Raw genomic sequence first — 57671 nt, forward strand, 5'->3', positions numbered from 1 at the left:
CCCAGCACGACGACCGGTAGTTCCAGGGTTTCGCTGAGGAACACGATGTGTTCGAGCACGTCTCGTTCGGGGCTGCCCGCTTCGGCGATGATGACATCGGGCTGCAGATTTTCCAGACGTTGCCAGGAAAGCGCTGACCAGCCAAAAATATCCACGACAATCTGCCCCTCACTGGCGAGGGCATCCCGGAGGATTTCTGCACGCTCCACATTATTGTCGATCAGGACGATGCGACGCATGGGCTCATTGTAGCGCTTGCAAGGCGGCCTGGATGATGATTTCTGATTCGCCGATGGGCCCCTCTACCTGGAAGAAGCAATTGGGTAAAACTTTCTGAACCTGTTCAATAAGTGTTGGTAGATCTTCCTGTAAATGACGACCGCTACTCCAGAACAAGGGGGAAATGCGAAAGTGGCGGAAGCCCAATACATAGGCCTCCCGTATGGCCTGATCCAGAGACGGTTCCCACATTTCCAGATAGCACAATACGATCCGTCGTTCTGGATGGGCGAGCTGTAGTCTTTCGGCGATCTGCTCAAAAGGTTTTCGCCACTGGGGATTACGGGAACCGTGTGCCAGCAGAAATTGCACGTCTGTCATGCGCGCTCCCTTAAGGTTGTTGCAGGCGCTGTGAGGATAAAGTCGGTTCTCCGGGAAACCACGCACAAATATCTGCTAATCCCACAACAGCGCCAATAATTAGAATTGCCGGGCTGCCCAGCTCCGCTGCCTGGATCGCTACACTGAATTGCTGCAAGGGCGCCTGTACCTGTTTTTGCGTGATGGTCGCCCATTGTACCGCAAGACAGGGGGTTTCGGCAGCCAAACCGCCCGCTATTAATCCCTGACAGATATCGGATATTCGTTCGATGCCCATGTAAATGACCAAGGTATCTGCCGCCCTGGCATAGCGTGACCAGTCTGGAGGGTGGCTGCCTCTAGCCTCGTGTCCCGTCAGGAAAATGACGGACTGACTACGATGGCGATGGGTGAGCGGTACGCCAGCATAAGCTGCTGCCGCCATTCCGCTGCTAATGCCGGGGATGATTTCGTAATCGATATGGGCGGCGCGCAGAGCCAGACATTCTTCACCTCCGCGCCCAAAGAGAAATGGATCTCCTCCCTTCAGACGGACAACCTTCAAGCCTTGTTGGGCAGAGCGGATCAAATGCTCATGAATACGCATCTGTGAGGTAGAGTCCTGCCCGCCCCGTTTACCCACTTCCACTTTTTTACACCCTGCTGACGCCATGTTGAGCAGACAGGGATTGGCGAGGGCATCATAAAAAATGATATCGGCAGCTGCAATGCGCCGTGCTGCTTTGAGGGTGAGGAGTTCCGGATCGCCGGGACCGGCACCCACGATGGAAACTGGGAATAGGGAGGTGATGAATGACATGGCAAGGCTCCGGCTCAGGCTGCGTAATGGGAAAAGTGGTGAGCAAGATGGTGATGGGCACTGTCCATATCTGTGCAGCGGCCACTAAGGCAAAGCAGGCACAATGCTTGATCGACCAAAGGAGAAGGAAGCGGCAATTGTCCGTCCAGTACGGCTTCCATATAGCGACAGGTAGACGAGATACCAGAGTTTTCGGGCAGCGCTGGAATTTGTTGCAAGGGCTGCGTGTCTTTTTCTATCCAGAGAACAGATTCGCCCTGCCGACAAACTTGCAAATCCGGGCGGCGCTTGGGATTGGCAAAACATTCCCCCTCGCTTCCCCGCAAAATGAGTGCCGTATTTTGTTCCTGCTGGAAGTATTCCTGCAGACGCAGCAGATAAGGCGGGTGGGTCACGCCGGCACAATGTACGGCGTGATCCTGGAAGGGGTTAAACAGCTTGACGATAGTGTGTACGCTGGATCGCACACCGAGCTGCTGTCGCAAGGCCAGCATCTTGCCCAGACCTGGATGGAGGGTGTCCACCGGCAGGTAACTGAGACCCTGAAGATGCAGAAGGCTGTTGGCCTGGTGGCTATTTTCCGCGCTGGCCAGTCCAAATTCACGGAGAATGTCGGCACTGTGTACTCGCCCGGATGGATCATGGTCAGTCCATGAGTACTTATTGGCATTATGGTCAACAGGGAACCCATGCATCAGTACCGGTACGCCGCAGCGGGTCAGGGTCATCGCCAGCAGCGGCAAGAGATTGGCCCCACGCAGGGTACCATTGTAACTGGGGAAAATGACCGGCTGGCAGTTGTGCTGGAAAGCGATGGGTTCAATATCTGCTTCCAGAGCATGTACAAAAGCGCGTAATTCTTCGACGCTCTCGCCCTTGATACGGTAGGCCGTCCATAGGGCGCCCATGGCCAGTTCCGGTAAGTCGCCGTGCAGCCAGTCCGTAAACAGGTTTTTGGCTTCTGCGTAGCTCAGGTCCTCCGCATGTTCACTCCCTCGGGCGACGCGGCCGATGATGCTGGTCATATTCAACTTCGCAGTCATGATGCCTCCTGATGGACCATGCGAATCATCGACATGATTTCCGGTTTGCAGGAACCACATTCACCGCCGGCGCCGCAATCCTGGGCGATCTGCTTCAAGGTGATATTGCCAGCCGCAATGCTTTGCCGCAGCTGTTCTTCATTCACCCCCGTGCAGGCGCAAATGCCGCGTGAACGCGACCAGGCCGCCACATCTGGGGGTACTTTGGGTGCCAAGAGGGCATGACGGAAAGCATCGACATTGGTACCACTGAGCAGCAGTTCGCGCAGCCAGTCGCGCGTGCCATCTTCACCAAAAAGACGTGCAGCCAGCAGTTGTTTGCCCTGCATACACAGGCGTTTGCGGACATGGCGACGGGCATCGTCATAATCCAGCACCTCCAGACCGTCCATTCCCAGGGCCCGGTCCCAGGCATGAATATCCCGAATGGCTGGAGCTTCTTCTCCGGCAAGGCGCAAAATGAAGCCTTCCCGTCGGTCCTGGCGTATTCGGCTAAGGCTAGCATAGGGAAAGTGTCTGGCAATACGCTGTGCGGCCTGGAAATGTGCTTCGTCGCTGTTTAGGCGCAGGAGCGTGCCCTGCCAGGGGAAAATTGCCGGTTCTATGCGAACCGCAGTGTGTTTGAACTCGGGCTCCCCGGAAACGGGATCAATGGCGGGCAAAGTGAGCTGGTTGCAAAGAGCAGCAGGCGCAAAGCGCCGACCAAAATGCATGGGGGCAAAAACCAGCCCTGGCTGCAGATTATGTTGAATACGGACCCGGAACACGTTATGACCACGCCGACTGATAACCCGGGCCAGATCCTCGTTTTTGAGTTGCAGCCGTTGCGCATCTTCCGGATGTATTTCCAGAAAAGCCTCCTCGTCACTGGCAAACAGTGCAGCAACCTTACCGGTACGACTCATGGAGTGCCATTGATCGCGCAAACGGCCGGTCGTGAGCCGGAGAGGGTAGCGGGCATCAATTTCTTCGGCAACTCCCTGAAACTCCGGAGCGTGAAAACGGGCGCGACCACTGGGAGTAGGAAAAATACCATCACTATAAAGGCGCTCTTGCCCACTCCTGGCCCCAGTCGGGAAGGGCCATTGCTGCGGCCCCTGGCTATCCAGAAGCGCAAAGTCCAGACCGCTGATGTCCAGATCCCGTCCTTGGGTACAGCGCTGATATTCGCGGAAAATACTGGCAGAGTCTGGAAAATCGAACAGACGCTGTGCCCGGTCATGCCAACTGCTATCCCGATGATCGGGGAGGGGATGCTGGAGTTGATCCAACGCTTCTCCCAGGGCAAAAGCGAAATCCCGATAAATCATCCAGTCGGGGCGCGCTTCTCCAGGAGCGGGTACGGCTGCGTGAAGATGACTGATGCGCCGTTCGGAATTGGTGATCAACGCTTCCCGTTCTCCCCAGCTGGCTGCGGGCAGGAGCAGATCACTATAGTCGGCGGTTTCGGTGCCCAGGTAACTATCTTGCAAAATGACTAGCCGGGCACGGTTCAGGGCCCTCTGAACTTGCTGTTGATCGGACATGGACAATACCGGATTGGTGCAACTGATCCAGATACTCTCAATTTCGCCCCGCTCCATAGCCTGAAACAGGGGGACTGCGGTGTAGCCTGGTTGGGGATGAATGCTGGAAATCTCCCAGAGGGCGGTCATTTCGGAACGGTGCTCGGGATTGGCAACTTCCCGATGACCGGGAAGCAGCGCGGGCATGCCGCCTGTTTCCCGGCCACCCATGGCATTGGGCTGTCCGGTGAGGCTGAAAGGCCCGGCTCCGGGACGACCAATTTGCCCGGTCGCCAGATGCAAATTGATGAGACTGACATTTTTGTCCGTACCATGACTGGATTGATTGAGTCCCTGACACCAAAGAGAGAGGACGCTGGAAGCTTTTCCAAAGGCCTGGGCAGCAGCGCGGAGCTCCGCTTCGGGAATATGGCAGGTTTCGGCGACCCGTTGCGGGGTATAATTCTGAACGCGGGCCTTGAGTTCTTCCCAGCCTTCGGTATGGGTTGTGATATAATCCCGGTCAATGTGATCCTCCCAAATCAGGATATGGAGCATGCCGTGGAACAGTGCGACATCCGTACCTGGTTGCAGGGGTAAAAAAATGTCAGCGATGGATGCCGTGGGGGTGCGACGTGGATCCGCGACGATAATTTTGAGTTCCGGGCGACGCAATTTGGCTGCTTCAATCCGCCGAAACAGAATGGGGTGAGCATAGGCTACATTGGCACCGACGATAAACAGACAATCGGTTTCCTCCAGATCTTCATAAGCACAGGGAACGGAATCCATCCCAAGGCTGAGTTTGTAACCTGTGACAGCGGAAGCCATACACAACCGGGAATTGGTATCAATATGATTGGTGCCAATAAATCCTTTGGCCAGTTTGTTGGCAACATAATAGTCTTCCGTGGGGAGTTGCCCCGAAACATAAAGGGCGACGGCCTGGGGTCCCTGCCGGTGAATGATTTCTGCCCAACTGCTCGCCATTTGTGCGAGCGCGTCCGACCAGGTAAGTGCTGTCCAGTCTCCGCTGAGACGGTCACGCCGAAGCGGCTCACCGGCTCGATCATTACCCTGACAGCTGAGATGCAGGGTGCTGCCCTTACTGCAGAGCTGGCCAAAATTGGCAGGATGATCGGGATCGCCGCGTACGCCGGTAATTTGCTGACCATCATGTTCTATGATGACGCCGCAGCCAGTCCCACAGTAAGGGCAAACAGATTTGCTTTCCAGGCGCTGCAGGGAGGTTGATTGTTGCGCGCGCAATAGGCTCATGGCGCTATTTCCTGCAAGCCCAGCCAAATCTGCTCGCCTTCCATCCGGATGGGAAATCTTTTGACGCAGCCGGAATCCGGTGCCACAGCTTCGCCTTTTTCCAGATCAATTTGCCAGTTGTGCAAGGGGCAAAAAACCAGTTTTCCAGATACGAAGCCTTCGGACAGAGGACCGCCGCGATGGGGACATTGGTTGCTGACCGCGAAAACTTCATCATTTTCATTGCGCAGAATCGCTATCTGACCTTCCGGGGTTTCTACATAACGACCACCCCAAGCGGGAATTTCTTCAAGAGTGCCTAATGCCATCCATTCCATGTTGTTCTCCTCAGGCCGGGATACGGCGCAGGGGTGCCGCGTGAATATCCAGACGACCGGATACGGCCTCTTTCCAGGGATCTTTTTCCTGAGACAGGGCAAAATCCATGCGTTCTGCCAGGGTTTTGCGGGCATGGGTGTCGTCGACTATCGTGGCTTTGATCTGCTCCAGTCCGACCCGTTCTACCCAGGGCGCGGTGCGTTCCAGGTATTGGGCATTCTCTCGATACATCTGCAAAAAAGCCTTGGCCATTTCCAGAACCTCCTCGTGGGTTTTTACCTTGCAGAGCAGATCAGCAGCGCGCACTTTCATGCCGCCATTCCCACCCACATAGATTTCCCAGCCCGAATCCACGCCGATGATCCCCATGTCCTTGATGGTACTTTCGGCGCAATTGCGTGGACAACCAGATGCTGCGAGCTTGACCTTGTGGGGTGCCCACATGCGTTCGAGATTTTTTTCCAGTTCAATGGCAAGGCGGGTACTATCCTGCACTCCAAAACGGCAAAACTCGCTGCCCACACAGGATTTGACGGTACGTAAAGTCTTACCGTAGGCATGGCCAGAAGGCATATCCAGATCGGCCCAGATTTTGGGCAGATCCTCTTTTTTTACCCCAAGCAGATCCAGACGCTGTCCGCCGGTAAATTTCACCATGGGGACGTGATGGCGCTCAGCAACTTCCGCAATACGTTTCAGTTCCGCAGGACTGGTGACTCCCCCGTAAATGCGCGGAATGACAGAATAGGTACCGTCTTTCTGAATATTGGCATGGGCCCGCTCATTGATGAAGCGGGATTGGGGATCGTCCAGACCATCCATGGGCCAGGCTGTCCGCACATAGTAATTGACGGCTGGACGGCAGGTGGCGCAGCCGGCAGGATGGCGCCATTCCAGATAATCAAAGACCTGGCGAACCGAGAGGAGCTTTTCCTTGATGATGGCGTCGCGCAGTTCCTGATGACTGAGTTCTGTACAGCCACACAGAGCCTTTTTCTTCGGGGTGCTGTCATAAAAACCGCCGAGGGTACTGGCTAGTAGCTGTTCCACAAGGCCAGTACATGAACCACAGGAAGCACTGGCCTTGGTGCATGTACGTACATCGTCGAGAGTAAATAAACCCTGTTCACGGATAGCTTTGACAATGCTGCTCTTGGCTACCCCATTACAGCCACAAATTTCGGCGGTGTCCGGCAGGCGTGTCGCCTGGTTTTCTCCGGCATGACCGGCATCCCCCAGATGGGTTTCACCAAAAACAATATTGTCCCGAAAGGCCGATACATCAGTGCCATCTCGCATGAGTTGAAACAGCCAGGGACCGATGCTGGTATCTCCGTAGAGCAAGCTACCAACCACCTTGTTTTCCTGGAGAATGACCTTTTTGTATACGCCCTGACTGCCATCCAGCAAGGTAACTTCTTCGCAATCTTCGCCGCCCATGAAATTCCCTGCGGAAAACAGTTCGATGCCGGTAACCTTGAGCTTGGTGCTGGTGACAGAGCCCTGATAACGCATCCGTCCGTACTCTGCCAAATGATTGGCCGCCACTTTGGCCTGTTCAAAAAGGGGGGCTACCAGTCCATAGGTCTGACCGCGATGCTGGACACATTCTCCCACCGCATAAATGCGTGGATCGTAGGTTTGCAGGGTGTCATTGACCAAAATGCCGGTTTCACACTGTAAGCCTGCAGCCTGGGCCAGTTCGATGCGCGGTTTGATGCCGATGGTCATGACCAGCACATCCGCCTGCATTTCCGAGCCATCGGTAAAACTCAGCCCTGTGACATGTGTCGATCCCAGAATTTCTGCCGTTTCCTTACCCAGTAAAAACTGGACGCCCCTGGCTTCCATGGCTTTTTGCAAAAGAACGCCACCCCGTTGATCCAGTTGTTTGTCCAAAGGCCAAGCCCGACGATGAATGACGGTGACTTCCATTCCCCTTGTCCGCAGACCATGGGCTACCTCCAGCCCCAACAGGCCGCCACCGATGACCACGGCCTGCCCGCCGAGCGCGCTGCTTTTCGTTAGTGCCTCCACATCGGCCATATCCCGATAACTCAGTACGCCCGGCAAATGATTTCCAGGTACGGGAGCCATGGCGGCGGCTGCACCGGTTGCCAGTAGCAAGCGGTCATAGGGCGTGGCTTTGCCGTCGGCGCTGATAACCAGACGTTTGACCCGATCAATGCTGGTCACCGGATTGCCAGTATGCAGCGAAATATGATGCTCGGCGTACCAGTCCAGAGGATTGAGAATGGTCTCTTCCAGGGCCATTTCCCCTGCCAGCACCGGAGTCAGGAGAATCCGGTTGTAGTTGGGATGGGGTTCGGCACCGAACACGCTGATGTCATAAAGATCAGGTGCCATTTTCAAGAGTTCTTCGACCGCACGGATGCCGGCCATGCCATTGCCAACAACGACCAGGCGAGGTTTCTGTGAAACTGTAGTCAGACTGTGCATTGCTGGGCTCCCAAAATAGAAAAAAGGCGTCAGTCAGCTGAATTGCTGACGACGCCTTTGCCGTTTTGCATGGTGACGACTCTCGCGAATCGTTTTGCAATCTGTTAAGCAATAGACATGCCTGGAATTGATCGTAATAAAAACAGTTTGTTAAGTTTTAGAACTTTAATCGGGTTGATAAATATCAGTGCAAGGTATGGTGCAGCTGCACCATATTGGTGCGGCGGATCGGGCTGCCCGACTAGAATTTCGCATCGACAAACACCCAGGCCCCTTCGGTATTGACCCCATAGGTACTCCGCCGATAGTCAGCATATTGCACCCCGGCACTCCAATGTCTGGAGAAGCCATGGGTTACGGATAGATCCAACTCATTTCCGTAATGGGCAGTACCATGATCGGCCTGAAAATCGTAATAGATGGCCATCAGTTGGGTTTTCATGATTTTTCCGGCGACGCTAAAGTAGAGGCTACGCAGCCCCTTTGGGGGAGTGGTAAGGAATACCTCTGCCCAACCATTGAAGGCGTGCTTGGTGGCCAATGGGGTCTGAAAGCCGTAGGTACCCTGAGGATTGGCGCCCATCACCATGTAATTGGCATGGACTGCAACTGATGGCAGGACCAATCCGGTACCCAGGTGATAGTAGGAGGCATGGACGTCGGCACTACCCCTATCATAGGGCAACTGGCGGGCATAGCTCAGATCGTAGGGAAGTTTTAAGCCATGGGCGAGAGGAATGGCGCCTTCGACCCGCAACCCCAGCGTTTGGCTGTTGCACACCTGAGCATTTCCAGACAAAAAACAGGCGGCGGCACCGGGTATGGCACTATGGGCCTGATTGCCATACCAATAGCCAAAAGCCTGTGTGTGAATCAACGAAGAGGGTGACCAGCTGATTTCGCTGAGCATGGTTTGTGATGGCACATTTTCATTCAGTATATTCTTGATGCGCCATATATAGGCGCCGTAAATCGCTAGGTCCTCCAAGGGTTTTCCAGAGATGGATACTGAATCAAAAGTTTGCGGAGTCTGGCGGAAACCCACAGCACCAACAAAACGTTCATCATCCAGATTGATTTCCTGCCGACCTGCACGCAGTTTCCATGCAGGAATACCGGCAAATTGCAGATAGGCCTGATTGATGTTGCTTTCACTCGGATCGGGAATGACAGAATACGCCGTTTTGTCATTGCGTAAGCTATTGTACTGATTGATGATGCCCGCTACGTTGATGAACTGCAAATCAGCACTGAAACCGGCAATGGGTTTGCTGCTGAGGCCCAGTAGCGTCTGTACGGTAAAGGCATTTGCATCTTTTTTCTCGGTTTGTGACATGAATTCATAACGAGGACGAAAATCCAGATGAACCTGACCTTGGGTAATGGCATCGCTCAGAGTGTCTGCGCCGGCCCAACTTCCTGCCAAAGTGATCAGTAGAGCGTTCATAACGGCGAGATGCACAGCAGTTTTTTTTAGAGAAGGCATGATCTGGTCTCCAGAATAAATTTAGCCATGAAATCATGGATAAAGAGCGCAGAACTCCCGATGCGTCAGCAAACGCATCTGGAAAAACCGCAAGTTGTGATGAGGGACTTTAGTGAAAACTCAGTCAGTAACGGCGTTAGCTTCGGATAAAGCTGAGGGCGTTTCCTCCATGGCTACAGCCATCGTTCCATGATGAGACCAGCTTAACCACTGCTGGCGCAGAACGAATACCAGCCCCAGTGCAATGCTCGTCAGCACGGCGAAGAAGGCAAAGCCCAGATGATAAGTGCCGGTTTCCTGCTTGGTGATACCCAGAATAACGGGCAGATAAAAGCCCCCCACTCCACCCGCAGCACCAATAATGCCGGTCATGATGCCCGTTTTTTCAGGCCAGCGCAGGGGAACCAGTTGAAACGTGGCACCATTTCCCAGACCGAAGCAGGCATATAGGATCAGTAAAAAAAAGATGGCCAGATTCAGAGGGGGTGTCCAGGTTGCAAACAGGATATCCATCAGGGCGATACCGCCTAAAAACCAGCGTAGCGCAGCTGCGCCCGAGATCCGGTCAGCAACCATGCCGCCCAGAGGCCGCAACATAGCTCCGGTAAAAGCAAATAATGCCATCAACATACCGGCATCAATTTTAGGCAAAAGGTAAAGAGCAACCAAAAGCAGGCTGACATAAGCAGACATACCGACAAATCCACCGAAGGTGATGGCGTATATGAGGATAATTACCCAGGTATCTCGTTCGCGGAGGGCCAGTCGATAGCGTCGCGGGAGAAAAATCCCCGTCAGCAGTACGCCATATACGGGTAGCATCAGGAGGGCGGATTTACCCTGCAATCCCAGCCATCCCATAGGTGTTGCTACGGCCAGAAGAGACAAGCCCGCTAGAGTAACCACAAAGCCCAACAATGCGGGTCCTGCCCGACCACTTTTGGCGGCGCTATCCTTACCCCAGAAAAACAGGCTCACACCGGCCAGAGCCAGCAAGGGCAGGGCAGCAGCCGTTGCGTGTGCCCAGCCAAAATGCGCGGCCAAAGGCGGAAACAGAAATCCATCCAGAACCGCTCCAATGTTTCCAGCAGCAGCTATGCCCAATACGGTTCCCTGCACTTTAGCGGGATAATTGCTTCCGGCCATGGGCAGGGCAACTGCAAAACTGGCTCCGCCGACGCCCAGTAATACACCAAGCACTATGAGCAACGAGTAGCTGGGTACTCCAGGATGGATCAGCAGGAAGAGAGGCGGAATAGCAGATAGCGCGACACCACCCATCGCCAGCCAGCGGCCATCCATACTTTGGTAAAGATTGCCCATACCCACCCGCAAAATCGCTGCAGAGAGGATGGGTACCGCGACTAAAAAGCCTTGTTCCGCATCGGTCAGATGCAAGGAATGAATCATGTAGGGGGCCAGTGGGCCATACAACAACCAGACGGTAAAACCCGTATCGAAATACAGAAAGCTGGCGACCAAGGCGCGCCAGTTTCCACTACGGAGCATAGTCAAAAGTTCTTTCATGGTGCATCCCTCGAGCGCTGATAAAATTCAAAGAAAAAGGCGCTCCCGGCTCATCTGAGCCAGGAACGCCTTCGTCCCAAAACGCTGTTCATCGGTGAACAGTGCTTAATTGTGTTCAGCATTTTTCATGCCAGAATTTATTGGCTACCATGAATCAGTATGTTAAGGTCTTGGACAGGGTCTTTTTGCAATGGTCCTGCTGGCAATGAATGGGCGAATCTGGTGCATATTCCCTGAAACGGGGCACAATGATGGTGCGCCCCAGCTCAGGGTGTGACGGTGCTCCCATCAAAAATCAGGTTGGGGCCCATGGTAATAGGATGCCCTTCCTCACTCTGGACCTGCCAGGATTTGGCGTGGTTTCCCCAGTCGATAAAATCCGTTTTTGGAACAGGAATCTGCAGCACTTTTGCTGCTTGCCGATAGATATCGCAACGATATACCTGTGGAATCAATGTCTCGCTATCCACACCTTGAGGCCATTGACCAGCCGTCTGCATTTGTCGAGCCAGCCACATCGCATGGGAATGCCAGGGAAAATTGGCCGAGTAACGCGCAAATACATGAAAATCCTCCTGCTGAGTCAGGCCTGGTACGTTACCACTTAATGCCATGGCCACAACTTCCCGAGGAACCCCAATGGCTGCGGCAACCCAGGGTACCGCTTCTAAACGGTGTTGAGGGTTATCCAGCCAATGACTGGCGGTCAGGATGGCTCGAATCATTGCCAGATATAAGTCGGGCTCGCGCTGTGACCAGTCATTCCGTACGGCTAATACCTTTTCCATCAGGTTATTCCAGAGTGCGTAACTGCTGACAATCGGAATACCCACGTTTTCTGCAGCTGCCAGACTTCCCCAAGGCTCCCCCACGCAATAACCATCTATTTCTCCAGCGCGCAACGCGGCGACCATATAGCGAGGCGGAACCACGGTGATTTGAATATCCTGGTCCGGATCGATACCAGCTGCACGTAGCCAGTGCCGCAGTTGATAATGATGGTTGGACACCGGAGAAACGACGGCAACACGCAATTTTTTCGCAGGCTCTGTCTGAATAATGCGGCGCAACGCCCGGGCAGCGGCGAGGACATGCTCCTCTCCCGTATATCCCGTATCGCGGAGCCGTTGGTGCAAAGCATGACTGACGGTAATGGCATTTCCATTCAGGGAGAGCGTCAGCGCCGTACTCACCGGTATTCTGGGGGAAGCAATTCCCAGCGTTGCCGCCATAGGCAATGGCGCCAGAGCGTGGGCAGCAACCAGATCTCCAAAGAGCAGATGGTCACGTAAACTGGCCCAGGAAGGCTCCTGTTGCAAACTCACTGCGAGTCCTTCAGCCGCAAAAAAACCCAACTCACGAGCCACAATCAAGGGTGCGCTATCCGTCAGTGCGACAAAACCTATGTTGAGATTCTCACCGCTCATTTTTCCTCCCAGTACCCGACGTTATTACAAAAAAACCTCGCGCCCCATAGTGGGTGCGCGAGGACTTCATTGTCCAGACTGCAGGGTTATGAAGCAATTCTTGGGCCAGCCTTGTTGAGGTCGGAAGTGCCTGATCGGTGATTCTTGCACTTGCGGTGCCGCCAAGTGATGACTATCCTGCATTTTTTCCGATGAGAACACATTTTGATGGAAGCAATCGCAGACAATGCATCATCACTCCTGCGTGAAACTTCGCTTTTTTCGGCCTGGCCCGAAGCGTTGCTGAATACCTTACTGACACAAAGCAAAAAGGTCACTTTGGGCTCGGGCGATATTCTCTTTGTCGAAAAGGCGACCGCAAACGCGTTTTATCTGGTCCTTTCTGGTCGTATCCACCTGATTGCCGCCGCCGCCACCGGACAGGAAAAAATCGTCGAAATCATTCAGATAAACGATCTGTTTGCCGAAGCAGTTGCTTTTCTAGGCGGGTGTTATCCGGTCACTGCTGCAGCAGATGGGCCGACGACAGTTCTGGAAATTCCGCTCGCATTGTTTCTAGAAATTCTGGAGCAAAAGCCCCAGTTGATGCGGCAGATGCTGGCGCGGCTCAGTATGCGCCTGCATTTTTTGGTCAAGGAGCTGCGTCATCTGAGTGTGGAGTCGGCAGAGCAGCGCTTGGCCAGCTATCTGCTGGAGTTGTGTCCGGTAGTCAATAACCCCGCGGTCATTGAACTCCCCGCCAAGAAAGCGGCGGTCGCGGCGCGTTTGGGCTTGACGCCGGAGACGCTGTCGCGGGTGTTGTCCCGAATGCGTAAGGCAGGACTCATAGAAGTGGAACAACGGACGATCAGCATTCCCGATCCTCTTGCCTTACGGCGCTGGGCCGGCGGGCACTGAGACGATGGCATTCGTGTCCTTTCACTGCCCAAGCCGCATCGGGGGCGATTTCACCAAAGACTGTAAAAAATCGCGGAGCACCAACGCGCCGTTGTGTTCCTGGTCGTGGGCTGCATACAGCAGAATCAGGGGCGAACCAGCGGCCTGAGTCAGGAGCGCGCGGGCAGTCTCCTGTTGTTCCGCCAGTTCCGCCAGATAACGTTTGCGGAACTCATCCCAGCGTACCGGATCATGGGCGAACCACTGACGCAGGGCGGTGCTGGGAGTGAGATCTTTGGGCCAGGCGTCCAGCGGGAGGTCGGCCTTGCGCAAGCCACGGGGCCAGAGGCGTTCCGCCAGGACGTGATAGCCTGCGGGGAGGGGATGCGCGTAAACGCGCCAGGTGGTGATGGCAATGCGCTGAGCGTGGTCCGGAGTCATTTTATGTCCCTGCCCGTTCATTCGGGCTGCCTTCCTTCTGCTTTCACCAGTCTCCTATTCGCCCGCGCAATTCCTGGAGATGCACCACGGCCTTTTGCGCGATCAAGCTGCGGGCTGTCTTTACCTGGTCCCAGACGTTCCAGAGGAGTATGCCGTGGATCTGGTCGTCCCGCAGATAATACACTACGGCCTTGTCTCTGCCCGGCGAAATATCCGTATAGCAGTCCATGTCACTGCGGCATTCCCCGACGGCCTCGAAGCCGAATTCATAGATATCGCTGTAGAACATGGATTGATGCTGAAAATGCACCTCTTTTCCGGCCATGCCAGAACCTGCGGCACGCCCGGTGGCTTCGGCATTATCCCAATGCTCCAGACGCAGAGGTGTGCCCCATACCGGATCGGGATAGGTGGCGAGGTCACCGGAAACCCATATCCGAGGGTCGCTGCTGCGCATCCCGTCGTCCACGCGGGCCCCGCCGGGCGCCATCACCAGACCGGCGGCCTCCGCCAGGGCGGTCAGGGATAGCATACCGATGCCATAGGCGATCCAGTCGCAGGGAATTTCCGCGCCGTCCGCGAAGCGGGCTATGAGCTTGTCGGATTCGCTACGCAAGTCCTTGAAATGATGCTCTACATGGAGATGGACGCCAGCCTCGCGATAGCGGGTGCTGACCTGCTCCACCAAAGGGGGTGGCAGGACGTGCGCCAACGGGCCTTTCCCGGACACGCAGTACTGTACCGCAAGTCCGGGCTGCGAAGAGAGCGCCACGGCCAGCTCCGCGCCGAGAAAACCACCGCCAATCACCAACACGGTTCCGCCCTCGTTCGCCCGAGCGCGCAAGCGCCGGTAATCCGCCAGTGAGCGTAAGGAAAACACCCTGTTTTCCAGGCCTGGCGGGGTGGGCAGCGGGCGGGGCTGCCCACCGGTGGCGAGCAGCAGTTTCTCATAGAAGAAGGTTTTCCCCGCCTTGGTTCCCACTACGCATCTCTCCGCATCGAGATCAATGACCGGATCTCCCAAAGCCAATGTGACACCCATGGTTTCCCAATCAGCCGGGCGCTTCAGGGGAATATCTTCCTCTTTGTCTTTACCTAGCCACAAACCCTTGGAGAGAGGGGGGCGCTGATAGGGCGGGTCGCTTTCTGCGCCCAGCATCAGCAGACTGCCCTGGGGGTCTTGCTTGCGGATGGCACTCGCCGCACTGGCGGCTGCGGCCCCCGCACCGACTATCAGGTAGTTATAACGTTTCATGCGACTCCCCTTGAGGTGGCTCAGAAGGATGCGTTACATGATTATAGCCGGTATGCTAAAAAGTTTTCTGTTTAGGGTCATCATCCATTAGGCGCAAAAGCATCGAAGTGAATATGGTCATGCCGCACGTCATGGGAGAGCAGCAGGTCGATGGCGGCTTCTATCATGCCGGGGCTACCGCACAGATACACTTCATGACCCTTCCAGTGGCCGCTGGCGGCAACCGTGGGCAGGAGGCGGTGGGCGCCGGTCCAAGAGGCATCCTGCATGTCGGAAAGCGTCAATGTGATGGTGATGTGCGGATACTGTTGTGACCATCTGGCCAGTTCTTCCAGATGATAAAAGTCGGCCTGTTTCCTGGCGCCGTAAAAAAGATGGATAGGCCGGGTCCGTCCCAAGGCGATACTTTCCTGAATCATCGCCTCGATGGGGGCCAGACCGGTTCCGGCGGCAATACAGAGCATATCACGGTCATTGTCCGGGCTTAGTGCGAATTCGCCCTGTGCAGCGCCCAGGATTAATGCATCGCCCCTTTGTGCGGTGTGAAAAAGCCACTGGCTGAATACGCCGCCGGGTAATTCACGGATATGAAAAACCAGTTCTCCGGTGGCACCCGGCGGCGTCGCCATGGAATAGGAACGCCACTGGTTCGGACGCCCCGGTATCGCGATGCGAGCGTATTGCCCGGTCCGGTAGGGATAAGGCCGTTCCGGCCGCAGCCGTAACTCCAGCACATTCCAGGCCAGTGGTGTGAGTTGGGTAATCTCGGTCGTCCAGGTGTCTTTCGGAACCACCTCGGCGCGCAAACGCAAGTCACTACGTGGATACAGTTTACAAAGAATGGCCATGCCGGCAGCACGTTCCGTGGGTAAGAGCAGCAGTGGCATAAAAGGCCCCTGTTCGCTGGCACCGGACATAATGGTGCCCTTGCAATCCCCGCAGGAACCACTGGCACAGCCATGTTTGATGGAAATTCCGTGTTGTTTCGCCGCTTCGACAATATTTTGGCGCTCATCCGCCATAAAACGAATGCCGGATGGCTCCAGACAGATTTCATATTCCATAATGGGCATACCCCAAAATAATGGCGTACCTGAACAACCGGTACGCCAATGGCAAGGTGCCAATCAGACGGCGGGAGGTACGTCGTCAATGGTCACCGGGACGAAGCGAGAAGGGGCCATGGCCTCGTAGGCTGCCTCGATGCAAACGGTGGAGGCCAGGTTATAAGCCTCGATCCAGGATTCCGCCATTTCCTGCGTCCAGGCCGCACCCAGGAAATGCTTCAGGGTGTTGAGCAGGCTTTTTCCGACGATGGGGTAATGTTCCGGACGGGTATCGTATTTGATGTGCCCGATACCGAGTTCTTTCAAATAAGGAACCAGCACTTCCATGGTGTCTATATTGGTGGCGATAAGAATGACGGAATTGAAGAGGCGCACCCGCTGCTCAGACATGTCCCCTGGAAACATTTTCCGCACTTCAGGGAAATGGGTGAACATATAGTTATAAAAATGCTCAGCAACCTGAACGCCTAAGTCCTTAACAGCGGCGCCGCTGGATTGGATGAGTTGGATATTGATAGCCATCTGTTGTTGCTCCTTCCGGTTGAACCATGGGTTTTAACTTCAGTAAAACGCCCTACGTTTTGCAGTTTATCGGGTTGCCGGTGGGCATTCCTTGATTTCGGTCAAGTTTGGCTGGGTCATGCCGCTCTACGCGTTATCGCGGATAATGGCGGCGGCTCGTTGCCGGGCATGTCGCAACTCTCCATGGTATATATGGGTTTGGTATCCTCGTATCGGTGTGGTAGTGAGAGCTTTGAGCACAGAATGCTTTTGTGAGCGCGTCCAGTGAATCTCTGCAACCATGGAGAGTCCGGGCCGCAGGGGATGCTGGGCGAGTTCTGCGGCGGGTAATGCGATACGTACCGGCACCCGTTCGACGATATGGATGTAATTTCCGGTGGCATTCTCCGGCGGCAGGATGCTGAAGGCACTGCCGGCACCCGGCAACAGTCCCAGAACTTTGCCATGATAATGAACATCGCCGCCATAGTAATAACTGGTCAACTGAACGTTTTGTCCGGGGCGGACATGCCGCATGGCGGTTTCTTTCACGTTGGCTACGACCCACAAATCATTGAGGGGCACCACGGAAAACAGGTGCTGATCGGGGTGCACCATCAGTCCGGGGTAGGCGGTGCGCTCCGCGACATAACCTGATACCGGTGCGCGGACAACTCGGCGTTGCCATTGAATATCGGCCTGTTCAAACTGTGCCGCGGCCTGGCGCACGAGGGGGTTCGTTTGCAGGGTGGTGCCCGCTATGATGGCTTGCGTGCCTTTTAGCGCCGCTTGGGCCGCCGCTACCTGTGCTGTCGCAGCAGCAATTTCGTTTTGTGTGTCTTCCAGGCGGATGGCGGAAACAGCGCCACTCGGCAGGGACTGCTTATAGCGGATAAAATCGGCGTTCAATTTGCGGAGTTCGGCGTTTTTGGCACTGACGGTCTGTTGCAGCGCGGTGACCTTGGCGAAATCCCTGCGTACCTGCCTGACCGTCGCCGCCAGATGTGCCGCGGCTTGCTGTAGTGCGATCCGCGAGCGATGGGCCTGAAGGGTAGCCATTACCTGTCCGGCGTGGACGAATTCGGTATTTTCTACGAGTACCCTGCTGATGGTGCCGGCCGTCTGGCTATCCACCGGCGTAATATTGCCGGAGACGTAGGCATCGTTGGTTTCTATCCAGTACTGCCCCCGCAAAAACCACCACGCGGCCCAGATCAATCCGGCAAGCACGAAAATAAGGGTAACGAGCACCAGCATCCGGGTGCGTTTTTCCGGCTGGATGGGAGCACTCGAATGTTCGGCCTTCTGCATGCTCATGCGGGATTCTTCCGCGGGGTATATCCGCCACCTAGCGCTGAATGCAGCAATACCCAGGATTGCGCATTTTGCATCTTTAAGGCCAGCAGTTGATTGTTTATTTCTGTTTCCTGAATCTGTGCGCTATAGACTTCCGCTTTGTCCGTAATTCCGGAATGAAAGGCAGATTCAGCCAGCGCCGTGGTATGCTCGGCGGCGAAAATCATCTGCCGTTGTGCGCGAAGTTTTTGGCGTATCTGTCGCCAGGTGGCCAGCCGACCGGCAATCTCGCGCACCGCGCCGAGGATGGTGGCGCGATAATGGTCTTCCGTGGCTAGATATAATGCATTTTTCTCTTTCAGTTGGGCGCGTAATCTCCCCCCTTCGAAAATCGGCAGAGATATGACCGGGCCAAGGGCATGTGCAAGATTGCCGGGGCTGAACAGATCTCCCAGATGAATACTATTCCATCCCGCAAACAGGGCGATATTCACGTCGGGATAAAAGGCCGCGCGTGCCGCGCCCACCTGTTGCGCCGCGACTTCTGTTTCCCAGCGCGCAGCGACTATATCCGGACGGTGAGCAATGAGGCGTAGGGGCAAATTCCGCGGCATGGTGATCGTGGATAGCGTGGGCAACGGCTCTACCGGAATATCCCGCCCCCAATCGGGTCCGTGTCCGACCAGTGCCGCCAATATGTAGCGCTGCTGAGCAATGGCTGCCTGCATGTCGGCTACCGACTGGCGTGCCCCTGCGCGCGCCTCTTCCTGAAGATAAACAGCGCGGGCATCGCTCAGGCCGTCGTGCCAGCGCTGTTGTTCCAGGCGGAGTAAGGAGGTGTGCAGAACTTCCGCGCGATCCAATTGCCGGAGGCGTTGTACATCACCTGCCAGCAAAAGGTAGTGCCACGCCAACTGGGTGGAAAGCAATATTTTTGCCTCGGCGTAATCCGCCTGGTGTACGCGTACTTCCCCCAGGGCGGCGCGTACGCGGTCGCTGTCCCGTCCCCACAAATCCAGGTGATAGCGCATTTCCAGAGGATTGAGAGCACCATAGGTGATGGTTTTGCCGTTCAACGGGGCGTGCAAGCCTTGCCGGGAAAAGTGCTCCTGAGTCACCGATGCACCCGCGGAAAAATGCGGGAGAAGGGCGGCATGCTGGTCTGCCGCAGCCGCTTTGGCTTGCAGAATGCGCGCACTGGCGACCTGCAGCGAAGGATTGTTGCGCAACGCTTCGCTAATCAACGTATTCAGCGCTGGTAGCTGTGCCGAAGTCCACCAGTTTGACACGGGCCAGGTACCCGTAAGCACACCATTATGGCCGTCAACGTATGCCAGGGTTCCGCTGAGTTGCGTATCCTGCGCCATTTTGCCGCCGGGGAGATGCGGCGGTAGGCGTGCGCAGGCGCCGAGCAACAACAACGGTAGGATAAGGGCGATGCGGCGTTTCATCAGGGTTCCACCAGTTCTTCCAGCGCCTGGCGCACCCGGACATCCGGTTCGGCGAAAACCACCCGTTTAGCCAACAATAACAGACTGGCCACGATCAGAAACCCCCATGCGGCGATGTAAAATATTTCATTGAAAGCGAGCATTGCAGCATGGTGGTTTATGTAGTCAGATGTCCTCGCACTTTTCACGGAGGCGTTGAACATGGATGTTATCGTGCCGCTATTTTCAGTGAGAAAATGCGCGTGAAGAATCGTCCTTCTGTCAAATAGAGTGGCTATTATCGGAATGCCCATGGCCTGTCCAGACACCCGCAGCAGATTTAAGAAGGCGGTGCCACGCATTTCGGCGGCTCCACGCAATCCGGAAAGCGCGATGGCGATCAATGGCGGGAATAGACCGCCCAGAAACATGCCCACAAGTATCTGCGGCCAGATCAGTTCATCAAATGAAGCCGTCCGATTGTAGGAGGAAACCCAGAAACTGCCTGCCGAAAATCCCAGCAGGGAAATCATCCCGAGTATGCGCGCATCAATGTGATTCAAAAAACGCTGGGTGAGCGTGGCACTAAGTTTTGAGAAAATAGCCATGGGCAATAATAAAAGGCCGACCATCCATGCGGAATAGCCCATGGTCAACTGAAACCCAACAATATAGAGAGCCATTGTGCCCTGAAAAAAGAGAGCAGTAAAAAATAGGCCGATTGCGCCGATCAGAAAATTACGGCGCCGCAGAAAGCGCAGTTCCAGCAAGGGGTGGATGCTGTGCCATTCCCAGAGCGCGAAGAAAACAAGCGCGGCAGCACCGATAATCGTCAGAAAAATGATGGTATTGGAACGCCACCAACTGATGATTTCTCCGGAATTGAGTGCAGACTCCAGCGCTGCCAAGGCAATCAGCAGGAAAATCAGCCCCGGCCAGTCTAATGGCGGATGGCGATGTTCCGCTTCACGCCCGACCAGAAGAATCGCGCTGATCAAGGCCACCGCGACGGCAATGGGCATGTTGAGGTAAAACAGCCAACGCCAACCCAGGGTGTCGGTGATCCAGCCCCCGATGGTCGGCCCCAAGGTGAACGGTGTAATGGCCGCAACACCCCAAAGAGTGAGGCCGATATTGCGCCGCTGCGGCGTGTAGTGACGCAGGATGACACCAAGTGAGATGGGAATGGTCAATCCGCCCGCATAACCCTGGACGATGCGCGCGGCCAAAAACCAGTGGTAATTGCTGGTCTGGGCGCATACGGCGGAAGCCAGGGCAAAGGCGAGGAAGGCGGCGACCAGGCTACGCATCTCCCCCCAGCGGTTCAGAAACCACGTCGCGGTGGGAAAAGCCAGTGCCATGGCCAGGAAAAAATTCGCCTGGGTCCAGTCTGCATAAGCGGGATTGACGCCCAGACTTCCGGCAACACGGGGGATCATGGGCAGATAGGCCCCGGTGTTGAAGAGTACGAGGAAGTGACCGAGCCCGATCACCAGGTTGAGGAGTACCACCATGGACGCGCTGAGCGTTGGTATCGGGGCGGCAACACGGAGGGAGGATGTCACGGGCGCGGCGTTTGCTATTTATCGGAAGACGCGGCGATAATGCGGCCCGTGTATATATAGGTCAAATTGGAAATTTATAACTAATATATAGGTGATGGCGATATATGGATACCGAGCTTTTGCTGACTTTTCTAACCGTGGCACGGTCCGGGGGCATCAGTGCGGCGGCCAGGATGCTGCACCGCAGTCAACCGGCGGTGACGGAGCGTTTGCAGAAACTCACCCAGCAAGTGGGAGAACCACTCACCATGCGCAGCGGCCGGGGTATTCGCCTCACGCCGGCCGGGGAGGCGCTGCTCTCCACCGCACAGCGGATGCGCGATGTGGTCGACGAATTTGACGACATCGTGTTGCGCCGGCAGCGCCTGCAAAACGGCGTGCTGCGCATCGCCGCGACCAATACGGTGGCCAATTATTTTCTGCCGCAACGTCTGGTGGCCTTTCGGCGCCAGTTCCCCGATGTGGAGCTCCAACTGCGTGGTGGCATCATCGACTGGTCGGACATCTCGTTGTCCGACTGGGATTTGTTCTTTCTGGAAGGCGGGCTGGACCTGGAAGGATTGCCTTCCTACTATACGGTAACGCCATGGTTACGCGATGAAATCATGACGATTTTCCCAGAGGGACACCCGCTGCTGGCGCAAGACGAGCTCACCCTGGAAAGCCTCATGTCCTACCCCATGATCTGGCGGGAACGCGCCTCGGGCATTCGCCGCTCCGTGGAGCAGGTGTTTCATAACGCGCACTTGACGCCCAAACCATCCATCGAAGTGACCGGTGTCGAGGCGGTGGGTGCCGCCGTGGATGCAGGACTGGGTATCGGATTTGTGACTGCCGCAGCCTTGCGCTTCCGAAAAGACTGGCGCGTCCATGTGCGCCGCTTACCGTCGCCTAACGGCATTCAATGGACCCTGTATATGGCCAGACCGCAGCCGATTTATCAGTCCCATACCATCCGGGCATTTCTGCAATTTCTGGATGCGGACGCGGTGCATGCTTCAGACACCGCAGCCGCATCGCCGCGTTAAGCGTCTTGCACTTCTGCCGACGCCATTACGGGGATCATGGACTCCGCCGCGTCGATCACCCCACGCTCGGCTTCCAATACATCCCCCTTGGCACGTTCCCGCTCCACCAGGCTGATGATCCGGGCCACCTGCGCGGGTTTTACCGCAAGGTACTCGGCTATCGCCTTGATGTCTTCCTTCAGTTGCGCCTGTATGGAGTTGATGCCCTCCCGGCGGTTGATGATGTCTTCTATGGCCTCGCGGGCCTTGTGATCCAGTTCCAAAGTAACTCCCTGATTTGCCATGTGTGGTCGGCTCTAAAGCCATTTTTGCCCGGCGCAGTTTATCACGGCCGCACGGTAAAAGGCTCCGTGGCGGGTTGGTCTTGTGCGGTGCTCTGGAAAGTGGCCGTATGCGTATGCTGAGTCCGCTGAAGAACCACAGACTCCATAGAGGACGTCGAACCGGGCTGATAATCTTTGTCCTGATGTCCCAGCCAGAGGCCAATCAGCGCGCCAAAGACCAGAATACTCGCCGTCTTGGGCCGGAACTGCGATGCGGAATGATGGGGTGCCATGTGATGCCTCCTTCGGTGGTAACTGTATAAAAGTACAGTACACGCTGAAGGGGCTCATGGCAAGTGCGATGGTGGTGGGTGTTACCGTTGGACAGCGGTTATCGGGGGAGTGGGAAAACCCTGTCCCAGCAATAAAGACTCCACCTCCGCAGCCCCCATCTCCCAGGGATGCCGTTTGCGGTGAAACAGCACGAACCGTTTGACCCAATAGGCATAAGCCTGCTCGGTACGCAGGCTGTAATGACGCAGTCGCAGCGCTTCCCGTATTTACTCCAGCAGCCGTGGTTGGCGAGTAGGGGTATTTGTGGTGCCCGTTGTAGCCATGTATGTTCCCTCATGTTAGTCTGCACTTATCAATGTTACACAGCACTATGGTGCAGCCCAATTTACGTTAGGCTCTTCAGGAGAAGATACTTTGATTACCTGCTATCTTCGCTATACTGTTGACCCCTTTAAACTCAAAGAATTTGAGGTTTACGGAAAAATGTGGATTCTACTTGTGGAGAAATTTGGCGGCAAACATCATGGTTACTTTATGCCTCACGAAGGCACAAACAATGTCGCGATTGCCTTGTTTTCGTTCCCTTCGCTTGCGGCCTACGAGATATACCGCACTAAAGCTGCCAGTGACCCAGAATGCCAAGCGGCTATGGGTTACTACGAAGAAACAAAGTGTTTTTTTAGTTATGAGCGTTCTTTTATGCGCCCAGTATTCGAATAGACATGTTTAGCCTAACATTACGCTCAAGTTGGCCTGAGCAGCTCACTTCGGTTGCTCCTTGTGTGTCACTGCTATCGGAGCGATGACAACGTCATTCGCATCATTTCCGCTCGCAAAGCCACGGCCAAGGAATCCAAGTTCTATCCGTAGAGGTGTCATATGCGCAATGAGTACGACTTCTCCGCTGCCAAGAAGAACCCTTACGCAGCACAGCTCAAGAAGCAAATCACGATTCGGCTCGACGAAGAGTCCATCATGTACTTCAAGGCAATCTCTGAAGACGTTGGAATTCCGTACCAGAGCCTCATCAACCTGTATTTGCGAGACTGCGCAGCTTCTCATCGAAAGCTCAATCTCAACTGGAAGTGAGTACCTCTGTTTTCCCGAGGGCTAACCCTTCCATCGAAGGGGCGTCCACAAGCGGGCTTCGCCCACTTGCGGCCGCCCCTCATGTCAAACGTGTGCGCCGGGCATGGCGCGTTACTTTATAGGTGAAAGTCCTATGGCTAGGTCTGCAGAGCCGAAGGCAAGGAGAAGGGCAAGGGCGTCGTCGCGAGGCGGGGTCTGAAGGAAGCGCAATCCGAAACGGCGGGGCGATGAACAAACAAAAACCGGATAGGAGGCGTGATGCATTCGGGACGAGCGAGCACGTGACCGCAAAGTCCACCATCTGCGATTGGGTGCATTTTGTAAATCCGGGATCCAGCAAGCCATTGCGCAAGTGCTGTCCGTGCAATGGGAATCCCACTTCCACCCGCACAGCTACGGCTTCCGCCCCAACCGCTCGGCGCACCAGGCGATCCGCCAAAAGATCTGGTGCGGGAACTGACCCGTCGTACAAGAGGCAAACACATGGGCGTCATCATCACCAAGCTGGGAGGTGTGGCCGCAAAAATACGCTACAATATTGGGACGTCATGGACGCCGATGAGGGGGAGTCGGGGATGCGCGATCTGGAAGATCTCATGTGGATGCAGGCCGTGGACATGCTGGAGCGTGCGGAACGCCTGCAGCGGCGTTTCTTTCAGCCGGCCCCGTCGGGTGGCCAGCCGGCTTGGCAGCCACCCGTGGATGTCTTTGAGACCACTGGGGGACTGCGGATTGTCGTGGCTTTGCCCGGCGTGAGCCCGGAGGCCGTACGGGTGGTCTTCAGCGGCAACGTCCTTGTGGTCAGCGGACAGCGTCGTCTCTCCCTGGAGGTGCAAAGCGGGCGTATCCATCGTCTGGAGATTCCCTACGGCGTTTTCGACCGGCGCCTGCAGATTCCCGATGGCTTGACCTTGCAGGGCTGGGAAATGCGCGATGGCTGTCTCCATTTGTCCTTTCGCCAGCAGAGGGGTATGAAATGAACGATACGCACACGGAGGCGAGCGAAAGCAGCAAGCTGGTATTACCGGAAGATGTTCTGCCGGTGCTGCCCATGCGCAATATTGTCCTCTTCCCAGGGGTGGTTCTGCCCCTCGGTATTGGTCGTGCGCAGTCGGTGGCGGCGGCCCAGGAGGCCATCCGCCAGGAGCGCCCCATTGCCTTGCTCTTGCAAAAGGATCCGGAAAATGATGCACCGGGTCCCGATGATCTTTACCCGGTGGGTACGGTGGCCACTGTCCTGCGCTATGTGACCACTGGGGATGGCGGCCACCACCTCATTGCCCAGGGGGAAGGACGTTTCCGGGTGCGCGAATTTTTGCCGGATTATCCCTTTCTGGCGGCCCGTATCGAACGTCTGGAGGAAAGCACTGCCACCGGTTCGGAGCTGGACGCCCGCGTCCTGCACCTGCGTCAGCAGGCCGCCGAAGCGCTGTCCCTCCTGCCGCAGGTACCCCAGGAACTGGCCCAGGCCATTGCCCATGTGGAGCAGCCCGGGGCACTGGCGGATCTGATTGCCAACTTTCTGGATCTCAAGGCCGATGAGCGCCAGCAAATCCTGGAAAACATCGACGTGCGCAGCCGCCTGGAGCAGGTCTCGCAGTTTTTGAGCTATCGCATCGAGGTCATGAAGCTCTCCCAGAAGATCGGCGAGCAGACCAAGGAGGTCATGGATCGCCGCCAACGTGAATACCTCCTGCGTGAGCAGCTCAAGGCCATCCAGCAGGAATTGGGGGAGGGGGAGGAGGGCAACGGCGAGCTGGAGGCCCTGGGCCATGCCATTGACGAGGCGCACCTGCCCGCCGAGGTGGAGGCGGTGGCCCGCAAGGAACTGCGTCGCCTGCAACGGATGCCTGAAGGGGCTGGCGAGTATGGCATGGTGCGTAGTTATATCGACGCCATCCTGGCCCTCCCTTGGGCCAAGGAAACCCCGGAGCGTGTCGACATCGGTGAAGCACGAAGCATTCTCGACGAGGATCACTACGACCTCGACAAGATCAAGCGGCGCATCCTGGAGCATCTGGCAGTACATCGCCTGAATCCCAACGGCAAAAGCCCCATTCTTTGCTTTGTCGGGCCACCGGGGGTGGGCAAAACCTCTCTGGGCCAGAGCATCGCCCGCGCCATGGGGCGCAAGTTTGTGCGCGTGAGCCTGGGCGGCGTCCATGACGAGGCGGAGATCCGCGGCCATCGACGCACCTATATCGGCGCCTTGCCCGGCAATATCCTCCAGGCTCTGGGCAAGGTGGAGGTGCGCAATCCGGTGATGCTCCTGGACGAGATCGACAAGCTCGGCGCCGGCGGTTTCCACGGCGATCCCGCCGCCGCCCTGCTGGAGGTGCTGGATCCGGAGCAGAATCGCACTTTTCGCGACACCTATCTGGCCATGCCCTTTGACCTCAGCCACGTCTTTTTCATCGCCACCGCCAATGTCCTGGATACCATCCCCGGCCCTCTGCGGGACCGTATGGAGATCATCCCGCTCTCGGGCTATACGGAGGAGGACAAGATGCATATCGCCAGTCGCTACCTCGTGCCCCGGCAGCGGGAGGCGGCGGGCCTGACGGCGGAGCAACTGGTCCTGGAAGAGGATACGCTGCTGGCCCTTATCCGCGGCTATACCCGCGAGGCCGGTTGCCGCAGTCTGGAGCGCGAACTGGGGGCCATCTGCCGCTGGGTGGCGGTGCGCATTGCCGAGGGCGGCAGCAGCGGGATGCAGATTCATCCCGACGATCTGGCGACGATCCTCGGTCCCCAACGCTTTGAAAACGAAGTCGCCTCGCGGGTGGCCCTGCCCGGCGTGGCCACCGGGCTGGCCTGGACGCCGGTGGGCGGGGATATCCTCTTCATCGAGGCCAGCAAGAGCCCCGGCAATGGTCGCCTCATCCTGACCGGGCAACTCGGTGATGTCATGAAGGAGAGCGCCCAGGCGGCGATGAGCCTGGTCAAGGCGCGGGCGGCGGACTGGCAGATCGCCCAGGAGAGCATCGACAAGAGCGATATTCATATCCACATCCCCGCGGGTGCCATCCCCAAGGACGGACCCAGCGCGGGGGTGACCCTTGCCGTGGCGTTGATCTCCTTGCTCACCGGCCGCAAGGTGCGGCCGGATGTGGCCATGACCGGCGAGATCAGTCTGCGCGGCCTGGTACTGCCCGTCGGGGGGATCAAGGAGAAGGTCCTGGCGGCCCTGCGTGCCGGTATCCACACGGTCCTATTGCCGGCGCGCAACCGCCGGGATTACGAAGACATCCCCGAGAACGCCCGTCAACAACTTACCTTCATCTGGATAGAACGGGTGGAAGATGCAGTGGCGCAGGCGCTGGAAATGGGTCAGGAAGGGTAAGATATCTGAGTCGTGTTACAGGTCTTGCCATCCGGATGCGGATGGCCCTGAAAGTCCGTCGGGCACAAATAAAGCACCTGGATGTTAAGCCAGGTGCTTGTTTTTAATGGTGCCGGCAAGAGGAGTCGAACCTCCGACCTACCGATTACGAATCGGTTGCTCTACCAACTGAGCTACGCCGGCGTGGGCGCGATTGTACCTGTCACCGGGCATGGCGACAAGAATCCACCGCGCTTGGTGATCAGGCGGTCTTTTCCGCCTCTTCGGGTAACTCTTCCCGACGGTGGATGAAGAAGCCCTTGAGGTAGTTGCTTTCCGGCACCGCCGGGTGAACGGGGTGATCCATATCCTGACTGCCTTCGCCGATGATCTGGTAGTCCCCACGCTGGGCGGCAAAAGCGATCTGGCTGAGCAGCGTTTCCCGGCTCAGGTGATGCGAGCAGGATGCCGAGAACAGGATGCCGCCGGGGGTCAGCAGGCGCATGGCCATGTCGTTGAAACGGCGATAGGCGATGCTGCCTTCCTTGAAATCCTTCTTCGATTTGATCAGGGCCGGGGGATCCAGGACGATGAGATCGAACTGCTCACCACGGTCGCGCAAATTATGCAGCGTCTCCATGGCATCGCCGTGAATGCTGCGCAAGCCCTCAACCTCGTTGCGTCGGGCGTTTTCTTCGAGGATCGCCAGGGCCGGTGCCGAACTGTCTACAGCGGTGACGGCACTTGCCCCGGCCTTGGCCAAGGGGATGGCAAAGCCGCCGAGATAGGCAAAGCAGTCCAGCACCCGGCGCCCCTGGGCAAAGTCCCGCAAGCGGCGTCGATTGGCGCGATGGTCATAAAACCAGCCGGTTTTTTGCCCGCCGCGCGGGTCAACCTGGAACAGGCAGTCGTTTTCCCAAACCTCCAGCCGCTCCGGGATATGCCCGAAAAGGACTTCGATGCGGTCTTCCAACCCTTCCAGTCGCCGCGCCGCGCCGCTGGCCTTCAGCAAAATGCCCGCCGGGCGCAGCAGACCCTGCAACGCCGCCGTGATCAAGGGCAAATCGCGATCCATGCCGAGACTACCCGCCTGCAGCACCAGATGGTCCTCATAGCGGTCGATAATCAGGCCCGGCAAACCATCGCCTTCACCATGCACCAGGCGGTAAAAAGGCGCAGTGAACAGACGCTCCCGCATCAGCAAAGCCTGCTGCAAGCGGGTGCGATAAAAGTCCTCGTCGATGCTGACATGCGGGTCACGGCTCAACAGGCGCGCACAGAGCAGGGTATGAGGATTGACGTGGGCGAGCCCCAGGGCCTTGCCCTGGGCGTCTTCCATCCGGCAGACGCTGCCTGGAGTGACGGCGGTGAGGGGAGTTTTCTGGACGTCGATTTCGTTGCTGTAGACCCATAGATGACCGGCGCGGAGGCGGCGATCCTCCTTGGCACGCAGGCGAAGAATGGGGTATGGGCTGGCAGAAGACATGAGTGGACCTGATGGTGAAAGCGGGAGTGCCCCGGAAGCATGGGGTCGGACGTTCCGGCGCATTTTACAGGCTTTTCAACTGCCCGTATATTGAGCACACCATACCGCGGTGTTCCGCTCCCGACTGACCTGGTATCTTGCCGAGGAGGATGTGTGTCCAGTGCCGACCAAATTCGTGCCATCCGTTGGGAGGAGGGTCAGCTCTGCCTTCTCGATCAAAGGCTGTTGCCGCAGCAGGAAACCTGGTTGAAGCTCAGTGATTATCGCGCGGTGGCGGTAGCGATTCGGCGGATGGTGGTGCGCGGCGCCCCGGCAATCGGCATTACCGCCGCTTATGCCATGGCGCTGGCCGTGCGCGAGGCGAGCACACATGCGGACTGGCAGGCACGCCTGCTGAGTGCCGCCGACGAGATCAAGGCGGCACGACCGACCGCGGTGAATCTCGCCTGGGCGACAGACCGACAACTGGCATTGGCGCAATCGGCGTCTACCGCGGGGCAGGCCGTTGCCGCGCTTTTACAGGCCGCTCATGACCTGCTCCGCGATGACATCGCCGATAACCAGCGTATGGGCCGTTATGGTGCGGAGCTCTTGCCGGCGGAGGGCGGTATCCTCACCCATTGCAATACGGGCAGTCTGGCGACCGGCGGATACGGCACGGCACTGGGCGTGATTCGTGCAGGGATTTCCGCGGGTAAGCAGCTCCATATCTATGCTGATGAGACCAGGCCCTGGCTGCAGGGCGCGCGCCTCACCGCCTGGGAGTTGCAGAAGGACGGTATTCCCTTCCATCTCCATGCCGACAGCGCCGCGGCCTATCTGATGCAGCAGGGTCTGATCCATGCGGTGATCGTTGGTGCCGACCGCATTGCCGCCAATGGCGACGCGGCAAACAAAATTGGCACCTACAGCCTCGCCGTACTGGCGCAATATCATCAGATTCCTTTTTATGTCGCGGCGCCTTTGAGTACGGTGGATTTCGCCATGCCCGATGGCGGCGGCATCGTCATCGAAGAGCGCCCCGCCGCCGAGGTACGGCAGTGTGCGGGCCATGCGGTGGCACCCGAAGGCGTCGAAGTGCGCAATCCGGCTTTTGATGTCACCCCCGCCAGCCTGATCACCGCCATTATCACCGAGCGCGGCGTGGCGCGCCCGGGGTTTCCGGTGGCGCTCCAGGCGCTGGCCGCTGGCCACATGCAGGCTTAGCCCCGCTGTGGCATAATGCCGTGTTGAAAAAATAATCAGGGGTACTCAGTCTCCACATGATCGAATTCGCCAAAGAAACCATTCCTGTCAGTCTCGAAAAGGAGATGCGCCAGTCCTACCTCGATTACGCCATGAGCGTGATCGTCGGTCGTGCCCTGCCGGACGCCCGCGACGGCCTCAAGCCAGTGCATCGTCGTGTGCTCTTCGCCATGCACGAGATGAGCAACGACTGGAACAAACCCTATAAGAAGTCGGCGCGTGTCGTCGGTGATGTCATCGGTAAATACCATCCCCACGGCGACACCGCCGTCTATGACACGATGGTGCGGATGGCGCAGGACTTTTCCATGCGCTACCCGCTCATCGACGGGCAGGGTAACTTTGGTTCGGTGGATGGCGACAGCCCCGCCGCCATGCGCTACACCGAAGTGCGCATGTCCCGCATTGCCCACGAGATGCTGGCGGATCTGGAAAAGGAGACCGTTGATTTCGGCCCCAACTACGATGAAAAGGAGATGGAACCGCTGGTCATGCCAGCGCGTATCCCCAATCTGCTGATCAATGGCTCGGCGGGCATCGCGGTCGGTATGGCGACCAATATCCCGCCCCACAATCTGACGGAAGTGATCAATGCCTGTCTGGCGCTGGTGGATGATCCAGAGACTCCGGATGAAGACCTGTTTACCTTGGTCCCGGCGCCGGATTTCCCGACGGCGGGCTTCATTCATGGCCGTGCCGGCAGTATCGAAGCCTACCGCACTGGTCGGGGCCGCGTGGTCATGCGCGCGCGCTGTGAGTTCGAGACGGACAAAAAATCCAACCGGCAGAGCATCATCGTCACCGAATTGCCCTATCAGGTGAACAAGGCCAAACTCATCGAGCGCATCGCCGAGATGGTCAAGGAAAAGCGTCTGGAAGGCATCAGTGACCTGCGCGACGAGTCCGACAAATCGGGTATGCGTATCGCCATTGAACTCAAGCGGGATGCCAATGCCGACGTGGTGCTGAATAATCTTTACCAGCACACGGTTATGCAGAGCGTGTTCAATATCAATATGGTGGCGCTGCTGGACGGGGCACCGCGGACCCTCGGTCTGCGCGATCTGCTGCAGGCCTTCATCCAGCATCGCCGCGAGGTGGTCACTCGGCGCACCGTCTTCGAGCTGAAGAAGGCACGCGATCGCGCCCATATCCTGGAAGGCTTGGCGGTGGCTCTGGTCAATCTGGACCCGCTCATCAGCCTGATCCGGGCGGCGGCCAGCCCGGCGGAAGCCAAGGCGCAGATGCTGGCGAAGTCCTGGGAGCCGGGCATGGTCGCGGCGCTGCTGGTCGAACGTGGCGAACCCTCGGAGGGGATGCACGCGGACGGATATCACCTGTCCGAATTGCAGGCCCAGGCCATTCTCGATTTGCGTTTGCACCGTCTGACGGGGCTGGAGCAGGACAAAATCCGCGATGAATATCTGGCCTTGCTAGATCGCATCCGCGAGCTGCTGGAGATTCTCGGCTCGAAGACCCGGCTCATGGAGGTCATCCGCGAAGAGCTGGTGGCCATCCGCGATCAGTACGGGGATGCCCGGCGCAGCGAGATCGTGGCGGATACCGGTGATATTTCGACGGAAGATCTGATTACCGAAGAGGAAATGGTGGTGACCTTCACCCACGCCGGTTATATCAAGGCGCAGCCGGTGACGGTCTTCAATGCCCAGAGACGGGGCGGCAAGGGCAAGATGGCCACTACCACCAAAGAAGAAGACTTTGTCGAACGTATGTTCTGCGCTTCGACCCATGCCTATTGTTTGTTCTTCAGCAATCTCGGTAAAGTCTTCTGGCAAAAGGTGTATCAGTTGCCGCAGGCAGGCCGTGGCGCCAAGGGCAAGCCCATCGTCAACCTGCTGTCGCTGGCGCCCACGGAGCGCATCACCGCCGTGTTGCCGGTGCGTGACTTTACCGAGGGCCAGTTTGTCTGCATGGTTACCTCCCTGGGTGTTGTCAAAAAGACACCGGTCATGGAGTATTCCCGCCCGCGCAGCCAGGGGATCAATGCCATCAACCTTGATCCCGGTGATCGTCTGGTCGCCGTTGGCCTCTCCGACGGGCAGCGCGAGTTCATGCTCTTTACTCGGCATGGCATGGCGGTGCGCTTCCCCGAGGCGAAGGTTCGGGCCATGGGTCGCAATGCCCGGGGCGTGCGCGGCATCAGTCTGGAAGAGAATGACCGGGTGATTTCGGCACAGTGGGTGGACTCCAGTCAGGTGATCCTTACCACTACGGCCAATGGTTACGGTAAATTGACGAAAGTGGACGAATACCGCCGCACCAACCGGGGCGGGAAGGGCGTCATTGCCATCCAGACCAACGAGCGTAATGGCGACGTGGTCGGCGCGCTGGCGGTAACGGAGCGGGATGAGTTGATGCTGGTCTCCGACCACGGCACCCTGATTCGTATCGCGGTGAACAGCATCCGCCGTACCGGCCGGAATGCGCAGGGGGTGCGTTTGATTAATCTGGGCGAGGGTGAACAACTCGCGGGACTGGCATTGATTGCCGATACGGACGAAGAGGAGGGGAGCAGACCGATCTGCCCCAGTAAATGTACTATGAATCAAACCATTTTCAATTTTAGCGCTGGTCCCGCGGTTTTGCCCCACGTGGTTCTGGAACAGGTTCAGGCAGAGCTCCTGGATTGGCATGGCAGCGGCATGTCGGTCATGGAAATGAGCCATCGTGGTCCTGAATTCATGAAGATCGCCGCCGAGGCTGAGCAGGATCTTCGCGATCTCCTGGACATTCCGGCCAATTACAAGATTTTGTTTTTGCAGGGCGGAGCGACGCTGCAATTCGCCATGGTTCCGCTGAACCTGCTGCGCGGTCATGGCAAGGCCAGCTATGTACAGACGGGAATCTGGTCCAAGAAAGCGATTGCGGAAGCTCGGCGCTTTACTGCGGTGGAGATTGCCGCCAGCAACGAGGGTCGTCACGCCAGCTACGTGCCCATGCAGGCGGACTGGCAGGTCAGCCCGGATACTGCATATGTGCACATTACCGGGAATGAAACCATCGGCGGCGTGGAGTTCGACTTCATTCCGGATCTGGGCGATATCCCGCTGGTCAGCGATGCCTCTTCCCATATTCTTTCCAAGCCCATGGATGTCAGCCGTTTCGGTCTGATATACGCCGGCGCGCAGAAAAATATCGGCCCCGCCGGACTGACCCTGGTCATCGTCCGTGATGACCTCATCGGCCATGCACCGGCAAACACAGCCACCATGCTGGATTACGCCGTCTATGCCAAAGAGGAATCCATGCATAATACGCCGCCGACCTTCGCCATCTATGTCGCCGGTCTGGTTTTCAAGTGGCTCAAACAGCTCGGCGGCCTGGAAAAGATGGCGGAGATCAACGCGCGAAAGGCCCGGTTGCTCTATGACGCCATCGATGAATCCCGTGGGTTTTATGCCAACCCGGTGGAACCCCGCAATCGCTCACGCATGAATGTGCCTTTTACGCTGGCGGATGCGGCCATGGATGAAGCCTTTCTCAAGGGCGCCAGGAGTCATGGCTTGATCCAGCTCAAGGGACACCGCTCGGTGGGCGGTATGCGCGCCTCCATTTACAACGCGATGCCGGAGGCTGGCGTGCAGATCTTGGCGGACTACCTGCGGGACTTTGCCCGCCAGCACGGTTGAGGAGCGCCACCATGCCGACCGTTTTGATCGCCGATAAAATGTCAGCACGCGCGGTAGAAATATTTCACGAACGTGGTATCGCCGTGGAGGTGAAAACCGGACTGGGCAAAGAGGCACTTTGCGCGATCATCGGTCAGTACGATGGTCTGGCGATACGCTCGGCGACCAACGTGGATGCCGACGTGCTCGCCGCTGCCAGTCGCCTGAAGGTGGTGGGGCGGGCTGGTATCGGTGTGGACAATGTCGATATCCACGCGGCCAGCAAACGCGGCGTGATCGTCATGAATACCCCCTATGGCAACACGGTGACGACCGCAGAGCATGCCATCGCCTTGATGATGGCGGCGGCACGGATGATCCCCCAGGCCACCATGAGCCTGAAGGCGGGGCAGTGGGAAAAATCCCGTTTCCAGGGGGTCGAACTCTACCAGAAGACCCTGGGCGTCATTGGCACGGGTAATATCGGTTCGCTGGTGATTGCCCGTGCCCAAGGTCTGGGGATGCGGGTCATCGCCTACGATCCCTATCTCTCCAAAATCCGTGCGGCCGATCTCGGTGTGGAACTGGTGGAGATGGATACGCTGCTGGCCCGCGCCGATTTTTTAACGGTCCATACGCCGCTGACGGATGCTACCCGGAACCTTTTCCGTGCCGAGACCTTTGCCAAAATGAAGCCGGGCGCCATTCTGGTGAATGCCGCACGTGGCTGCATCGTGGATGAGGCAGCCCTATACGATGCCTTGAAATCCCGGCACTTGCGCGCCGCAGCTCTGGATGTTTTCTGTAAGGAGCCGGTGCATGGCGACAATCCTTTGCTGGAACTGGACAACTTCATCTGTACGCCGCACCTCGGGGCTTCCACTGAAGAGGCACAGGTCAATGTCGCCATCCAGGTAGCCGAGCAGATCAGTGCCTATCTGTTGCGCGGCGTGGTCCAGAATGCGGTCAATCTGCCGTCCGTCAGAGAGGAGGAATTGCCGCTGTTGCAGCCCTACCTCAATCTCGGAGAGCGGCTCGGACTGGTTCTGGGGCAACTGGCAGGGTCCGGGCTGCGCGAAGTGGTGATCGAATATGCCGGCGAAGTTGCCGAGCTCAATACGGCGGCCCTCACCACCGCCATTCTCAAGGGCATTCTGCAAAGTTCCCTGCCGGAAACCATCAACGCCGTCAACGCCCCGGTGCTCGCCAAGGAGCGCGGCATAGGCATCGAAACCCGCAAACGCGAATCAGCCGACGAACTGCGCGCCCGGATCGCGGTGACGCTGCGTATGGATCAGGGTGAGCGGGTGGCGGTGGGAACCCTGGTTCATGAGCATCAGGCCCGTCTGGTTCAACTGGATGGTATCGACGTGGAAATGCCTCTGGCGGGGGATCTGCTCTATATCCAGAATCGCGACGAGCCCGGTCTGATCGGGCGCATCGGTGGGTTGCTGGGCGCGGCGGGCATCAATATTGCGCAATTTCACTTGGGCCGCGAAAAACCGGCGGGGGCAGCGCTCTCCTTCATTGCCGTCGACCAGCCGCTGACGGCAGTGTTGCTGGAGCAGGTTGCCGCCCTCCCGGGAGTTTTGGCTGCGCGCATGTTGCGGTTATGAAAAACCCGGAACTGGCGGCCCTGCGTAAGGCCATCGATCAGGTCGATCAGCAGTTTCTGCAACTGCTCGGCGAGCGGGGCCGGCTTGCGCAGCAGGTCGGTGCTGTCAAACAGGCTGCGGGCGAAGTGAATTTTTACCATCCTGACCGTGAGTCGGAGATTCTCCGTCGGGTCATGGCCGACAACCCGGGGCCCTTTTCCAGTGAACAGGTTGCCATCATTTTTCGGGAGATCATCTCTGCAGGTCTGGCCCTGGAGCAACCCCTGCAAGTGGCCTATCTTGGACCCGCCGGCACGTTTTCGCAGATCGCGGCGCAGAAGCATTTCGGGCGCGCCGCCGTCCTGCAGCCCACCGCGGGGATCGCCGAAATTTTCCGCCTGGTGGACAGTGACCAGGCCCGGTTCGGTGTGGTGCCGGTGGAGAACAGCACTGAAGGTTCCGTCAATCTCAGTCTGGATCTGCTCCTGGACTACCCTTTGCAGATCTGCGGCGAGGTCCAGTTACGCATCGTCCATAATCTGGTGGCCAAGGTGCCCATCTCCACCGTTCGCCGTGTCTACGTTCATTATCAGACCAGGGCCCAGTGCCGTCAGTGGCTCGCGACCCACTTGCCGCAGGCGGAATTGGTGGATGTGGCCAGCAACGCGGTTGCCGCGGAACGGGCTGCGGCAGATGCCGATGGCAGCGCCATTTCCACGACCCTCGCCGCGGAAGCGTACGGCCTCGACATTCTGGTCGCGGGGATCGAAGACAACCCGGAGAACACCACCCGTTTTCTGATCATTGGCAAAATCCATACGCGACCTACGGGGAATGACAAGACCAGCCTGGTGGTAGCCGCCGCCAATCATCCGGGGAGTCTGCATGCGCTGCTGTCGCCGCTGGCCGACGCGGGCATCAGCCTGACGCGCATCGAGTCACGGCCGGCACGCTCGGCCATCTGGGAGTACGTCTTTTATCTCGACTTGCTGGGCCATTGTCAGGATGCCGCCATCGCGCCGGTGCTGGATGTTCTCGCGCAACAGGCGTCCTTTTGTCGTTGTCTCGGCAGTTATCCCCGGGCGGTATTTTGAAATGTGCAATAGCTATCTGGAATATGCGGCGGCGGGTGTATCCGACCTGCGTCCTTATCAGCCGGGCAAGCCCCTGGCGGAACTGGAACGGGAACTGGGTATCCGTGACGCCATCAAGCTGGCCTCCAATGAAAATCCGTTAGGTCCGAGCCCTCTGGCGCTGGCGGCCATCCGCGAGGTGTTGCCCGCCCTGGCGCAGTACCCCGAAGGGTCGGCTCCGGAGTTGCGCGCGTTGCTGGCCCGTCAGCTCGATCTGGACCCTGGGCAATTTATTTTCGGCAACGGTTCCGATCAGGTAATGGAGCTTGCGGTGCGTGCCTTTGCCGGGCCGGGTACGGAGGTGATTGTCTCCCAGTATGCCTTTGCCGCTTATGCCATTGCCGCGCAGGCCAGTGGTGCGACTGTACGGGTTGCCCCGGCGCGGGACTACGGTCATGACCTGGATGCCATGGCCAGCCTGATCAACGCCAATACCCGGCTGGTTTTTATCGCCAATCCCAATAATCCCACGGGTACGTATCTTACGGCGGAAGCCCTGGAGACCTTTATCGACAGCGTGCCTTCCCATGCGCTGGTGGTGCTGGACGAAGCCTATCTGGAACTGATGGACGCGGCGGACTATCCGGATGGCAGACGGTGGCTGCGGCGTTTCAGCAATCTGATGCTTACCCGTACTTTTTCCAAGGCCTATGGGCTGGCGGGTCTGCGTTGCGGTTACGGCATCGGCCACCCCGACCTGATGGCGGCACTGGAGCGGGTTCGTCAGCCCTTCAACGTCAATACGTTGGCGCAGGTGGCGGCGCATGCCGCGCTTACGGATCACGCCCATCTGCAGGCCACCCTGGCCAATAATCGTCAGGGAATCGTGGCCCTCCGCGATGGATTGTGCAATCTTGGATTGACAATCCTGCCGCCTGCAGGCAACTTTACCGCCTTTGCCGTGCCGGGAGGTGGACAGCGCGTCTATGAGGCCCTGCTGCTTCGGGGGGTGATCGTCCGGCCGCTTACCCCTTACGGCATGCCGGATCATCTGCGGGTCAGTGTCGGCCTGCCGGTGGAAAACCAACGTTTTCTTACAATGCTGGGCGAGGTCCTGTAACCCTATGATCGTTATTGTCAAACCGCAAGCCACTGCAGAGCAGATGGAGCATCTGCTGGAGCGTATCCGTCAGTACGGTCTGCAGCCCATGGTCAGTACCGGCTCTGAGCGCACCGTGGTGGGTCTGTTGGGAGACGAGCGCTTGCTGCCTGACGGCGCACTGGAATCCTTGCCCGCCGTGGAACAGGTCATGCCCATTCTCAAGCCCTACAAGCTCGTCAGCCGTGAGTTCAAATCCACCGATACGGTCATTGAGGTGCGGGGGATCCCCATCGGTGGCAGGCAGATTCAGGTGATCGCAGGCCCCTGCTCGGTTGAAACGCCAGAGCAGATGCGCAGTTCTGCAGAAGCGGTCAAGGCGGCGGGATGCCGTCTGATGCGCGGCGGGGCATTCAAACCCCGTACCAGTCCCTACACGTTTCAGGGCGTGGGCGACGAGGGCCTGGATTATTTCCGGACCGCCGCGGATGCAGTCGGTCTGCCCATCGTCACCGAATTGATGGATGTCCGCAAGATTGATCTATTTCTCGAAAAAGGAGTGGACGTCATCCAGATCGGTACGCGCAATATGCAGAATTTTGATCTCCTCAAGGAAGTCGGTCGCCTGGACGTGCCGGTCATCCTCAAGCGTGGCCTGAGCGCGACCATAAAGGAATGGCTCATGGCGGCAGAATATATCGCCGCCCACGGCAACCACAGGATTATTTTTGCCGAACGTGGCATCCGTACCTTTGAAACGGCCTATCGCAACGTCCTCGACGTCACGGCCATACCGGTTCTCAAGCGAGAGACCCACCTGCCGGTCATCGTCGATCCCAGTCACGCGGGTGGCAAGGCCTGGCTCGTGCCGCAATTATCCAAGGCAGCCATTGCGGCGGGTGCAGATGGTTTGCTGGTGGAGTCGCATCCCTGTCCCGAAGAAGCCTGGTGTGATGCCGATCAGGCTCTGAGTCCGGAGCAACTCACCACGCTGATGGGCGATCTGCGCAGGATTGCCGAGGCCATTGGCCGCGAACTCTAGCATGCCGGGCATCCCCTTCCAGCGAATCGTCATCGTCGGCCTGGGTCTGATGGGCGGCAGTATCGCCAAGGCCCTGCGCAGCGGGGGCTTCGCCGGATCGCTGGTGGGTGTGGTCGTCGATGCGCAAGCGGTTCGACGACTGCGTTCTGCTGCAAAGTATTGGCGGATCAGCCTGACCTGCGAACCGGAACCGGCGTTGCAAAATGCCGACCTGGTGCTGCTCGCCACCCCTCCGCAGATCGCCCTGCGGCAGTTGCCGGAACTGGCACGCTATATATCTGCTACGGGGATGGTCAGCGATGTCGCCAGCATCAAGGCGCCGGTGGCGCAACTGGGTCGTCAGTTGCTGGGGGATCGCTTTATCCCGGGGCACCCCGTGGTGGGTGGGGAAAAAACCGGATTTGCGGCAGCGCGGAAAAATCTTTATCAGGGCGCGCGCGTCATCCTGACGCCCCTGCCGGAACAGGCCCCCGCAGCGCTGGACGCAGTGCGCGGTTTCTGGCAATACCTCGGTGCGACCGTTTCGCAAATGACGCCGGAGGCGCATGACCAGGCTCTTGCCGCGACCAGCCATTTGCCTCATCTGCTGGCCTTTGCCTACATGGCGGGCCTGGCGGATCAGGTCCCCGCTCTGCGGGATCTCGCCGGCGGCGGTCTGCGTGATTTTTCTCGGATAGCGGCCTCTGACCCCGATCTCTGGACCGCCATTCTCGCGGAGAATCGATCGGCCGTCGTACAGCATCTGAAGGTGTTGCAGGAAAATCTCGACTCTGTCCGGCAGATGCTCGCAGGGGACGACACACGCACCCTGAAAGCTTTTCTGGAACAGGGCCGCGCCTGCCGCCAACAGTTTCAATTTCCTCCGCTAACCTACTAATCATGACTCGATACCTCATTCGTCCAGGCAGTCGGCTTGTCGGCCGTTTCCCGGTCCCGGGAGACAAGTCCATTTCCCACCGTGCGGTCATTCTTGGGGCGCTTGCTGAAGGTGTCACGGAAGTGGAGGGGCTGCTGGAGGGCGCCGATGTGCTGGCCACCATCGCCGCTTTTCGCAGCATGGGGGTGCAGATGGAAGGCCCGGATAAAGGGCATCTGCGCATTCATGGGGCTGGCCTGCAGGGGCTGCGCGCGCCGGTTGTTCCTCTGGATTGCGGGAATTCCGGTACCGCCATGCGTCTGTTGGCGGGAGTGCTGGCCGGACAGTCTTTTCCCAGCACTCTGGTTGGCGACGCCAGTTTGCAGAAGCGGCCCATGGGCCGCATTTTGAACCCGTTGCGTGCCATGGGCGCGGAAATCACCGCCCAGGAGGATGGCAGGGCACCTTTACATATTCATGGGCGACCCCTGCACGGCATCGACTATGCCCTGCCAGTGGCGAGCGCCCAGGTCAAATCCGCCGTGTTGTTGGCGGGACTGTATGCCGACGGACAAACCTGCGTGACCGAGCCCGCACCTACGCGCGATCACAGCGAGCGGATGTTGCAAGGTTTCGGCCAACCGGTGGAGCGTCAGGGCCCGCGCGCCTGCCTGCGCGGCGGTGGTCGGTTGCGCGGGCAGGCGCTGCAGGTGCCGGGCGATATTTCGTCGGCCGCGTTCTTCCTGCTCGGCGCCACCATCGCGCCGGGCTCCGATCTCACCCTGGAAGGAATTGGCATCAATCCGACCCGGACCGGTATCATCGAAATCCTCACCCGCATGGGTGCCCGGATCGATCTGACGGCCTTGCGTGAAGTGGGCGGTGAGCCCGTCGCTGATATCCGCGTTCGCCATGCACCATTGCAAGGCATCGCTATCCCGCCCCGTCTGGTACCCCTGGCGATTGATGAGTTCCCCGCGCTGTTCATAGCGGCGGCGTGTGCGAAGGGGCAGACGGTGATTACCGGTGCCGAGGAACTCCGTGTCAAGGAAAGTGACCGCATCGCGGTAATGGCTGGTGGGCTGCGCGCGCTGGGTGTTACGGTAGAAGAGCGTGTGGATGGCGCCATGATCAGCGGATCAGCGCTGCTGGGCGGTCGGGTGGACAGTCATGGGGATCATCGTATTGCGATGGCCTTTGCTATGGCCGCACTGGTGGCGCAGGGGGATGTGGAAATTCTGGACTGCGCCAATGTGGCGACGTCTTTTCCGAGTTTTCCCGCGCTGGCGCAGCAGGCGGGGCTGCTGCTGGAGGTGGTAAGCGCATGAACATCGTCCCCGTCATCACCCTGGATGGTCCCGGCGGGGTCGGTAAGGGCACGCTGGGTCGTCTCTTGGCCCATGATCTGGGTTGGCATCTGCTGGACAGCGGCGCTATATACCGCGCACTGGCGCTGGCGGCGCAACGTGCCGGACTGGATGCAGATAACGAAGCAGCCCTGTCCGGGCTGGCGCGCACCTTGCCGCTGGGTTTTCGGGGCGTCGCCGACGAAACCCATGTGCTACTCGGAGGGGAAGTTGTGGATGCGGAAATCCGCACCCCTGAAGTCAGCGCGCTGACCTCACGGATTGCGGCAATTCCTGCGGTTCGTGCGGCCTTGTTGCAACGCCAGCGGGATTTTCGCCGGGCACCGGGACTGGTGGCCGATGGCCGCGATATGGGGACGGTGGTTTTTCCGGACGCACCGCTCAAGGTGTTTCTTACCGCCAGCGCCGAAGAACGCGGTAAGCGCCGTCTGAATCAGTTGATGGAACAGGGTATTAGTGCTAGTCTCGCCACAGTTGTGGCGGAAATTGCGGAACGCGATGCCCGGGACCAGCAGCGCAGCGTGGCACCGCTCCGGCCCGCGCCCGATGCAAAGATCCTGGATACCAGCGAACAAAGCGTTTCCGACACATACAGGGTCCTGCAAAGCTGGGTTCGATCTGCTTTTCAGGAAAATTAAAACCGCCATTTATGGCATCGAGCAGTGATTCAAGGGGCGCCCATGGCGTGCCCGGTAAATGAGGCCTACTGAAATTTATGACCACCCCTAACGCTGAAACGCTTGTTGAACCCAGTTTTGCCGAAATGTTTGAAGAAAGCCAGAGCACCCAGGGCCTCAAGCCCGGCGAGTTGCTCACCGGCATCGTGACCCGCGTCGATAACGACTTTGTCGTCGTCGACGTGGGCCTCAAGTCGGAAGGACCGATTCCCGCCGAGCAGTTCCGCAATGCGGAAGGCGAAATAGAGGTGAAAGTCGGGGACTCCGTAGAGGTCTGTCTGGAGCTGGTGGAAGACGGTATGGGCGAAACCCGTCTCTCCCGTGAAAAAGCTCGCCGCGCCAAGACCTGGGTCGACCTGGAGAAGTCCTTCAACGACAACGCCGTGGTGCATGGCTTCCTCACCGGCAAGGTGAAAGGTGGTTTCACTGTCAGTATCGACGGTGTGCGTGCCTTCCTGCCCGGCTCTCTGGTCGACGTGCGCCCGGTACGGGATGTGGCGTATCTCGAAGGCAAAGACCTCGAGATGAAGATCATCAAGCTGGACCGCAAGCGTAACAATGTGGTGGTCTCCCGCCGTGCGGTGGTCGAGCAGGAACAGAGCGTGGAACGCGGCGCGCTGCTGGAAAGCATTCAGGAAGGCGCGATTCTCGAAGGCGTGGTCAAGAACCTCACCGATTACGGCGCGTTTATCGACCTCGGTGGTATCGACGGCCTGCTGCATATCACCGATATGGGCTGGCGCCGGGTCAAGCATCCCAGCGAAGTGGTCACCGTGGGCGGTGAAGTGCGTGTCCTGGTCCTGAAGTTCGACCGCGAGCGTGGCCGTATCTCTCTCGGTATGAAGCAGCTGGGTGAAGACCCCTGGCGTGATATTGCCCGCCGTTATCCGGAGGCCACCCGAATTTTCGGTAAGGTCACCAACGTTACGGATTACGGCGCGTTCGTCGAGATCGAGGAAGGCGTCGAAGGTTTGGTGCATGTCTCCGAAATCGACTGGACCAACAAGAACATCAATCCGGCCAAGGCCCTGCATGTCGGCCAGGAAGTCGAAGTGATGATCCTCGATATCGACGAAGAGCGTCGCCGCATTTCGCTGGGTATCAAGCAGTGCCTGCCCAATCCGTGGGACGACTTCGCGCAGAACTTCCAGAAGGGCGATCGTGTCTCCGGTCAGATCAAGAGTATTACCGACTTCGGTGTGTTCGTCGGTCTGGATGGTGGTATCGACGGCCTGATCCATCTTTCCGATCTTGCCTGGGATCGTGCCGGCGAAGAAGCGGTACGGGACTTCAAGAAGGGTGATACTCTGGATGCGGTGGTCCTCAGCATTGATCCGGAGCGGGAGCGTATCAGTCTCGGCGTCAAGCAGATGGAAACCGATCCGTTCATTCAGTTTGTGGTGGCCAATGAAAAGGGTGCCCTGGTGGAGGGTGAGGTGATTTCAGTGGACAGCCGTGGTGCCGAGATTCGGCTTGGCGAGGGCGTGGAAGGATTCCTGCCCCATCGTGAACTGGCGCGTGGCGTGACCTTGTCAGCCGGGGATAAGATCGAAGTCAGCATTGCAATGGTGGACCGCAAGAACCGTACTCTGACGCTCAGCACCAAGGCTCGGGAAGCCGCCGTTTCCCAGGAAGAGCAAACAGCAGCGGTACAGCAATATGCGCGTAGTGCGGCGACGGGCACCACCAGTCTGGGCGACCTGATCAAAGAACAGCTCAAGCGTAAGCAGGAAGAGGAAAGTTAAGCACAAATCTTCTCTTCCGATCATGTGCTGATCGGGAATATGGGGTAATTGAGGTGGCGTCAGGGAAAGGCTTTTCTGAAGCGTTAACCTGCCGCTTGCCTTTTTGATTTTATGATGTCCTGTCAATTCACCATTCTTTGTAAGAAGCTAATAAACCATGACTAAATCAGAATTGATCAAAAACATCAGCGCACAATATCCGCACTTGAGTGTTCGTGATATTGAAATGGCCACCCGCCAGATGCTCGATTATCTGAGTGATGCGCTGGCTGAAGGGGAACGTATTGAAATTCGTGGTTTTGGAAGTTTTTCCATGCATGTGCGCCCTGCCAAGCAGGGGCGTAATCCGAAAACGGGAGAGCCGGTTCTGGTGCCTGAAAAGCGGGTTCCGCATTTCAAACCTGGCAAGGAGCTCCGTGAGCAGGTTGATTACCCGGAAGCGGTTGCGGGTGGCAAGGCTTAATTGACGGTTCGGCGTGGTGGATACCATCGTCGTCCTCGTCCTGCTGTTGGCGATCGCGCTGGGCGTCTGGATCGGCCGGGTTACTTCTCCGCGAAAACCTGCGCCGGGTGTCCCCGACACGATTCCCGAAATTTATATTCAGGGACTCAACCATCTCCTCAGTGAGCGCAATGACGAGGCGGTGGAGGTTTTTTTGGATGCGCTGCGGCAACACCCCGAAAGCGTTGACATCCTACTCGCCTTGGGGCGACTCTTCCGGCGTCGCGGAGAGTTGGAGCGCGCCTTGCGGGTGCATCAGTACCTTCTGGATCAGCCGGCGCTGGCATCTGACTTGCGGCAGAGTGTGCTGTTCGAGATTGCACAGGATTACCTCAAGGCCGGGATTCTCGATCGGGCCGAGTCCATCCTCAAAGAACTACTGGATCGTCAACCTGATCATTTGGAGGGCCTTGCCACGCTTGCCGAGTTGTACGAACTGGGCAGCGAGTGGGCCAAGTCTATCGCCGTGCGTCAGCAGTTGCACAAAACGGGTACGCACGGTCAGCGTCCGGTGATTGCCATGCTCTACGGTGAGCTTGCCGAGCAGTCTTTGCTCGCGGGAGAAACGGAGCAGGCGGGGGTCTTTTTAGGGATGGCGCGCAAGGAGGACCCGGAGAATCCACGGGCGTTGGTGGTCGGCGGGCGTATCGCCTTTGACCGGCGGAACTGGGACGATGCCTTCGACCTCTGGAGAAAACTGCTGGATTCCCGGGTGGAGTCCGTAATCCTGCTGGTTCTGGAACCATTTTTGAGCGTTTTACCACATGTTGCGAATGGCGTGGATGCGCAAAAGGCACGGGAACGCCTGTTGGATATGTGTCGTTCGCCGCTGGCGGTAAAACTTCTGGCGCATGCCCTGCAGGGCGTTGAAGGAACCTTGGCGGCGACAACGTATTTAAGGCATCTGCTATTGCGGCAGCCGGACATGCGGGTGATGCAGGTTCTGTTGGAACTGGACCCCGAGGCGCCAGATCCAACATTGTATCCCGTTATGGCGATGACAGTCAGAGGGCTTTCGGTAGAACCGGTGGTTTTTCATTGTCAGACCTGTGGATATCAGAGTCCTCAGTATTATTGGCGTTGCCCTAGTTGCCGTCAGTGGGGCACTTTTTCCGGAGGGTGCAGCTTGTGATTTCGCCGCTCATCATTGCGTTGGATTATGCGGATGAACGCGATGCCCTGGCTTTGGCGGATCAACTTGATCCCGCCCAGTGCCGGGTCAAAGTAGGCAAGGAACTTTTCACTGCAAGTGGCCCCGTCATTGTGAAGCGTCTGCAGGACCGGGGTTTCGACGTATTCCTGGACCTCAAGTTTCACGATATCCCGCAGACTGTTGCCAAAGCCTGCAGGGCGGCATCCCGGCTCGGCGTATGGATGCTCAATGTTCACGCCAGCGGTGGTAGCGCCATGCTGCGCGCAGCGCGTGAAGCCGTGGAAGACGGCGCCGGAACCCGGCGCCCGCTTCTGATCGCGGTGACGGTGCTCACCAGTATGGATGATGACGCGCTGCACGAAGTAGGGGTGAACAGTTCGGTGGTGAAGCAGGTTGGGCGTCTGGCGACACTGGCTGCGGCATGTGCACTGGATGGCCTCGTCTGTTCTGCGCTGGAGGCGGGCCACCTGCGGGATGTATTACCTGAGCTTCTGCGGGTGACTCCGGGGATTCGACCCGCGCAGTACGCGGAGGACGATCAGCGACGTATCATGACGCCTGCGGCGGCACTGGCAGCGGGTTCGGACTTTCTGGTGGTAGGCCGGCCGGTCACGGCTGCGGTGGACCCGGCACGGGCTCTCGGCCAGATATTGAATGAGTTGGTGGCTAAACCCGGCGATGCGCGGGAGCCACGCTGATATGCCGGATTGCGGCGGTGCTGCGGCTGTCCCCCGCATCATACTAGACCATGGAGAAGAAATACTGTGACTGCAGACGAAGTGGTGGCGCTGTACAAAGAAGACGGGGCGCTGCTCCATGGACATTTTCTGTTATCCTCCGGGCGACATAGCGATACCTACCTGCAGTCGGCCAGGGTGCTGCAATATCCGGGGCACGCTGCGCGACTGTGTGCGGCGATGGTGGCGGGTATTCCTGATGATCTGCGGCGGCGCATCTCTTGTGTCGTGGGGCCAGCCATGGGTGCGGTTCTGGTATCCTACGAATGCGGGCGTGCGCTGGGAGTACGCAGCCTGTTTACCGAACGGGAGGCCGGGCAGATGGTGCTGCGCCGGGGCTTTGCGCTGGCGCCGGGTGAGGGCGTCCTGGTGGTCGAAGATATTACGACGACAGGGGGCTCGACACGGGAATGTATGGCGGCTGTTACCGCAGCCGGTGGGCAGGTATTGGCGGCGTCAGCGATCATTGACCGTAGTTCGGGATTCAGCGATTTTGACGGTGCACCATTTTTTCCCCTATTGAAGCTCCCCGTGCTTACCTGGGAAGCTGCCGCCTGCCCGCTCTGCGCGGCAGGTGGAACGCCCGTCAAACCAGGGAGCCGTGGTCTGTCCTGACCTTGAGGGGCGAGCGGCTTGTGTTTACTATCGACGTATAGGCTTAGACAAAATGCAAAAGAAGGATCAGTTCATGCAAATTTCGACACCGGAGGCTGCGCCTCTGGAAAGACACATCCATGTGACCATTCCCGCCAGTGAAGTGGAGAGTGGGGTTTCCCAGCGTCTGCGTAACAAGGCGCGCTCCGCACGTTTGCCGGGTTTCCGGCCCGGCAAGGCGCCCATGACACTCATCGAACGCCATTATGGTTCCGATGCCCTCATGGAGACCTTCGACCATCTTATCAACGAACGCTATTCTCAGGTGGTGCGTGACGAATCTTTACGTCCGGTTGGAAGACCGGAAGTGCAGGTTGAGAAAGGTGGCCGCGGCGAGGACCTCGTGTTTACGGCCGTGGTAGAGGTATACCCCGAATTTGATCCGCAGGTGCCGGACGCCACCGTTATCCGCAAGACGGCTGAAATGACGGATGCGGACGTGGATGCCACCATAGATATCATGCGTCAGCAGCGGCGTTTTTATGTGCCCGCTGAGCGTCCTGCCCAGAACGAAGACCGGGTCACCGTGGATTTTCAGGGAGAGATTGATGGTGTCCCCATGGCGGGTGGCGACGTGACCGATTATTCCGTGGTGCTGGGCTCCGGCCGCTTGCTGCCGGATATCGAACAGGGATTGCTGGGGATGTCCGCGGGAGAAGACCGGACTGTCGCGGTGCAGTTTCCGGCAGAATATCATGTGGCGGAGCTCGCCGGCCAAGCCGCCCAGTTCCATCTGCAGGTCCGGGAAGTGGCAGCGCCACAGTTGCCCGAAGTGGATGCGGCTTTTGCCTTGGCGCTGGGTATCGAGGATGGAGACGTTGCCGTATTGCGGCAGGAAGTGCGGGAAAATCTCGAACGCGAAGCGCAGCGGATCAGCCGGGGCCAGGTAAAAGCGCAGATGCTGGACTTGGTAGTGGCCAGCAACCATCCCGATTTGCCCAGGCAAATGATCGGGCAGGAGCTGGAGCGTTTGCAAAAAGACGCCAATGCAGCGGCTGGTAGCGATCTGGACGCGCTGGCCAGGCGCCGGGTGGTGCTCGGCCTGGTGTTGTCGGAAATCGTCCGGCGCGAAAAGCTGCGGGCATCCCCGGCGGAAGTCACTCAGGTTATCCGGGATATGTCCGAACAGTATGAAGACCCGGAACAGTTCATAAGCTGGTACCGTAGTAAACCCGAGCAGATGGAGCAGGCCGAGGCCCTGGTGCTGGAAGACAAAGTGGTGGCATGGCTTCTGGAGCGTGTTAAAGTGAGTGACGAGGCCGTTAGCTTTAACCAGCTCATCGGCCGGGCGCCGACAGGTGAAACAAACGCGGAATAACCGGTGTCCGACGCTGGCCCGTGTCAACAGACAGGAGCATGGATTATGTGGAAACAGACTGAAGGCCAGATGGCACCCGCCGTACAGGGGCTGGGGTATGTGCCCATGGTGGTCGAACAGACCGGACGCGGTGAGCGATCCTATGATATTTACTCCCGTCTGCTCAAGGAGCGGGTGATTTTTCTGGTGGGCCAGGTGGAAGACATGATGGCCAACCTGGTGGTCGCCCAGTTGCTTTTTCTGGAAGCGGAGAATGACAAGGACATCTCGCTGTATATCAATAGCCCGGGTGGGTCCGTCACTGCGGGCATGGCGATTTATGACACGATGCAGTTCATCCGTCCGAAGGTCAGTACACTCTGCATCGGGCAGGCGGCGAGCATGGGCGCGGTATTGCTGGCCGCCGGTGCCGAAGGCAAGCGTTTTGCGTTGCCCAATGCGCGGATCATGTTGCATCAACCCTCCGGTGGTTTTCAGGGACAGGCGCATGATATCGAGATTCATACCAAAGAAATCCTGCGTATCCGGGAGCGGCTCAATGATATCCTGGTCCATCATACCGGGCAGAGCCGGGAACGCATCGAGCAGGATCTCGACAGGGACTTTTTCATGTCGGCCGAAGAGGCCCAAACCTACCATCTTGTGGACGCCGTGATCAGTCATCGCGGTGAAAACGAGACCGCCTGAACAGGCAGGAGAACAGCTATGGCTGGAAAGCATGAGGGAAGCGGTGAAAAGACGCTGTATTGTTCGTTCTGTGGCAAGAGCCAGCACGAGGTCCGCAAGCTGATCGCCGGTCCTTCGGTGTTCATCTGCGACGAATGCATCGAGTTGTGCAATGACATCGTCAAGGACGAGGTGCTGGATGACCACAGTGAGGCTCAGGACAAGCTGCCCAAGCCCATGGAAATCCGCAAAACGCTGGATGATTACGTGATTGGTCAGGACGTTGCCAAAAAGGTCTTGTCCGTGGCGGTTTACAATCATTACAAGCGTCTGGAACATGGCGGCAAGGACAATGAGGTGGAGCTGGACAAGAGTAATATCCTGCTCATCGGCCCCACCGGTTCGGGCAAGACCCTGCTGGCGCAGACCATGGCTCGCCTCCTGAACGTGCCCTTTGCCATGGCCGATGCCACGACACTCACGGAGGCCGGCTATGTGGGTGAGGATGTCGAAAACATCATCCAGAAACTGCTGCAGAAGTGCGACTATGATGTGGAAAAGGCGCAGACCGGCATCGTCTATATCGATGAGATCGACAAGATCACCCGCAAGTCCGAGAACCCCTCCATCACCCGCGATGTTTCCGGCGAAGGCGTGCAGCAGGCTTTGCTCAAGCTGATTGAAGGGACGGTGGCCTCGGTTCCACCACAAGGCGGCCGCAAACATCCGCAGCAGGAGTTTTTGCAGGTGGACACGCGGCATATCCTCTTTATCTGTGGTGGTGCCTTTGCGGGCCTGGAGAAGTCAGTCTCCGCGCGTCTGGAGAAGGGCGGTATGGGCTTCAATGCGCCCCTCAAGCGCCGCGACAAGGAAGCGACCGCCGCCTTGCTGATGCAGAACCTAGAGCCGGAAGACCTGGTGCGTTATGGCCTGATTCCCGAGTTCGTCGGGCGTCTGCCCATTTTGGCGCTGCTGGAAGAGCTGGACGAAGAGGCGCTCATTTCCATCCTCACTGATCCGAAAAACGCTTTGGTGAAGCAGTATCAGAAGCTTTTTGCCCTGGAAGGCGTGACCCTGGAGTTCCGTACCGAGGCACTGCGGGCCATTGCCAAAAAGGCCCTGACCCGCAAGACCGGGGCACGTGGTCTGCGTTCCATTCTTGAGCAGATTCTGCTGGATACGATGTACGAATTGCCCTCTATGAGTGGCGTGAAAAAGGTGGTGGTGGATGCCGCTGTCGTGGAAAGCGGCACGAAGCCGCTGCTGGTTTACGATGATGCTGCCAAGGTGGATATGTCTCATCCGGCCTGAAGTCGGGCGGGGATCGTCCTTGAAAAGCTCCATCGACGACCCCATCTGCGTTGCTATTGGTAGTAATCACCTGCTTTTGGAGTAGACCGTGGCCAAAATCGATAGAAGTCTTCTGGTGGAAGAAGAAGCACAGATGGTGCCGGTGTTGCCTCTGCGCGATGTCGTGGTATTCCCGTTCATGGTAATCCCTCTTTTCGTGGGGCGGGCAAAGTCGATTCGCGCCCTGGAAGATGCAATGTCCGGCGAAAAGCAGATTCTGCTGGTATCGCAAAAAAATGCCGCGGACGATGATCCTCAACCGGAGAATATTTACCGGATCGGTACGCTGGCGACGATTCTGCAGTTGCTCAAGTTGCCCGATGGTACGGTCAAGGTGCTGGTCGAAGGAACAGACCGGGCTAAAATCGTATCTTTCCTGCCGGCGGAGGAATCCCTGCGCGCTCAGGTACAGATCGTGGTCAGTGGCGCGGCAAATGATCGTGAGCTGGAAGCGCTCATGCGTTCGGTCAGCGCCCAGTTCGAGGCCTACGTCAAGCTGAACAAAAAAATTCCCCCGGAGATACTATCCACTCTGGCGAGCATGGATGATCCCGCACGACTGGCCGACACCGTCGCGGCCCATCTCGGCCTCAAACTCGAAGAAAAGCAGGAAATTCTGGAGAAGGCGGACACCCGCGCCCGGCTGGAGCATCTGCTGGGCATGATGGAGTCTGAAATCGACCTGCTGCAGGTGGAAAAGCGCATCCGCGGCCGGGTCAAGCGGCAGATGGAAAAGAGCCAGCGCGAGTATTATCTGAATGAGCAGATGAAGGCTATTCAGAAAGAGCTGGGTGATCTGTCAGAAGAGGGCGGCGGTGAGCTGGATGAACTGGCACGTAAAATCGACAAGGCCGGGATGCCGAAGGATGTACGGACCAAGGCCGACGCCGAGTTGAAAAAACTGCGGATGATGAGCCCCATGTCGGCAGAGGCAACCGTGGTGCGCAACTATATCGACTGGCTGGTGGGGGTACCGTGGCGTAAACGCAGCAAAATCACCAAGGATCTCAAGCGGGCCAAGGCCATTCTCGATGCGGATCATTACGGCCTGGAAGACGTCAAGGAGCGCATTCTCGAATATCTTGCCGTACAGGAACGGGTCGGCAACAGCCGCGGTCCCATCCTGTGTCTGGTGGGCCCCCCCGGCGTGGGCAAGACCAGCCTGGGGCGCTCCATCGCTGCCGCGACTGGACGTAAGTTCGTGCGGATGTCCTTGGGTGGCGTGCGCGACGAAGCGGAAATCCGCGGACATCGGCGTACCTACATCGGGGCCCTGCCGGGTAAAATCGTCCAGAGCCTGGCCAAGATTGCTACGCGCAATCCGCTGATGTTGCTGGATGAAGTAGATAAGATGGCGATGGATTTCCGGGGTGATCCGGCCTCCGCGCTTCTGGAAGTGCTGGATCCCGAGCAGAACACGACGTTCAGCGACCATTACCTGGAAGTGGACTTCAATCTGTCCGAGGTGATGTTCGTTACCACGGCGAACACACTCAATATCCCGGCCCCATTGATGGATCGCATGGAGGTAATCCGGATCTCCGGATACACCGAAGACGAAAAGATCCACATCGCTACCAAGTATCTTCTGCCCAAGCAGATAGAAAAGGCGGGGCTGCTGGACGGGGAAATGCAGCTTTCCCAAACCGTCATCCGGGATATCATCCGTTACTACACGCGGGAAGCGGGTGTGCGTAATCTGGAACGGGAACTCGCACGTATTTGCCGGAAGGTGGTAAAGGAACTCCTGCTCGACAAAAAGCGCACGCGTGTGCAGGTTTCGGATCGCAATCTGGACAAGTATCTCGGGGTGCGCCGCTTCGACTTTGGCAAGGCGGAAAAGGAAAACCGTATCGGTGAAGTCACCGGTCTGGCCTGGACTGAGGTGGGTGGTGAGTTGCTGAGTATCGAGGCGGTGGTCGTGCCTGGTCGCGGCAAGCTGCTGATCACCGGTAAGCTGGGGGATGTCATGCAAGAATCCATCCAGGCGGCCATGAGTGTGGTTCGTGCGCGGTCGCGGGCGCTGGGCATTCCCGCAGATTTTTACCAGAACCATGACTTCCATATCCATGTGCCGGAAGGCGCCACGCCAAAAGACGGACCCAGCGCAGGCATCGGTATGGCCACTGCCTTGGTATCGGCGCTGACCAATATTCCGGTACATGCCACGGTCGCCATGACCGGGGAGATCACGCTGCGCGGCGAGGTCCTGCCCATTGGTGGGTTAAAGGAGAAGTTGCTGGCGGCACATCGCGGCGGCATCAGTACGGTCCTGATCCCAGCGGAGAATGAAAAAGATCTGCAGGAAATCCCCAAAAACGTGCGTGATGCGCTGACCATCAAGGTGGTCCGGTGGATTGACGAAGTGCTGGCGATCGCGCTGGAGTCTTCGCCGACACCTTTGCCGCCTGAAAGCGGGGGTGACGTGCTGGTTGGTGTGGTGCCCGGCAAAGGATCTTCCGAGGACAAGGCAATGGCACATTAGAGGCGGTATGAGGACTCATTCCCGCAATTTTAATAATGGAGAATGAGTCCAGAATGCGGCGATATCCAATGTTAATGTCCCTGATGGTGATGATTCCGGAGGGAAGGTCTGGCCGTCCTTTGTGACGTTAGGCATTTTATGCACTTTCTTGACCAGCCTTTTTTTACCCTGCTATAACGTTTTCTGGATAGAGTTGATGCGCAGTTATACCTAGTAACCGAGTCCATAACAGGAGAAAGAAATATGAACAAATCGGAGTTGATCGAGAAGATTGCAGAAGAAGCTGGCGTGACCCGTGCCGCCGCCGGCCATACTCTGGATGCGCTTGTCAAGGTGGTTACTGACGCGCTCAAGGCTGGTGATCAGGTAACTCTGGTCGGTTTCGGTTCATTTCTTGTTTCCAGCCGTGAGGCGCGCAAAGGCCGTAATCCCGCTACCGGCGCGGAAATCATGATCGCCGCAAGTCGCACGCCTAAATTTAAGGCTGGTAAAGCATTGCGTGATGCAGTAAACTAGCGCGTCTGGTTTGGGCGGTTAGCTCAGTTGGTAGAGCGTCGGCTTTACACGCCGAATGTCGGGGGTTCGAGCCCCTCACCGCCCACCACAAATTTTATTGGGGTGGTAGTTCAGTTGGTTAGAATGCCGGCCTGTCACGCCGGAGGTCGCGGGTTCGAGCCCCGTCCGCCCCGCCAATGCGAGTAAGGCGACCCTTTTGGGGCGCCTTTTTTTACGTCGGTATCGCGCGGTGGCGTGAATACCGATATCCGCTAGTAGAATTGTTCAGCGTTTTCTAAAATTGGTTATTGGAGCCGTCGTTAGCCTGTTTTTTTGGCGTTCCGGTTTTCGGGGGATATGTTTATGATGGAAACATTTCGGAATTTCGGCAGATCGTGGGTGGCAAAATCACTCATGGTTTTAATCGCGTTGTCTTTTGTGCTTTGGGGCGTAAGCGGGTATTTATTCTCCGGACACTCAGCCTCATCTGTCGTGGCGACGGTGGATGGCCAGAAGATCAGCGATGCCGCATTTCAGAAACGTATGAAAGATACCCTGGCGCGTTATAGCCATATTTTTGGCGCAACGACGGCGGCGAAGATGGCGGCGGATAGGAGTTTCGGTCTGGAGGTGCTTAATGGCTTGATTGACAACATGCTTTTGGGCAGGGAGGCGGGCCGCCTGAACTTGCAGGTGCCGGATGCTGCGTTGGCGAAAAAAATCGAATCCATTCCAGCCTTTCAGGAGAAGGGTGTTTTTTCCAAAAGCCTTTACCAGAAATTGCTGGCTGCCAATGGAATGACGCCGGCACAGTTTGAAGACATGCTGCGGGAGAGTATGCGTCTGGAGCAGTTGCAAGTCGTTCCTCAGGTTGTAGCCACGGCATCGAAGGTCGAGGCTACCCGGATTTGGGCTTGGTCACAGGAGTACCGTGATGTCAGCACCGTAGATGTCCGGGATAGCGACTTTGCTGCGGCAGCGGGGCCAACGGCTGCCGAGGTGGCCGATTACTACCACGCCCACATGGATCAATTCCAGTTGCCGGCGCAGGTGCAGGTACAGTATGTGGTACTGGGGCCGAAGGATTTTGTCGCCAAGAGTGGCACTCCGACCAGCCCGGCAGTCAGTTCTCCCCCTGTGGCGACCCCACATTCCGCTGTTGCCGTTAATAGCTCTGCCGAAAACGCCTTCCAGGCCCAAGTGGAGAATTTCAAGGATCGCCTGTTCAGCAGCCCCGATGGGTTGAACGCGGTTGCCAAAGCCTATGGCCTGACGGTTCAGGAAAGTGGCGTACTTACCGCTGGAAAGGTGCTTACCCAAGGACCTTTTTCGGACGCCAAAGCGCTTGATCTAGCGTTTAGCAAGGCGGTGCTCGCCGGAAAAAATAGCACCGCGCTTACCTTGGCGAACGGGGATTTGTTGGCGGTGCATCTGCTTCACTATACACCAGGTAGTGTCCAACCCCTGAGTGCCGTCGCAGGAACCATTACGGCAAAACTAACCACGGAAAAGGCGGAGCAACTGGCCCGGAAGAAAGCGCAGGCATTGCTGACGGCGGCGCGGCAGGCGAAGGATATGAATATGTTGACAGAGCATGGCGCCTATCCGCTGCATGCGTACCGCGATGTAACCAGACGTAATGCGCTGGGGTTGGATAAGGCGGTGTTGGAGGCGGCTTTCATGGCGCCCGCACCGGTTGGCGGTGTCCCCTCCATGGATATGGTGAAGACCGCGTCGGGCTACCGGATTTTTGCCGTTACACGCGTAACTGCCCCTGCGCCAGCGGCCATAAATCCCAAAGTGACGGCGCAAATTCGTGCCTCTCTGGAAGAGCAAAGGGGCCGTCTACTGGCGACTGCCTATCTGAAGGACTTGCGGGAACATGCCAAGGTGAAGATCAACAACGCGCAGTTGGCGCAGATTGCCCGTTGATCAATGACCTGTAGGAGGGGCGGTCAGCCGCTGTAGCAGAGCGGCCAGCGCCGCGCTGAAAATGCCGATCACGGCGCCGCCAAGCACATCGGCGGGGAAATGTGCACCGACCGCCATGCGTGACCATGCCACCAGCACGGCATACACCGCAGCGGGTATCCACAGGATTTTGGAGGCCTTCCCCAGGAGCAGGCTGCCGCCGAGCAGAAAGGCCATTGCCGCATGGCCGGAGGGAAAGCTGTGCCAATATTCCGGCCTTCCCAGCACATGTACCGACAGAGACCCAAGTGCAACTACCGGGCGGGGGTAAGCGAGCCCTGATTTGAGCGCCACGACGATCAGCCACACGGCCAACTCACCGACGGCAAAATTCCAGACAACAGCAAAGGGCAGCGTCAGGGGCCTTAGCCGGAAGGTCACCACGAGCAGGGCCATCCAGACAGGAAAATATGCCGGCTGGGCAACCCACGATACCGTCTCCATGACTGCGGAAAGCGTCGGCGTATCGCTCAGGTGATTCACCAGCAGAAAGATGCGGTCATTCCACCCGTACCATGTATACCATTCCGGCTGCGGGAGCATCGTGGACAATGTCAGCTCATACCCAGGGCGACAAGCCAAAGTCCGACCCCGCCCAGAGCACTGAGCATGGCCATGCCGAAAAGCCAGACCCTTCCAGTCAAGGCCGTGACAGAGGCCAGTGAGATGGCGATTTGTAAAAAGATCATCGCAATGGCCATGTCGTTATGCGGCCTGTTCAATTGCTCCGAACGCATATTGGCCGCTGTGGAAAGTTGTTCCAGTTGCCGGGCTTCGGCCTGAACGGTCTTTTTCTGGCTCGTATATTTGATGATTTCCTTCTGGTATGGCTCTGCCTGTTTCTGCGGAGTCAGATCCACAGCCAGTTGCATGAGATGCTCTTTGGTGCTGATGGCCTGGTAGTAGTTCCACTGATCCGTCGCCTTGGCTTTCTCCAGCACCGCCTCGTTCTTGGCCAGCAACACCTCGTTCATCAGATGAGTCCCCTGATAACTGACAACCGCGCCGATGGTGGCCAGCAGCGCGGTGAAAATAGCCACCCACTGACTGAGGGAATGCTTGTGGGCGGGAGATTCGGCAGCCAAATGAGCGGCTTCTTCGTGCGGGGCATGGGTGTGCAGGGATTCGCTCATGGATTTTGTCCTTTTTACTGGAATGGTTGGCGTAGGGAACCGGAAGGCCCTGCGGCGCCGCAATTATCCTCTATCGCCGCAATTCTGCCTAGCAGTCACACGGTTGGTCCATATCTTCAGGAAACCTGCTCAGATAACGGTGCGCCGCTTGACCTGACCGGTCGGCCAGCTTATAAAACGCCCACTCAGGAGGTGATCGATGTCAGTCATGCCAGAACTTCACGGAGCCTCCAGCGAGGCGGATGTGTTGCAGCAATTGCCCGAGGACGTGCGGGAGCGCATCAAGGATCGCTGGCGGATTTATCAACTCCGCCATCACCCCTCCTGGTGGCGGAGGCTGATGCTGTTTCTGAGCCTGATCGGGCCGGGTATCCTGGTGATGATCGCCGACAACGATGCCGGAGGCGTGATTACCTATGCCCAGACCGGGGCGATGTATGGTATCGGTTTCTTCGTTCCCTTCCTGCTGCTCATGATCCCGGTGGCCTATGTGGTGCAGGAGATGACCGTGCGTCTTGGCGCGGTGACTCACCGGGGACATGCCGAGATGATCTGGGGGCGTTATGGCGCTTTCTGGGGGGTGTTTTCGCTGCTGGATCTGACTGTGGCGAATATCCTGACCCTGGTGACGGAGTTTATCGGTATTCGGGTCGGCATGAGCGTGTTTTCTGTGCCGCCGGTTCTTTCGGTCGCTGTGGCCTGGATCTTTCTCGCCGGGACCATGATCTTTCTGCATTATAACACCTGGGAGCGGCTGGCATTGTGGATTGCCGCAGGCAATATCGTATTTGTGCCCCTGGCTATCGCGGCGCACCCGGACTGGGGCCAGGTTATTGCCGCCGTGGGCAACTGGCATATTCCGGTGGGGACTGCGGTAGGCGCCTTTACCTATGTCATACTCGCCAACCTCGGAACGACGATCGCGCCGTGGATGCTCTTTTTCCAGCAATCCTCGGTGGTCGACAAGGGCCTTACGGTCAATGACATCCCCAGTGGCCAGGCCGATACCGCCTTCGGAAGCCTTTCCATGGGTATCATCGCCATTGCCATCGTCATCCTGACGGGTACTCTGGCGTATGGGCATCTCAACGCCGCCCAGTTTGACATACAGGCGATCCTCCATCTGTTACGAGAGAGCAGCCTCGGTAGTGTCGGAACCGCACTGTTCGCTCTGGGCCTCGTCGAGTCGGGGCTGATTGCGGCCATTGCCATTACCGCAAGTACTTCCTGGGCGGTGGGCGAAGCCCTCAAGCTGCCCCGGAGTCTGAACCTTCGGCCGCAACGGGCCTTGCCCTTTTATCTGTCCGGTATCCTGAGCGCCGGAATGGCTGCTCTGGTGGTGTTGATCCCGCAAATCCCACTGGGTTTTCTGAACCTGACCGTACAGGTGATCGCTTCCATATTCATGCCTGCAGCGATGTTGTTTTTGCTCATGCTGCTGAATGATCGCGAGATCATGGGGAGCTATGTGAACCGGCGCTGGCAAAATTATTCCGCATTCACCATCGTTGGTTTCCTTATTCTGGCCAATGCCGTTTATGGCTATACCGTCGTCTTCCCGTCCGCCTGAGGAGTTTCGTATGCATTCCCAAGAAGACTTTCATTCCGCGGCGACACCGGAATTTCTGGCGTTTCTGGAAGATGAAGTCCATCAGGAACCCAAACCACTGACCCGTGCGCCGATCCAGGGATGGATACAGGTGGCCTTCTGGGGACTGCGTATTTACATCGCGGTCATGCTGATCATGGTGGCCATCGGTTTTGCGCGCGGTATACATTGATCGAGGAGGGCAGGACAGTGCGGAGCACGCAATGACATCTTCATCAACGCCCGTTTCCGCATCTACTTTTCGTCTGGACTGGTCCGCAAAAGTCATTTTATTTGCCATTCTGTCATCCATTTTTTTGGCGGCGATGGACCAGACCGTGGTCTCTACCGCCTTGCCGACCATCGCCCGCGATCTCCATGGTCTGGCCAAACTACCCTGGATTGTGACCGCTTATCTGCTGACCTCCACCGTCTGTTTGCCGGTATATGGTAAACTGGGGGATCTTCTGGGGCGCAAGTATCTCCTGCAATCGGCAGTGTTGCTGTTTTTGGCAGGATCGGTGTTGTCCGGTCAGGCGCAAACCATTGACGAGCTGATGGTGTTTCGGGCCTTGCAGGGTATTGGCGGTGGCGGCTTGCTGGTGACCGCCATCGCCTCCATCTCGGACTTCATTCCCATTACCCAGCGCAGCCGCTATCAGGGGCTGGTGGGCGCCGCCTTTGGTCTCGCGACCTTGGCCGGGCCCTTTCTCGGTGGCTTCATCGTGGAGACCATGGGGTGGCGTTGGATATTCTATATCAATGTGCCCATCGGCATATTTGCCTTTTTCATCATCGGCTTCGCCTTTCCCAAACCGAAAACGGCCGAAAAGGTGCGGATGGATGTGCCGGGAACGGTCCTGCTGACCACCAGCCTGAGCGCCCTGGTGTTATTCGCCAGCGTGTCCGGGACGGTGTTGCCCTGGGATTCGGCC

52 protein-coding genes, 3 tRNA genes and 2 pseudogenes (2 of these 57 only partly in view) are annotated in these 57671 nt (G+C 57.8%); 33 read left to right on the top strand and 24 right to left on the bottom strand.

The window, feature by feature from the left end; translation table 11 throughout:
- From AFERRID_RS10410 to AFERRID_RS10455, 10 genes are all read right to left on the bottom strand, one after another.
- A protein-coding gene (locus tag AFERRID_RS10410; protein ID WP_113526769.1) for an ANTAR domain-containing response regulator crosses the window boundary here: on the bottom strand, positions 1 to 239 show its 5' portion. Its footprint begins 340 nt before the window's first position; 239 of the gene's 579 nt are visible here — the first part of the coding sequence; its start codon is at positions 237 to 239; the stop codon falls past the left edge of the window.
- 4 nt (positions 240 to 243) lie between these two features.
- Positions 244 to 600, bottom strand: a complete 357-nt coding sequence (locus AFERRID_RS10415) for a sirohydrochlorin chelatase (protein WP_113526768.1) — start codon at positions 598 to 600, stop codon at positions 244 to 246.
- A 10-nt stretch (positions 601 to 610) separates the two neighbouring features.
- Entirely contained in the window at positions 611 to 1399 is a 789-nt protein-coding gene (gene cobA / locus AFERRID_RS10420; protein ID WP_113526767.1) for a uroporphyrinogen-III C-methyltransferase, read from the bottom strand.
- 14 nt (positions 1400 to 1413) lie between these two features.
- Positions 1414 to 2442 (bottom strand): DNA-binding protein YbiB, encoded by a 1029-nt coding sequence (gene ybiB, locus AFERRID_RS10425; RefSeq protein WP_172959368.1) that lies wholly within the window; start codon positions 2440 to 2442, stop codon positions 1414 to 1416.
- A complete protein-coding gene (locus AFERRID_RS10430) occupies positions 2439 to 5225 on the bottom strand; it encodes a nitrate reductase (RefSeq protein ID WP_126605163.1) in 2787 nt (928 codons plus the stop codon). The genes ybiB and AFERRID_RS10430 overlap by 4 nt, the downstream gene beginning before the upstream one ends.
- Positions 5222 to 5542, bottom strand: a complete 321-nt coding sequence (gene nirD, locus AFERRID_RS10435) for a nitrite reductase small subunit NirD (protein WP_113526764.1) — start codon at positions 5540 to 5542, stop codon at positions 5222 to 5224. Before nirD ends, AFERRID_RS10430 begins: the two co-directional genes overlap by 4 nt.
- A gap of 10 nt (positions 5543 to 5552) precedes the next feature.
- Complete coding sequence (gene nirB, locus AFERRID_RS10440) at positions 5553 to 8003, bottom strand: nitrite reductase large subunit NirB (protein WP_113526763.1); 2451 nt, start codon at positions 8001 to 8003, stop codon at positions 5553 to 5555.
- Positions 8004 to 8244: 241 nt separating this feature from the next.
- A complete protein-coding gene (locus tag AFERRID_RS10445) occupies positions 8245 to 9489 on the bottom strand; it encodes an alginate export family protein (RefSeq protein WP_225981968.1) in 1245 nt (414 codons plus the stop codon).
- 120 nt (positions 9490 to 9609) lie between these two features.
- Positions 9610 to 11016, bottom strand: coding sequence for an MFS transporter (locus AFERRID_RS10450; protein ID WP_126605164.1), 1407 nt, complete (start codon positions 11014 to 11016; stop codon positions 9610 to 9612).
- Positions 11017 to 11282: 266 nt separating this feature from the next.
- Entirely contained in the window at positions 11283 to 12443 is a 1161-nt protein-coding gene (locus AFERRID_RS10455) for a CmpA/NrtA family ABC transporter substrate-binding protein (protein WP_113526761.1), read from the bottom strand.
- Positions 12444 to 12650: 207 nt separating this feature from the next.
- Here AFERRID_RS10455 and AFERRID_RS10460 point away from each other — a divergent pair, with 207 nt between their 5' ends.
- Positions 12651 to 13340, top strand: a complete 690-nt coding sequence (locus AFERRID_RS10460; protein WP_113526760.1) for a Crp/Fnr family transcriptional regulator — start codon at positions 12651 to 12653, stop codon at positions 13338 to 13340.
- Positions 13341 to 13361: 21 nt separating this feature from the next.
- Here the strand turns inward: AFERRID_RS10460 and AFERRID_RS10465 are convergent, their stop codons facing one another.
- From AFERRID_RS10465 to AFERRID_RS10495, 7 genes are all read right to left on the bottom strand, one after another.
- A complete protein-coding gene (locus AFERRID_RS10465) occupies positions 13362 to 13760 on the bottom strand; it encodes a DUF488 domain-containing protein (protein ID WP_225981969.1) in 399 nt (132 codons plus the stop codon).
- Positions 13761 to 13803: 43 nt separating this feature from the next.
- Positions 13804 to 15015, bottom strand: a complete 1212-nt coding sequence (locus AFERRID_RS10470; protein WP_126605165.1) for an NAD(P)/FAD-dependent oxidoreductase — start codon at positions 15013 to 15015, stop codon at positions 13804 to 13806.
- Positions 15016 to 15095: 80 nt separating this feature from the next.
- Positions 15096 to 16079, bottom strand: a complete 984-nt coding sequence (locus tag AFERRID_RS10475; RefSeq protein WP_113526797.1) for a 2Fe-2S iron-sulfur cluster-binding protein — start codon at positions 16077 to 16079, stop codon at positions 15096 to 15098.
- A 63-nt stretch (positions 16080 to 16142) separates the two neighbouring features.
- Entirely contained in the window at positions 16143 to 16604 is a 462-nt protein-coding gene (locus AFERRID_RS10480; RefSeq protein ID WP_009564313.1) for a globin domain-containing protein, read from the bottom strand.
- Between the two features lie 126 nt (positions 16605 to 16730).
- Positions 16731 to 17900, bottom strand: coding sequence for an efflux RND transporter periplasmic adaptor subunit (locus AFERRID_RS10485; RefSeq protein ID WP_126605166.1), 1170 nt, complete (start codon positions 17898 to 17900; stop codon positions 16731 to 16733).
- Entirely contained in the window at positions 17897 to 19330 is a 1434-nt protein-coding gene (locus AFERRID_RS10490; RefSeq protein WP_126605167.1) for an efflux transporter outer membrane subunit, read from the bottom strand. Before AFERRID_RS10490 ends, AFERRID_RS10485 begins: the two co-directional genes overlap by 4 nt.
- Complete coding sequence (locus AFERRID_RS10495) at positions 19330 to 20874, bottom strand: DHA2 family efflux MFS transporter permease subunit (RefSeq protein ID WP_225981970.1); 1545 nt, start codon at positions 20872 to 20874, stop codon at positions 19330 to 19332. The genes AFERRID_RS10490 and AFERRID_RS10495 overlap by 1 nt, the downstream gene beginning before the upstream one ends.
- A gap of 104 nt (positions 20875 to 20978) precedes the next feature.
- Here AFERRID_RS10495 and AFERRID_RS10500 point away from each other — a divergent pair, with 104 nt between their 5' ends.
- Positions 20979 to 21902 carry a LysR family transcriptional regulator gene (locus AFERRID_RS10500; RefSeq protein WP_126605168.1) on the top strand — a complete coding sequence of 308 codons (924 nt, stop codon included), beginning with the start codon at positions 20979 to 20981 and terminating at the stop codon, positions 21900 to 21902.
- Here AFERRID_RS10500 and AFERRID_RS10505 read toward each other — a convergent pair.
- From AFERRID_RS10505 to AFERRID_RS15680, 3 genes are all read right to left on the bottom strand, one after another.
- The gene (locus tag AFERRID_RS10505) at positions 21899 to 22165 is read right to left on the bottom strand and encodes a hypothetical protein (protein ID WP_113526753.1); all 267 of its coding nucleotides are present in this window, start codon (positions 22163 to 22165) and stop codon (positions 21899 to 21901) included. The two genes, AFERRID_RS10500 and AFERRID_RS10505, sit on opposite strands and share 4 nt — an antisense overlap.
- Positions 22166 to 22227: 62 nt before the next feature.
- Positions 22228 to 22458: a hypothetical protein gene (locus tag AFERRID_RS10510; protein WP_126605169.1), complete on the bottom strand. Its 231-nt coding sequence runs from the start codon at positions 22456 to 22458 to the stop codon at positions 22228 to 22230.
- An 81-nt stretch (positions 22459 to 22539) separates the two neighbouring features.
- Positions 22540 to 22725, bottom strand: coding sequence for a phage integrase N-terminal SAM-like domain-containing protein (locus AFERRID_RS15680; protein ID WP_331251192.1), 186 nt, complete (start codon positions 22723 to 22725; stop codon positions 22540 to 22542).
- Positions 22726 to 22873: 148 nt separating this feature from the next.
- On the opposite strand from AFERRID_RS15680, the gene AFERRID_RS10520 reads away from it, so the two are divergent.
- The 5 genes and pseudogenes from AFERRID_RS10520 to lon (AFERRID_RS10550) all read left to right on the top strand — a co-directional run bounded on the left by AFERRID_RS10520 (position 22874) and on the right by lon (AFERRID_RS10550) (position 26891).
- Positions 22874 to 23179, top strand: coding sequence for an NIPSNAP family protein (locus tag AFERRID_RS10520; RefSeq protein ID WP_113526751.1), 306 nt, complete (start codon positions 22874 to 22876; stop codon positions 23177 to 23179).
- Between the two features lie 30 nt (positions 23180 to 23209).
- Positions 23210 to 23329, top strand: a pseudogene (locus tag AFERRID_RS16230) (BrnT family toxin); the annotation flags it as partial.
- Positions 23330 to 23338: 9 nt separating this feature from the next.
- On the top strand, positions 23339 to 23548 hold the full coding sequence (locus AFERRID_RS10530) for a BrnA antitoxin family protein (RefSeq protein WP_113526749.1): 210 nt from the start codon (positions 23339 to 23341) through the stop codon (positions 23546 to 23548).
- Between the two features lie 548 nt (positions 23549 to 24096).
- Complete coding sequence (locus AFERRID_RS10545) at positions 24097 to 24528, top strand: Hsp20/alpha crystallin family protein (RefSeq protein ID WP_226829124.1); 432 nt, start codon at positions 24097 to 24099, stop codon at positions 24526 to 24528.
- A complete protein-coding gene (gene lon, locus AFERRID_RS10550) occupies positions 24525 to 26891 on the top strand; it encodes an endopeptidase La (protein ID WP_126605170.1) in 2367 nt (788 codons plus the stop codon). The genes AFERRID_RS10545 and lon (AFERRID_RS10550) overlap by 4 nt, the downstream gene beginning before the upstream one ends.
- 107 nt (positions 26892 to 26998) lie before the next feature.
- Here the strand turns inward: lon (AFERRID_RS10550) and AFERRID_RS10555 are convergent.
- Positions 26999 to 27074: transfer RNA gene (locus AFERRID_RS10555), tRNA-Thr, on the bottom strand.
- Between the two features lie 58 nt (positions 27075 to 27132).
- Positions 27133 to 28356 (bottom strand): class I SAM-dependent rRNA methyltransferase, encoded by a 1224-nt coding sequence (locus AFERRID_RS10560; RefSeq protein WP_113526730.1) that lies wholly within the window; start codon positions 28354 to 28356, stop codon positions 27133 to 27135.
- A gap of 153 nt (positions 28357 to 28509) precedes the next feature.
- Between AFERRID_RS10560 and mtnA the strand changes: the two genes are divergently transcribed.
- From mtnA to AFERRID_RS10670, 23 genes and pseudogenes are all read left to right on the top strand, one after another.
- Positions 28510 to 29562: an S-methyl-5-thioribose-1-phosphate isomerase gene (gene mtnA, locus AFERRID_RS10565; RefSeq protein ID WP_113526729.1), complete on the top strand. Its 1053-nt coding sequence runs from the start codon at positions 28510 to 28512 to the stop codon at positions 29560 to 29562.
- Positions 29563 to 29693: 131 nt separating this feature from the next.
- A pseudogene (gyrA, locus tag AFERRID_RS10570) lies at positions 29694 to 32048 on the top strand (DNA gyrase subunit A); the annotation flags it as partial.
- Positions 32049 to 32162: 114 nt separating this feature from the next.
- Positions 32163 to 33251: a 3-phosphoserine/phosphohydroxythreonine transaminase gene (serC, locus tag AFERRID_RS15195; protein ID WP_113526727.1), complete on the top strand. Its 1089-nt coding sequence runs from the start codon at positions 32163 to 32165 to the stop codon at positions 33249 to 33251.
- An 11-nt stretch (positions 33252 to 33262) separates the two neighbouring features.
- Positions 33263 to 34846, top strand: a complete 1584-nt coding sequence (serA, locus tag AFERRID_RS10575; RefSeq protein ID WP_113526726.1) for a phosphoglycerate dehydrogenase — start codon at positions 33263 to 33265, stop codon at positions 34844 to 34846.
- Positions 34843 to 35919: a prephenate dehydratase gene (pheA, locus tag AFERRID_RS10580; protein ID WP_113526725.1), complete on the top strand. Its 1077-nt coding sequence runs from the start codon at positions 34843 to 34845 to the stop codon at positions 35917 to 35919. Before serA ends, pheA begins: the two co-directional genes overlap by 4 nt.
- A 1-nt stretch (position 35920) precedes the next feature.
- Positions 35921 to 37018 (top strand): histidinol-phosphate transaminase, encoded by a 1098-nt coding sequence (gene hisC, locus AFERRID_RS10585; protein WP_113526724.1) that lies wholly within the window; start codon positions 35921 to 35923, stop codon positions 37016 to 37018.
- Positions 37019 to 37022: 4 nt separating this feature from the next.
- Entirely contained in the window at positions 37023 to 38039 is a 1017-nt protein-coding gene (gene aroF / locus AFERRID_RS10590) for a 3-deoxy-7-phosphoheptulonate synthase (RefSeq protein WP_113526723.1), read from the top strand.
- Entirely contained in the window at positions 38023 to 38916 is an 894-nt protein-coding gene (locus tag AFERRID_RS10595; RefSeq protein WP_225981971.1) for a prephenate dehydrogenase, read from the top strand. The genes aroF and AFERRID_RS10595 overlap by 17 nt, the downstream gene beginning before the upstream one ends.
- Before the next feature lie 2 nt (positions 38917 to 38918).
- Entirely contained in the window at positions 38919 to 40223 is a 1305-nt protein-coding gene (aroA, locus tag AFERRID_RS10600; RefSeq protein ID WP_113526721.1) for a 3-phosphoshikimate 1-carboxyvinyltransferase, read from the top strand.
- The gene (cmk, locus tag AFERRID_RS10605) at positions 40220 to 40900 is read left to right on the top strand and encodes a (d)CMP kinase (RefSeq protein WP_113526720.1); all 681 of its coding nucleotides are present in this window, start codon (positions 40220 to 40222) and stop codon (positions 40898 to 40900) included. The genes aroA and cmk overlap by 4 nt, the downstream gene beginning before the upstream one ends.
- A 77-nt stretch (positions 40901 to 40977) precedes the next feature.
- Positions 40978 to 42684, top strand: coding sequence for a 30S ribosomal protein S1 (gene rpsA / locus AFERRID_RS10610; RefSeq protein WP_113526719.1), 1707 nt, complete (start codon positions 40978 to 40980; stop codon positions 42682 to 42684).
- 157 nt (positions 42685 to 42841) lie between these two features.
- Positions 42842 to 43147, top strand: a complete 306-nt coding sequence (locus AFERRID_RS10615) for an integration host factor subunit beta (RefSeq protein ID WP_009567461.1) — start codon at positions 42842 to 42844, stop codon at positions 43145 to 43147.
- A 16-nt stretch (positions 43148 to 43163) separates the two neighbouring features.
- Entirely contained in the window at positions 43164 to 44318 is a 1155-nt protein-coding gene (locus tag AFERRID_RS10620; RefSeq protein WP_225981972.1) for a tetratricopeptide repeat protein, read from the top strand.
- Positions 44315 to 45037 carry an orotidine-5'-phosphate decarboxylase gene (gene pyrF / locus AFERRID_RS10625; RefSeq protein WP_172959369.1) on the top strand — a complete coding sequence of 241 codons (723 nt, stop codon included), beginning with the start codon at positions 44315 to 44317 and terminating at the stop codon, positions 45035 to 45037. The genes AFERRID_RS10620 and pyrF overlap by 4 nt, the downstream gene beginning before the upstream one ends.
- A gap of 66 nt (positions 45038 to 45103) precedes the next feature.
- Entirely contained in the window at positions 45104 to 45691 is a 588-nt protein-coding gene (gene pyrE / locus AFERRID_RS10630; RefSeq protein WP_113526717.1) for an orotate phosphoribosyltransferase, read from the top strand.
- Positions 45692 to 45764: 73 nt separating this feature from the next.
- The gene (tig, locus tag AFERRID_RS10635) at positions 45765 to 47048 is read left to right on the top strand and encodes a trigger factor (protein WP_225981973.1); all 1284 of its coding nucleotides are present in this window, start codon (positions 45765 to 45767) and stop codon (positions 47046 to 47048) included.
- Positions 47049 to 47093: 45 nt separating this feature from the next.
- Entirely contained in the window at positions 47094 to 47735 is a 642-nt protein-coding gene (gene clpP / locus AFERRID_RS10640) for an ATP-dependent Clp endopeptidase proteolytic subunit ClpP (RefSeq protein ID WP_113526715.1), read from the top strand.
- Between the two features lie 18 nt (positions 47736 to 47753).
- A complete protein-coding gene (gene clpX, locus AFERRID_RS10645) occupies positions 47754 to 49025 on the top strand; it encodes an ATP-dependent Clp protease ATP-binding subunit ClpX (protein ID WP_113526714.1) in 1272 nt (423 codons plus the stop codon).
- An 88-nt stretch (positions 49026 to 49113) separates the two neighbouring features.
- Complete coding sequence (gene lon / locus AFERRID_RS10650; RefSeq protein ID WP_113526713.1) at positions 49114 to 51549, top strand: endopeptidase La; 2436 nt, start codon at positions 49114 to 49116, stop codon at positions 51547 to 51549.
- Between the two features lie 243 nt (positions 51550 to 51792).
- A complete protein-coding gene (locus AFERRID_RS10655; RefSeq protein WP_012536433.1) occupies positions 51793 to 52065 on the top strand; it encodes an HU family DNA-binding protein in 273 nt (90 codons plus the stop codon).
- 12 nt (positions 52066 to 52077) lie between these two features.
- Positions 52078 to 52153, top strand: a tRNA-Val gene (locus AFERRID_RS10660).
- A gap of 11 nt (positions 52154 to 52164) precedes the next feature.
- A tRNA-Asp gene (locus AFERRID_RS10665) sits at positions 52165 to 52241 on the top strand.
- Positions 52242 to 52407: 166 nt separating this feature from the next.
- Positions 52408 to 53976: a peptidylprolyl isomerase gene (locus AFERRID_RS10670; RefSeq protein ID WP_126605174.1), complete on the top strand. Its 1569-nt coding sequence runs from the start codon at positions 52408 to 52410 to the stop codon at positions 53974 to 53976.
- On the opposite strand, the gene AFERRID_RS10675 is transcribed toward AFERRID_RS10670, so the two are convergent.
- Both AFERRID_RS10675 and AFERRID_RS10680 read right to left on the bottom strand, forming a co-directional pair.
- Positions 53977 to 54558 (bottom strand): phosphatase PAP2 family protein, encoded by a 582-nt coding sequence (locus AFERRID_RS10675; RefSeq protein ID WP_113526795.1) that lies wholly within the window; start codon positions 54556 to 54558, stop codon positions 53977 to 53979.
- Between the two features lie 11 nt (positions 54559 to 54569).
- Entirely contained in the window at positions 54570 to 55148 is a 579-nt protein-coding gene (locus AFERRID_RS10680; RefSeq protein ID WP_113526711.1) for a DUF4337 domain-containing protein, read from the bottom strand.
- Between the two features lie 199 nt (positions 55149 to 55347).
- On the opposite strand from AFERRID_RS10680, the gene AFERRID_RS10685 reads away from it, so the two are divergent.
- The 3 genes in view from AFERRID_RS10685 to AFERRID_RS10695 are tightly spaced (at most 31 nt apart) and all read left to right on the top strand, a layout consistent with a single transcriptional unit that may run on beyond the window.
- Entirely contained in the window at positions 55348 to 56718 is a 1371-nt protein-coding gene (locus AFERRID_RS10685) for an NRAMP family divalent metal transporter (RefSeq protein WP_113526710.1), read from the top strand.
- Positions 56719 to 56728: 10 nt separating this feature from the next.
- Positions 56729 to 56929: a hypothetical protein gene (locus tag AFERRID_RS10690; protein ID WP_113526709.1), complete on the top strand. Its 201-nt coding sequence runs from the start codon at positions 56729 to 56731 to the stop codon at positions 56927 to 56929.
- A gap of 31 nt (positions 56930 to 56960) precedes the next feature.
- Positions 56961 to 57671, top strand: the 5' portion of a protein-coding gene (locus tag AFERRID_RS10695) for an MFS transporter (protein ID WP_232027521.1). 624 nt of this gene lie beyond the right edge of the window; 711 of the gene's 1335 nt are visible here — the first part of the coding sequence; it begins with the start codon at positions 56961 to 56963; its stop codon lies beyond the right edge, outside the window.

The organism is Acidithiobacillus ferridurans (assembly GCF_003966655.1).
Classification (GTDB): domain Bacteria; phylum Pseudomonadota; class Gammaproteobacteria; order Acidithiobacillales; family Acidithiobacillaceae; genus Acidithiobacillus; species Acidithiobacillus ferridurans.

Coding starts and splice junctions, on each gene's coding strand:
- AFERRID_RS10415 (WP_113526768.1), bottom strand. CDS start 600: ATGACAGACGTGCAATTTCTGCTGGCACACGGTTCCCGTAATCCCCAG.
- tig (WP_225981973.1), top strand. CDS start 45,765: ATGCAAATTTCGACACCGGAGGCTGCGCCTCTGGAAAGACACATCCAT.
- AFERRID_RS10485 (WP_126605166.1), bottom strand. CDS start 17,900: ATGAGCATGCAGAAGGCCGAACATTCGAGTGCTCCCATCCAGCCGGAA.
- AFERRID_RS10680 (WP_113526711.1), bottom strand. CDS start 55,148: ATGAGCGAATCCCTGCACACCCATGCCCCGCACGAAGAAGCCGCTCAT.
- AFERRID_RS10670 (WP_126605174.1), top strand. CDS start 52,408: ATGATGGAAACATTTCGGAATTTCGGCAGATCGTGGGTGGCAAAATCA.
- AFERRID_RS10500 (WP_126605168.1), top strand. CDS start 20,979: ATGGATACCGAGCTTTTGCTGACTTTTCTAACCGTGGCACGGTCCGGG.
- AFERRID_RS10510 (WP_126605169.1), bottom strand. CDS start 22,458: ATGGCACCCCATCATTCCGCATCGCAGTTCCGGCCCAAGACGGCGAGT.
- lon (WP_126605170.1), top strand. CDS start 24,525: ATGAACGATACGCACACGGAGGCGAGCGAAAGCAGCAAGCTGGTATTA.
- aroF (WP_113526723.1), top strand. CDS start 37,023: ATGATCGTTATTGTCAAACCGCAAGCCACTGCAGAGCAGATGGAGCAT.
- AFERRID_RS10615 (WP_009567461.1), top strand. CDS start 42,842: ATGACTAAATCAGAATTGATCAAAAACATCAGCGCACAATATCCGCAC.
- AFERRID_RS10655 (WP_012536433.1), top strand. CDS start 51,793: ATGAACAAATCGGAGTTGATCGAGAAGATTGCAGAAGAAGCTGGCGTG.
- ybiB (WP_172959368.1), bottom strand. CDS start 2,442: ATGACTGCGAAGTTGAATATGACCAGCATCATCGGCCGCGTCGCCCGA.
- AFERRID_RS10470 (WP_126605165.1), bottom strand. CDS start 15,015: ATGAAACGTTATAACTACCTGATAGTCGGTGCGGGGGCCGCAGCCGCC.
- AFERRID_RS10480 (WP_009564313.1), bottom strand. CDS start 16,604: ATGGCTATCAATATCCAACTCATCCAATCCAGCGGCGCCGCTGTTAAG.
- AFERRID_RS10445 (WP_225981968.1), bottom strand. CDS start 9,489: ATGCCTTCTCTAAAAAAAACTGCTGTGCATCTCGCCGTTATGAACGCT.
- serC (WP_113526727.1), top strand. CDS start 32,163: ATGAATCAAACCATTTTCAATTTTAGCGCTGGTCCCGCGGTTTTGCCC.
- AFERRID_RS10685 (WP_113526710.1), top strand. CDS start 55,348: ATGTCAGTCATGCCAGAACTTCACGGAGCCTCCAGCGAGGCGGATGTG.
- serA (WP_113526726.1), top strand. CDS start 33,263: ATGCCGACCGTTTTGATCGCCGATAAAATGTCAGCACGCGCGGTAGAA.
- AFERRID_RS10690 (WP_113526709.1), top strand. CDS start 56,729: ATGCATTCCCAAGAAGACTTTCATTCCGCGGCGACACCGGAATTTCTG.
- clpX (WP_113526714.1), top strand. CDS start 47,754: ATGGCTGGAAAGCATGAGGGAAGCGGTGAAAAGACGCTGTATTGTTCG.
- clpP (WP_113526715.1), top strand. CDS start 47,094: ATGTGGAAACAGACTGAAGGCCAGATGGCACCCGCCGTACAGGGGCTG.
- AFERRID_RS10560 (WP_113526730.1), bottom strand. CDS start 28,356: ATGTCTTCTGCCAGCCCATACCCCATTCTTCGCCTGCGTGCCAAGGAG.
- pheA (WP_113526725.1), top strand. CDS start 34,843: ATGAAAAACCCGGAACTGGCGGCCCTGCGTAAGGCCATCGATCAGGTC.
- AFERRID_RS10450 (WP_126605164.1), bottom strand. CDS start 11,016: ATGAAAGAACTTTTGACTATGCTCCGTAGTGGAAACTGGCGCGCCTTG.
- AFERRID_RS10430 (WP_126605163.1), bottom strand. CDS start 5,225: ATGAGCCTATTGCGCGCGCAACAATCAACCTCCCTGCAGCGCCTGGAA.
- AFERRID_RS10675 (WP_113526795.1), bottom strand. CDS start 54,558: ATGCTCCCGCAGCCGGAATGGTATACATGGTACGGGTGGAATGACCGC.
- nirB (WP_113526763.1), bottom strand. CDS start 8,003: ATGCACAGTCTGACTACAGTTTCACAGAAACCTCGCCTGGTCGTTGTT.
- AFERRID_RS10530 (WP_113526749.1), top strand. CDS start 23,339: ATGCGCAATGAGTACGACTTCTCCGCTGCCAAGAAGAACCCTTACGCA.
- AFERRID_RS10545 (WP_226829124.1), top strand. CDS start 24,097: ATGGACGCCGATGAGGGGGAGTCGGGGATGCGCGATCTGGAAGATCTC.
- rpsA (WP_113526719.1), top strand. CDS start 40,978: ATGACCACCCCTAACGCTGAAACGCTTGTTGAACCCAGTTTTGCCGAA.
- aroA (WP_113526721.1), top strand. CDS start 38,919: ATGACTCGATACCTCATTCGTCCAGGCAGTCGGCTTGTCGGCCGTTTC.
- nirD (WP_113526764.1), bottom strand. CDS start 5,542: ATGGAATGGATGGCATTAGGCACTCTTGAAGAAATTCCCGCTTGGGGT.
- AFERRID_RS10465 (WP_225981969.1), bottom strand. CDS start 13,760: ATGACTCCGGACCACGCTCAGCGCATTGCCATCACCACCTGGCGCGTT.
- cobA (WP_113526767.1), bottom strand. CDS start 1,399: ATGTCATTCATCACCTCCCTATTCCCAGTTTCCATCGTGGGTGCCGGT.
- AFERRID_RS10490 (WP_126605167.1), bottom strand. CDS start 19,330: ATGAAACGCCGCATCGCCCTTATCCTACCGTTGTTGTTGCTCGGCGCC.
- AFERRID_RS10475 (WP_113526797.1), bottom strand. CDS start 16,079: ATGGAATATGAAATCTGTCTGGAGCCATCCGGCATTCGTTTTATGGCG.
- hisC (WP_113526724.1), top strand. CDS start 35,921: ATGTGCAATAGCTATCTGGAATATGCGGCGGCGGGTGTATCCGACCTG.
- AFERRID_RS10460 (WP_113526760.1), top strand. CDS start 12,651: ATGGAAGCAATCGCAGACAATGCATCATCACTCCTGCGTGAAACTTCG.
- AFERRID_RS10455 (WP_113526761.1), bottom strand. CDS start 12,443: ATGAGCGGTGAGAATCTCAACATAGGTTTTGTCGCACTGACGGATAGC.
- cmk (WP_113526720.1), top strand. CDS start 40,220: ATGAACATCGTCCCCGTCATCACCCTGGATGGTCCCGGCGGGGTCGGT.